The sequence below is a fragment of the Cytobacillus sp. FSL W8-0315 genome (assembly GCF_038002905.1).
GTDB classification, from domain to species: Bacteria; Bacillota; Bacilli; order Bacillales; family Cytobacillaceae; genus Cytobacillus; species Cytobacillus pseudoceanisediminis.
The window spans coordinates 4493276-4550946 of the sequence record NZ_JBBOOC010000001.1; the positions used below are offsets into that span (position 1 = coordinate 4493276).

General features: G+C 40.2%; 55 protein-coding genes, 1 pseudogene and 1 other annotated feature (2 of these 57 running past the window's edge). Of the genes and pseudogenes, 12 read left to right on the top strand and 44 right to left on the bottom strand.

What is annotated here, in order from left to right; all coding sequences use genetic code 11:
* The 5 genes from pepF to MKY20_RS23060 all read right to left on the bottom strand — a co-directional run.
* Window positions 1–626, bottom strand: partial view of an oligoendopeptidase F gene (gene pepF / locus MKY20_RS23040; RefSeq protein WP_009331201.1) — the 5' portion only. The gene continues 1192 nt to the left of window position 1, outside the view; the window shows 626 of its 1818 coding nt (coding positions 1–626); its start codon is at window positions 624–626; its stop codon lies beyond the left edge, outside the window.
* A gap of 121 nt (window positions 627–747) precedes the next feature.
* Window positions 748–1938, bottom strand: coding sequence for a competence protein CoiA (locus tag MKY20_RS23045; RefSeq protein WP_251174400.1), 1191 nt, complete (start codon window positions 1936–1938; stop codon window positions 748–750).
* A gap of 187 nt (window positions 1939–2125) precedes the next feature.
* Window positions 2126–2788 carry an adaptor protein MecA gene (gene mecA, locus MKY20_RS23050; protein ID WP_009331203.1) on the bottom strand — a complete coding sequence of 221 codons (663 nt, stop codon included), beginning with the start codon at window positions 2786–2788 and terminating at the stop codon, window positions 2126–2128.
* 415 nt (window positions 2789–3203) lie between these two features.
* Window positions 3204–3599: a transcriptional regulator SpxA gene (spxA, locus tag MKY20_RS23055; RefSeq protein WP_009331204.1), complete on the bottom strand. Its 396-nt coding sequence runs from the start codon at window positions 3597–3599 to the stop codon at window positions 3204–3206.
* 474 nt (window positions 3600–4073) lie between these two features.
* Complete coding sequence (locus MKY20_RS23060) at window positions 4074–4649, bottom strand: GNAT family N-acetyltransferase (protein WP_009331205.1); 576 nt, start codon at window positions 4647–4649, stop codon at window positions 4074–4076.
* 248 nt (window positions 4650–4897) lie between these two features.
* On the opposite strand from MKY20_RS23060, the gene MKY20_RS23065 reads away from it, so the two are divergent.
* Window positions 4898–5086 carry a hypothetical protein gene (locus MKY20_RS23065; RefSeq protein ID WP_009331206.1) on the top strand — a complete coding sequence of 63 codons (189 nt, stop codon included), beginning with the start codon at window positions 4898–4900 and terminating at the stop codon, window positions 5084–5086.
* A gap of 115 nt (window positions 5087–5201) precedes the next feature.
* On the opposite strand, the gene MKY20_RS23070 is transcribed toward MKY20_RS23065, so the two are convergent.
* The 6 genes and pseudogenes from MKY20_RS23070 to MKY20_RS23095 all read right to left on the bottom strand — a co-directional run bounded on the left by MKY20_RS23070 (window position 5202) and on the right by MKY20_RS23095 (window position 12420).
* Window positions 5202–6407, bottom strand: a complete 1206-nt coding sequence (locus tag MKY20_RS23070) for a putative glycoside hydrolase (RefSeq protein WP_251174401.1) — start codon at window positions 6405–6407, stop codon at window positions 5202–5204.
* Between the two features lie 400 nt (window positions 6408–6807).
* Window positions 6808–7743 carry an ABC transporter ATP-binding protein gene (locus MKY20_RS23075; RefSeq protein WP_009331208.1) on the bottom strand — a complete coding sequence of 312 codons (936 nt, stop codon included), beginning with the start codon at window positions 7741–7743 and terminating at the stop codon, window positions 6808–6810.
* Window positions 7744–7745: 2 nt separating this feature from the next.
* Complete coding sequence (locus tag MKY20_RS23080) at window positions 7746–8813, bottom strand: ABC transporter ATP-binding protein (protein ID WP_009331209.1); 1068 nt, start codon at window positions 8811–8813, stop codon at window positions 7746–7748.
* A 12-nt stretch (window positions 8814–8825) separates the two neighbouring features.
* Window positions 8826–9743: an ABC transporter permease gene (locus MKY20_RS23085; protein ID WP_026041682.1), complete on the bottom strand. Its 918-nt coding sequence runs from the start codon at window positions 9741–9743 to the stop codon at window positions 8826–8828.
* On the bottom strand, window positions 9743–10678 hold the full coding sequence (locus MKY20_RS23090; protein ID WP_009331211.1) for an ABC transporter permease: 936 nt from the start codon (window positions 10676–10678) through the stop codon (window positions 9743–9745). The genes MKY20_RS23085 and MKY20_RS23090 overlap by 1 nt, the downstream gene beginning before the upstream one ends.
* Before the next feature lie 95 nt (window positions 10679–10773).
* Window positions 10774–12420 (bottom strand): annotated as a pseudogene (locus MKY20_RS23095) (peptide ABC transporter substrate-binding protein).
* 614 nt (window positions 12421–13034) lie between these two features.
* Window positions 13035–13254: a binding site (T-box leader), on the top strand.
* Window positions 13255–13365: 111 nt separating this feature from the next.
* On the opposite strand from MKY20_RS23095, the gene trpS reads away from it, so the two are divergent.
* A complete protein-coding gene (trpS, locus tag MKY20_RS23100) occupies window positions 13366–14355 on the top strand; it encodes a tryptophan--tRNA ligase (protein ID WP_009331213.1) in 990 nt (329 codons plus the stop codon).
* Between the two features lie 32 nt (window positions 14356–14387).
* On the opposite strand, the gene MKY20_RS23105 is transcribed toward trpS, so the two are convergent.
* From MKY20_RS23105 to MKY20_RS23145, 9 genes are all read right to left on the bottom strand, one after another.
* Window positions 14388–15134 carry a YjbA family protein gene (locus tag MKY20_RS23105; RefSeq protein ID WP_217027886.1) on the bottom strand — a complete coding sequence of 249 codons (747 nt, stop codon included), beginning with the start codon at window positions 15132–15134 and terminating at the stop codon, window positions 14388–14390.
* 505 nt (window positions 15135–15639) lie between these two features.
* Window positions 15640–16560: an oligopeptide ABC transporter permease gene (gene opp4C, locus MKY20_RS23110; protein ID WP_009331218.1), complete on the bottom strand. Its 921-nt coding sequence runs from the start codon at window positions 16558–16560 to the stop codon at window positions 15640–15642.
* Window positions 16561–16572: 12 nt separating this feature from the next.
* Window positions 16573–17538 (bottom strand): oligopeptide ABC transporter permease, encoded by a 966-nt coding sequence (gene opp4B / locus MKY20_RS23115; RefSeq protein WP_019381485.1) that lies wholly within the window; start codon window positions 17536–17538, stop codon window positions 16573–16575.
* Window positions 17539–17637: 99 nt separating this feature from the next.
* Window positions 17638–19368 carry an oligopeptide ABC transporter substrate-binding protein gene (gene opp4A / locus MKY20_RS23120; RefSeq protein WP_192908361.1) on the bottom strand — a complete coding sequence of 577 codons (1731 nt, stop codon included), beginning with the start codon at window positions 19366–19368 and terminating at the stop codon, window positions 17638–17640.
* A 35-nt stretch (window positions 19369–19403) separates the two neighbouring features.
* Window positions 19404–20423 carry an ABC transporter ATP-binding protein gene (locus MKY20_RS23125; RefSeq protein WP_009331221.1) on the bottom strand — a complete coding sequence of 340 codons (1020 nt, stop codon included), beginning with the start codon at window positions 20421–20423 and terminating at the stop codon, window positions 19404–19406.
* Window positions 20420–21445, bottom strand: a complete 1026-nt coding sequence (locus MKY20_RS23130) for an ABC transporter ATP-binding protein (RefSeq protein ID WP_009331222.1) — start codon at window positions 21443–21445, stop codon at window positions 20420–20422. The genes MKY20_RS23125 and MKY20_RS23130 overlap by 4 nt, the downstream gene beginning before the upstream one ends.
* A 157-nt stretch (window positions 21446–21602) precedes the next feature.
* Window positions 21603–22259 (bottom strand): DUF2268 domain-containing putative Zn-dependent protease, encoded by a 657-nt coding sequence (locus MKY20_RS23135; RefSeq protein ID WP_251174402.1) that lies wholly within the window; start codon window positions 22257–22259, stop codon window positions 21603–21605.
* 254 nt (window positions 22260–22513) lie between these two features.
* Entirely contained in the window at window positions 22514–23752 is a 1239-nt protein-coding gene (gene fabF / locus MKY20_RS23140) for a beta-ketoacyl-ACP synthase II (protein ID WP_009331224.1), read from the bottom strand.
* 48 nt (window positions 23753–23800) lie between these two features.
* Entirely contained in the window at window positions 23801–24733 is a 933-nt protein-coding gene (locus MKY20_RS23145; RefSeq protein WP_009331225.1) for a beta-ketoacyl-ACP synthase III, read from the bottom strand.
* 215 nt (window positions 24734–24948) lie between these two features.
* Here MKY20_RS23145 and MKY20_RS23150 point away from each other — a divergent pair, with 215 nt between their 5' ends.
* Window positions 24949–25332 carry a hypothetical protein gene (locus MKY20_RS23150; protein ID WP_251174403.1) on the top strand — a complete coding sequence of 128 codons (384 nt, stop codon included), beginning with the start codon at window positions 24949–24951 and terminating at the stop codon, window positions 25330–25332.
* Between the two features lie 14 nt (window positions 25333–25346).
* On the opposite strand, the gene MKY20_RS23155 is transcribed toward MKY20_RS23150, so the two are convergent.
* The 5 genes from MKY20_RS23155 to MKY20_RS23175 form a co-directional block, all read right to left on the bottom strand.
* Complete coding sequence (locus MKY20_RS23155) at window positions 25347–26309, bottom strand: nuclease-related domain-containing protein (protein ID WP_251174404.1); 963 nt, start codon at window positions 26307–26309, stop codon at window positions 25347–25349.
* Window positions 26310–26894: 585 nt separating this feature from the next.
* On the bottom strand, window positions 26895–27089 hold the full coding sequence (locus MKY20_RS23160; protein ID WP_009331228.1) for a ComZ family protein: 195 nt from the start codon (window positions 27087–27089) through the stop codon (window positions 26895–26897).
* Between the two features lie 26 nt (window positions 27090–27115).
* Window positions 27116–28075 carry a BMP family ABC transporter substrate-binding protein gene (locus MKY20_RS23165; RefSeq protein WP_251174406.1) on the bottom strand — a complete coding sequence of 320 codons (960 nt, stop codon included), beginning with the start codon at window positions 28073–28075 and terminating at the stop codon, window positions 27116–27118.
* 118 nt (window positions 28076–28193) lie between these two features.
* On the bottom strand, window positions 28194–29027 hold the full coding sequence (locus MKY20_RS23170) for a hypothetical protein (protein WP_251174407.1): 834 nt from the start codon (window positions 29025–29027) through the stop codon (window positions 28194–28196).
* 81 nt (window positions 29028–29108) lie between these two features.
* Complete coding sequence (locus MKY20_RS23175; protein WP_009331231.1) at window positions 29109–29846, bottom strand: serine aminopeptidase domain-containing protein; 738 nt, start codon at window positions 29844–29846, stop codon at window positions 29109–29111.
* Window positions 29847–30060: 214 nt separating this feature from the next.
* On the opposite strand from MKY20_RS23175, the gene MKY20_RS23180 reads away from it, so the two are divergent.
* Complete coding sequence (locus tag MKY20_RS23180; RefSeq protein ID WP_009331232.1) at window positions 30061–30252, top strand: DUF2929 family protein; 192 nt, start codon at window positions 30061–30063, stop codon at window positions 30250–30252.
* 69 nt (window positions 30253–30321) lie between these two features.
* Here the strand turns inward: MKY20_RS23180 and clpB are convergent, their stop codons facing one another.
* Both clpB and MKY20_RS23190 read right to left on the bottom strand, forming a co-directional pair.
* The gene (gene clpB, locus MKY20_RS23185) at window positions 30322–32919 is read right to left on the bottom strand and encodes an ATP-dependent chaperone ClpB (RefSeq protein WP_251174408.1); all 2598 of its coding nucleotides are present in this window, start codon (window positions 32917–32919) and stop codon (window positions 30322–30324) included.
* 165 nt (window positions 32920–33084) lie between these two features.
* A complete protein-coding gene (locus tag MKY20_RS23190; RefSeq protein WP_009331234.1) occupies window positions 33085–33264 on the bottom strand; it encodes a YjzC family protein in 180 nt (59 codons plus the stop codon).
* Between the two features lie 171 nt (window positions 33265–33435).
* Between MKY20_RS23190 and MKY20_RS23195 the strand changes: the two genes are divergently transcribed.
* Entirely contained in the window at window positions 33436–34248 is an 813-nt protein-coding gene (locus tag MKY20_RS23195; protein ID WP_374940690.1) for an undecaprenyl-diphosphate phosphatase, read from the top strand.
* 36 nt (window positions 34249–34284) lie between these two features.
* Here MKY20_RS23195 and argF read toward each other — a convergent pair whose 3' ends face one another.
* From argF to MKY20_RS23245, 10 genes are all read right to left on the bottom strand, one after another.
* Window positions 34285–35241 carry an ornithine carbamoyltransferase gene (argF, locus tag MKY20_RS23200; protein ID WP_019381474.1) on the bottom strand — a complete coding sequence of 319 codons (957 nt, stop codon included), beginning with the start codon at window positions 35239–35241 and terminating at the stop codon, window positions 34285–34287.
* Window positions 35238–38363, bottom strand: coding sequence for a carbamoyl phosphate synthase large subunit (locus tag MKY20_RS23205; protein ID WP_251174410.1), 3126 nt, complete (start codon window positions 38361–38363; stop codon window positions 35238–35240). The genes argF and MKY20_RS23205 overlap by 4 nt, the downstream gene beginning before the upstream one ends.
* The gene (locus MKY20_RS23210; protein WP_192908357.1) at window positions 38356–39435 is read right to left on the bottom strand and encodes a carbamoyl phosphate synthase small subunit; all 1080 of its coding nucleotides are present in this window, start codon (window positions 39433–39435) and stop codon (window positions 38356–38358) included. The genes MKY20_RS23205 and MKY20_RS23210 overlap by 8 nt, the downstream gene beginning before the upstream one ends.
* Window positions 39436–39512: 77 nt before the next feature.
* Window positions 39513–40670, bottom strand: coding sequence for an acetylornithine transaminase (locus tag MKY20_RS23215; RefSeq protein WP_285838718.1), 1158 nt, complete (start codon window positions 40668–40670; stop codon window positions 39513–39515).
* Complete coding sequence (gene argB, locus MKY20_RS23220) at window positions 40667–41440, bottom strand: acetylglutamate kinase (protein ID WP_009331242.1); 774 nt, start codon at window positions 41438–41440, stop codon at window positions 40667–40669. Before argB ends, MKY20_RS23215 begins: the two co-directional genes overlap by 4 nt.
* 12 nt (window positions 41441–41452) lie before the next feature.
* Window positions 41453–42682 carry a bifunctional ornithine acetyltransferase/N-acetylglutamate synthase gene (gene argJ / locus MKY20_RS23225; protein ID WP_071157539.1) on the bottom strand — a complete coding sequence of 410 codons (1230 nt, stop codon included), beginning with the start codon at window positions 42680–42682 and terminating at the stop codon, window positions 41453–41455.
* Window positions 42683–42695: 13 nt separating this feature from the next.
* Window positions 42696–43727 carry an N-acetyl-gamma-glutamyl-phosphate reductase gene (gene argC, locus MKY20_RS23230; RefSeq protein WP_251174412.1) on the bottom strand — a complete coding sequence of 344 codons (1032 nt, stop codon included), beginning with the start codon at window positions 43725–43727 and terminating at the stop codon, window positions 42696–42698.
* A 196-nt stretch (window positions 43728–43923) separates the two neighbouring features.
* On the bottom strand, window positions 43924–44643 hold the full coding sequence (locus tag MKY20_RS23235; RefSeq protein WP_251174413.1) for a YwiC-like family protein: 720 nt from the start codon (window positions 44641–44643) through the stop codon (window positions 43924–43926).
* A 158-nt stretch (window positions 44644–44801) separates the two neighbouring features.
* On the bottom strand, window positions 44802–45344 hold the full coding sequence (gene mobB, locus MKY20_RS23240) for a molybdopterin-guanine dinucleotide biosynthesis protein B (RefSeq protein WP_009331246.1): 543 nt from the start codon (window positions 45342–45344) through the stop codon (window positions 44802–44804).
* Window positions 45332–46597, bottom strand: coding sequence for a molybdopterin molybdotransferase MoeA (locus MKY20_RS23245; protein ID WP_009331247.1), 1266 nt, complete (start codon window positions 46595–46597; stop codon window positions 45332–45334). Before MKY20_RS23245 ends, mobB begins: the two co-directional genes overlap by 13 nt.
* 512 nt (window positions 46598–47109) lie before the next feature.
* On the opposite strand from MKY20_RS23245, the gene ric reads away from it, so the two are divergent.
* Window positions 47110–47802, top strand: a complete 693-nt coding sequence (gene ric, locus MKY20_RS23250; RefSeq protein ID WP_009331248.1) for an iron-sulfur cluster repair di-iron protein — start codon at window positions 47110–47112, stop codon at window positions 47800–47802.
* A 112-nt stretch (window positions 47803–47914) separates the two neighbouring features.
* On the opposite strand, the gene moaA is transcribed toward ric, so the two are convergent.
* Window positions 47915–48931: a GTP 3',8-cyclase MoaA gene (moaA, locus tag MKY20_RS23255; RefSeq protein ID WP_251174414.1), complete on the bottom strand. Its 1017-nt coding sequence runs from the start codon at window positions 48929–48931 to the stop codon at window positions 47915–47917.
* Between the two features lie 286 nt (window positions 48932–49217).
* Here moaA and MKY20_RS23260 point away from each other — a divergent pair, with 286 nt between their 5' ends.
* The gene (locus MKY20_RS23260) at window positions 49218–49919 is read left to right on the top strand and encodes a Crp/Fnr family transcriptional regulator (RefSeq protein ID WP_009331250.1); all 702 of its coding nucleotides are present in this window, start codon (window positions 49218–49220) and stop codon (window positions 49917–49919) included.
* Window positions 49920–49948: 29 nt separating this feature from the next.
* Here the strand turns inward: MKY20_RS23260 and MKY20_RS23265 are convergent, their stop codons facing one another.
* From MKY20_RS23265 to MKY20_RS23275, 3 genes are all read right to left on the bottom strand, one after another.
* Complete coding sequence (locus MKY20_RS23265) at window positions 49949–51076, bottom strand: TIGR04053 family radical SAM/SPASM domain-containing protein (protein ID WP_009331251.1); 1128 nt, start codon at window positions 51074–51076, stop codon at window positions 49949–49951.
* 217 nt (window positions 51077–51293) lie between these two features.
* Complete coding sequence (locus MKY20_RS23270; protein ID WP_251174415.1) at window positions 51294–51602, bottom strand: metal-sulfur cluster assembly factor; 309 nt, start codon at window positions 51600–51602, stop codon at window positions 51294–51296.
* Window positions 51603–51675: 73 nt separating this feature from the next.
* Window positions 51676–52443: an alpha/beta fold hydrolase gene (locus MKY20_RS23275; protein ID WP_009331253.1), complete on the bottom strand. Its 768-nt coding sequence runs from the start codon at window positions 52441–52443 to the stop codon at window positions 51676–51678.
* Window positions 52444–52723: 280 nt separating this feature from the next.
* Between MKY20_RS23275 and MKY20_RS23280 the strand changes: the two genes are divergently transcribed.
* The 3 genes from MKY20_RS23280 (at window position 52724) to MKY20_RS23290 (ending at window position 54011) form a co-directional block, all read left to right on the top strand.
* Window positions 52724–53542, top strand: a complete 819-nt coding sequence (locus tag MKY20_RS23280) for a Cof-type HAD-IIB family hydrolase (protein WP_009331254.1) — start codon at window positions 52724–52726, stop codon at window positions 53540–53542.
* Between the two features lie 128 nt (window positions 53543–53670).
* Window positions 53671–53823: a hypothetical protein gene (locus MKY20_RS23285; RefSeq protein ID WP_009331255.1), complete on the top strand. Its 153-nt coding sequence runs from the start codon at window positions 53671–53673 to the stop codon at window positions 53821–53823.
* A gap of 2 nt (window positions 53824–53825) precedes the next feature.
* Complete coding sequence (locus MKY20_RS23290; RefSeq protein ID WP_009331256.1) at window positions 53826–54011, top strand: DUF3813 domain-containing protein; 186 nt, start codon at window positions 53826–53828, stop codon at window positions 54009–54011.
* Between the two features lie 38 nt (window positions 54012–54049).
* Here the strand turns inward: MKY20_RS23290 and MKY20_RS23295 are convergent, their stop codons facing one another.
* A complete protein-coding gene (locus MKY20_RS23295) occupies window positions 54050–54805 on the bottom strand; it encodes a BsuPI-related putative proteinase inhibitor (protein ID WP_009331257.1) in 756 nt (251 codons plus the stop codon).
* Between the two features lie 19 nt (window positions 54806–54824).
* Window positions 54825–55655, bottom strand: coding sequence for a YitT family protein (locus tag MKY20_RS23300; protein ID WP_009331258.1), 831 nt, complete (start codon window positions 55653–55655; stop codon window positions 54825–54827).
* A 357-nt stretch (window positions 55656–56012) separates the two neighbouring features.
* Between MKY20_RS23300 and MKY20_RS23305 the strand changes: the two genes are divergently transcribed.
* Window positions 56013–56867: a DegV family protein gene (locus MKY20_RS23305; protein WP_009331259.1), complete on the top strand. Its 855-nt coding sequence runs from the start codon at window positions 56013–56015 to the stop codon at window positions 56865–56867.
* 106 nt (window positions 56868–56973) lie between these two features.
* A complete protein-coding gene (locus MKY20_RS23310) occupies window positions 56974–57105 on the top strand; it encodes a DUF3941 domain-containing protein (RefSeq protein ID WP_009331260.1) in 132 nt (43 codons plus the stop codon).
* A gap of 45 nt (window positions 57106–57150) precedes the next feature.
* Here the strand turns inward: MKY20_RS23310 and MKY20_RS23315 are convergent, their stop codons facing one another.
* Window positions 57151–57671, bottom strand: partial view of a CvfB family protein gene (locus MKY20_RS23315; RefSeq protein WP_009331261.1) — the 3' portion only. The gene runs 343 nt beyond the window's last position; 521 of the gene's 864 nt are visible here — the last part of the coding sequence; the start codon falls outside the window, past its right edge; its stop codon occupies window positions 57151–57153.

A 57671-nucleotide genomic window follows, 5' to 3' on the forward strand; every position in this document is an offset into this window, starting at 1 on the left:
CGGATGAATCTTCCATGAGTAATTTCAACATCTTCGCCATTTTCATCCTTAATGGACGGAAACTCCAAATCAGCATTATTCAGCATGCCAAATGTATTGCTTGAAGCCCCAAGCACCTCGGAAGCCTGGGCAAGGAGGGATTCCTGCTCAGCAGATAATACATGAGGCCTTTGGAGATTAATTTCCTCAAGGGAGTGCTTATATAATTGCAGCTCCGTTTTTTCCTCTAAAAAACCTGCAATCTTCGCTTCATCCTCAGCAAGCAATTCAGGTACAATATACGCGAGAACACTTGCAGCTTCTGAATATAAATTTTTAATTTTGTCATCCATGCTCTGATAAAATGAGTTTGTTGTATCCTGGTCATAACGCATATGGGCATATGTATAAAGCTTCCCAAGGCGCGAGAGTATATGATCCTGAAACTGCAGCGCTTCATATAATGTTTCAGCACTTTCCCCAAGCCTGCCTTGATACTTGCCTGCATTAGGGATTAGCTTTTGCACTTCATTATATTCCTTGTCCCAATCTTCATCAGAAGGAAAAATATCCTCCAAACGCCAGGTATCTTCTGGTGAAATCTCATTCCTTGCCGGCAGTTTCTTCACAGTAGTCTCATTAGCCATTCATTCATCCTCCATTCAAAAGTCCCATTACACTATCTTCTCTTTCAAGAAACAAATTCCTTCTTTTCAAATAGCGAATGTGCAAATCTTAGATTATTTTATGTTAAATAGATCATTTTCATTAATTGACCTGCAAAGTGCTTTGCGTGATACTCCTATAAAAATCCTCCTCTCTTTGGAGAAGACAGAAGCAATTATCAGGCTCTCCACATGACGCAGTTCTTTTATATAGACCGTTTCCTGTCTGTTTAACAATGTTGAGGTTAATAAGGATATCCAGATATTCTTTAACTGCCAAGACTTCGGATCCGGTTTGAATGAGTGGAATAGACCTGACCCTAATATCATTATTCTTTACCCTATTGCGAAAGGCTGCAACCATCCGATCATGAGAAAAAGGTCTTTCTTTGCCGATGACATCCATGTACAAGTAGGTTTGCCACTGTATGGGCGGCGTCTCTATAAAAGGAGAATGACGGACAGGAAGGCCGATTTCAGGTGGGAGTGAAGCAGGAGCAATTGAGCGGGAGTATAAATCCTGAAGAAAGATATTTTTATAAGCACTGCTACTTTGAGCCAGGAAATTCTTTACTTTTCGAATTTCCTTTTTCCATTCACTTATGTTAAATTCATTTTTAAAATACGGATCAAATAAAAAATCTGGATCAGCATGGAAGATTGTTTTCACATCGTAATGCGCATAGGCATTTCTGACAGTTAGGGGATGGATTTGGCTGACATTGATAAAGGAATTTGTATTGGGGCAAAATGAAGGGATTACCCATTTGCCAGAAGGGGTTTGCCGAAGAAAAAAGTACTGGAAGCCAGATAAAGAAATTTTTGTTTTCCCAATGCGCTTAATATTTTTTCCTGCAAGTATCCATATTGGAACTATACCTGTCTGAAAATATGCTTCTGACCGTTTTTTAAATAACTCCTCTGAGATGATTGAACATTGATATTCAAGAGCATAATTTACACCTTCATAATGGACACCTATATCTGGCCGCTGGCAAATGTCCGGATAGTATGGCTCCAGAATTGGATCTAACCCTTTTTTCTTTAGCCATTGAAACAAAAGCAGCTTTCCAGAAATATGGTATTCAGACTCCCTTTCATAGCTTTCTGGACATTCAGAACCCTTTTTGTGGCTAAAATGCGGGATTCTCTTATTACCGATCTTCATAATTACTTCCTCTTTGCATTCTGGGCAAAAAAAAGTGTGCTTTTCCCTATACTGTTGTAAATCCGGGATACTCTGTGAACCTAAAAGACTTATTTGAATCCCTTTCTCTGTTGCAGCAACTAACAAATGATCATCTCCTTTCTATGCTAAATGTTCTTTATTAAATTGCTAAATTCCTTTATAACCCTGAAATTCTTTTTGAGATTTTTTGTGCAGCCAAATGCCTATGTTCATCGCTGCAATAAAACAGTGTCAGACACGAACGCTTAAACAAATTAAAGCCGATTTCAAAAATGAAATCGGCTTTGCTTTACTATTTAAAGTGTTTTCTAAGATTTTCAAAAACATCATTTTCTATAATCAATTTACCGTACTCCATTACACGGTGAATAGTTGTGCTCGTTTCGTGCCCGTACTCCAGAAGAATGCTTAGCATATTATCTATGTCATCCTCTTCAAAAAGCTCTTCAGGGAACTCTGCGAATAAATAATACTTCCCCTCAAAGGAATATAACTTTGTAGTAATGGAATCAAGAATTGACCGCTTTGATAATGAAATAACGTCTTCAAAATCTTTAAATGATAATAAGAACTCAAGATCGCCTTCATATCCAGGCTCATCTTCATCGGATTTACGGAAATGATGATCGAGCATTTCCTCAATATGTTCATCCACAGGCAAATCTTTCACTTTTTCATCCGGGACAGGAAGTTCAAACTTCTGACCATCCTTTGAAAGCTGGGCCTTTGTTACAAGAACCTCCAGACCCTTATCCAATGCCTGAACCTGAATCCATAAAGGTCCTTCAACAAGAAATTCTTCCTCCTGATGGACTTCATCCATCATTTCCCAAAAGAGTTCCTCACTCCGCTCACGATTGTACCAAATCTCTTCACGGTCAAAGCCTCTTTCTTCTATATCAAGATAAGAAATATAAAATTTAACTGTATGATCATTAATACGTTCGATTTCCATGCAGCAACTCTCCCTTCTGGCTATGATTGAAGGGACTAAATACCCCCAGCAGTCATGTGTTATCCATTTACCCGTAAACCAATTGGTTAATCCCCGATTTAATTGAAGGTAAACTGTATTTTGTACCTTGTACTTTTATTTTATGACAAATTGAGCATAAAGGGAATTAAAAAGTCGTATGTTTAGAAAAACCGTTAAATGCCTATATTGTCGCAAGGTTTCATTCTTATCTAATCTGACTGTAACTATATATTCTCTTATTATATCCATTTTCCTTGTTCTTTTTCACATAACAGACAAAAAGACCTTCTTCTGTTAACAGAAAGAAGGCCTCTTAATTATAAGTATAATTGAGTGAGTTTGTTCATTAACAATCTGGTCTTGAGCTGATGTTCAGTTTTAAATCAAACCAGTTTTAGTTAACCATGCGCTGTGCTTCTCGCAACTGGTAGGTCCGAACTTTTCTTGGAAGGAAACGTCTTATTTCGTCTTCATTATATCCAACCTGCAAACGTTTTTCATCAAGAATGATCGGACGGCGAAGCAGCCCAGGGTTTTCCTTGATCAACTCAAATAAGTCTTGGAGAGGCATTGATTCAAGGTTTACATCAAGCTTTTGAAATGTCTTTGAGCGAGTAGAAATAATTTCATCGGTTCCATCTTCAGTCATGCGCAGAATTTCTTTAATTTCATCAATTGATAGCGGTTCTGAAAAGATATTTCTTTCTTTATAGGCAATCTCATGTTCTTCTAACCATGACTTAGCTTTCCTGCAAGATGTACAACTTGGTGAAGTGTATAATGTGACCATTTTACAAATTCACACTCCTTAAATTAGACATATATGAAACAATCTGAGATTTATATTTGTTTAATCAAATATTTCTAGAGTCTTCTAGATTAAAATTACTTTAATCAAGGAATTTATATTATTTATTATACACCAAACAATATCTATTTGGTATAACTTTTTATAAATATGATAAAAGTATTAAACATTTATTAAACAAATGGATTAAGAATTAGAATCTACTTAATAAGACGAATGAACAAGCAAAAAGTTTCATTTTTTTATATTATTTTTGCTATAATTTCTTCCATAAAGCTTCTTAAGCATTTAGCTCAAGGGAATTTTATGTATTAAATTCTTTTATTTATACTAAATTATTCTATATTTACCCATATGAATTTTGATTAAACCTAAAATAGATAATATTATTTTCTCAATTAATAAATGAAAATGAAAACACAGCCATTTACAAAAATGGCTGTGTTTTCCCAATTCTTAAAGATCCTCCAATACATCCGTCCCATTTTTATTTTCCTCAAAGGTCAGGACCTCTTCTACAGGCTGATAGGACTTCCCATAGAAATGTGCATCTCTGTATGTGTGTATCATTTCATATGTTTTCTTCATGGCTTCATAAATCATTTCTTCACTTTCATTCTCAGGAGACCAATATAGAATTTCCATTGAATTGATTTCATTGGTTGCAAGAGACCGGCGGCTGTATCCAATTGATTGCGCATGCTCAAACCCTTCTCTTTTATAGAACCGAAGGCGCTTTTCTGTATCCGTGTCTTCATAATCAACCGGCTCAACTTCCAAAATGATCGGCTTGCCTTTATCCTTCAGCTTTTGAAGTAATTTATGGCCAAGTCCCTGTCCTCTGGATTCCTTCGAAACAAACAAATAATCAATAAACACAAAGTTATCCAGTTCCACATACATAAGAACATGGTATGGACCTTCGTCTTTATGATAAATGTCTGACCGTTCCTTTAATAAGGTTTCCATGTGTTCTCTGGATTTCATTTCTTCAATAGGGAAATATTGATTCAGTTTTTCATACCAATGCATGGATCTTCTCCTTTTTTTGCTCACAAACGATAAACCGTTAATAGAGCATGAATATTTATTCCAGCATGATAAGCTCCCAGCTTTCCTTTCCACTCACTTCTAAGTTTAAGCCTTATATACTATTTCCAATCAGATAAAGTATTTGTGGAATTACCCCTTTTAATACTGGAAAATTTCGAATAAAATAAGATTAGGGATGTTTATACACTAATCACAGGAAACTGTGAAAAGAAAGATGGAGGTTTATCATGGTTGGTTACATAACTGATTTAACAATTGTTGCGCTGCTCATAATTGGATTTACTGCCTTATTAGGTGTACTAACTAATGGTATTGGAGAAAAGGTATTTGGCGGTAAAAATAAATCCGAATTCGTGGATCAATCTGCAAGGGTGCAGACTGGATGGAAAAGCGTAGGCGGAAAGAAAAAGCGGTAACCTATGCCTCTATACTATGATACCGTATTCAAGATTGGTGTCAAATGATATGTAACTTAATTAATTGATAAACAAAGCCAGAAGGAGGCCAAAAAAATCGGCCTCTTTCTGGCTTTTATGGTGTATAATCCACTTTTGGTGTATACGAATTACCCGCATTCCATAAAAGGAATTCATTAATTCCCTGTTCGTTCAGTGCCTTTATTTGAGCTTCAACCTCGGCCCTTCCATACTTCTTATAATTTCCGGCTCCTAAATATGAAGCAGTAAAATCCTGCAGCCACGGTCTTGAAACAGGTGGACTATCCAACTCTTCCAACTTCCTATTCTCAAGTTTTGCATATTCAGAAACCAGCTTATAAGGTTCCAGATCTGGTTTGGCAATTCCGAAATAGGAAGTCCAGTGGCTTGGATAAATCATAGAAGAAATTACGTCTACATGTTCTGAGATTTTAGAAAAATTCTGACCAATTCCCGGAGCTTCAGGAAGGGTAGCCGTGTAGCCAAAAATATCAACTGATACCTTTACTCCATATGGCTCAAGCTGCTTCCTTGCATACTCAACAAAGTCTGTAACCGCGCTTACACGCTTTTGAACATTTTCAATCTTAAGATCTTCATATTCACCCATACTGTATTTCAAAGAGCTGTCGCGGTGTTCAAAGCCTTCAGGAAACCGGACATAATCAAATTGAATTTCCTGAAATCCCATTTTTGCAGCTTCAATTGCAATTCCCACATTGTAATCCCAAACTTCTTTTAAAAATGGATTTACAAATGATTCACCTCTGCCATTCTTCCATACTGTATTTCCTTCTTTATAAGACCATTCCGGCTTTTTATTTGCAAGGACAGAATCTTTGAAAACAACTACCCGGGCAATCGGATAAATTTGCTTCTCTTCCATGACTTTCATGATTTTTTTTGTATCCTTTATGTAAGGTTTTCCAATCTCTTTATATGGTGAACTGTCTTCAGGAATATAAGTAAGATTTCCCCAATCATCCTTAATATCGATTACCATCGCATTCAAATCGGTATCTTCCATCAATTTTACCAAGGTATTAAACTTTGTGCCGCCTGCAGAATGTCCGGTGACATATACCCCTCTAACAGCATCAGGATATTGAAAATGATAGCCGGAATCAAATTGGAATCGGCTTATTTTTTCTGGCAATGCCTTTACAAGCGAAACATGTTCCCTTTGCGGGTTTCGGCCTGGTTCCTGGTGTTCCTGTTCTTTTGCCTCCCCCGGCTGGACAGAAATGAATAGACCTGATACTAACATTAAGGCAGCAGCTAAATGTACTGGCTTTTTCAAATGTGTGATGCCCCCTTTATTTAAGTTCTGCTTGTTGTTACCCATTATAAAATTATTTCAATGAATTAAGAACTATCTATATACTAAATTATCTTAATAACTGTTCTTTAAACCAATAATATTTAAAAAATATTAAAATACAGTATAGTTAAATGAATTGACGGAAAAATATAAATAATCGAAAATTCTAATAGTAATATTCTAGAAAATGTTGTATTATATACTAAAGCTTACGTTAGCGAATAAACGTGTTAAAGAGATATTTCCAATATCTACATATATGACTGAGCCATTTACATCTTGGTAACTCCTTTTTATTATATAAAAGGATTAACATAAGTTTAGCAAACACTGACTTTTCCAGGATGTAAAAAACGATCTCAGTTGAGATCGTTTTTTGTTATTTGGCATATTGAGCTTTTAATTCGTTATACTCTTTTTCAGAACAGTAAACAAAATGTCCCGGAGTAATTTCACGCATTTCCAGCTTTTCATTGTCAGCATAATTGTGAACTGCTGTATCATATGATTTTCTTCTGCGGGAACGTTCCGTTTCCGGATCCGGAAGCGGAATAGCTGACAGCAGTGATTGAGTGTAAGGGTGCATCGGGTTTTTATATAAATCTTCTGCTGGCGCAAGCTCTACCAGTTTACCGAAATACATTACACCAATACGATCACTGATGTACTTAACCATCGATAAGTCATGAGCGATAAACAAGTATGTCAATCCTTTTTCACGCTGCAGTTTTTTCATAAGGTTTACTACCTGAGCCTGGATAGAAACGTCCAATGCAGAAATTGGCTCATCGGCAATAATGAAATCAGGGTCAACCGCAAGCGCGCGGGCAATCCCGATACGCTGTCTCTGTCCGCCAGAGAATTCATGAGGGTAACGGTTAGCATGCTCTTTGTTCAGACCAACTGTTTCCAAAAGCTCATAAACCCGCTCCATACGTTCCTTTTTGCTCTTTGCCAAACCGTGAATATCGATGCCTTCAGCAATAATATCGGCAACAGTCATACGCGGATTTAAGGAAGCATAAGGATCCTGGAAAATCATTTGCATTTTCCGGTTAAACTTTTTTAGTTCTTTTGCAGACTTTTTACCATGAACATCTTCACCTTCAAAAAGAACTTGACCGTCTGTTGCATCGTATAATCTGATAATGGTTCGACCAGTAGTTGATTTACCGCAGCCAGATTCACCTACAAGTCCAAGGGTCTCTCCCTTATAAATATCAAAAGTAATTCCATCAACTGCTTTCACCATATTGGGACGGCCTACATTAAAATGCTGTTTTAAATTTTTAATTTCGAGCAATTTTTCTGCCATTATTATTTTCCCTCCTTCACTAATACAGGCTTTTCAAATGTGGAGGATAATTGGCGCATACGTCTTTTTACAGCTTCCGGCGGCTCAACCTGTGGAGCATCCGGGTGAAGAAGCCAGGTTTTTGCAAAATGTGTTTCTGAAATCTGGAACATCGGCGGCTCTTCTTCAAAGTCAATTGCAAGTGCATATTGATTTCTGGCGGCAAATGCGTCTCCCTTTGGTGGATTTGTCAGATCCGGAGGAGTTCCAGGTATCGCAGCTAATTCAGCTTTATCATCATTTTCTAAGCTTGGCATTGATGCCAGCAATCCCCATGTATAAGGATGACGAGGGTCATAGAAAATTTCATCCACAGTGCCCATTTCAACAATCTGGCCAGCATACATTACAGCTACACGGTCCGCAACATTTGCAACAACACCCAGGTCGTGCGTGATAAAGATAATGGATGTATCCATTTTATTTTGAAGATCTTTCATAAGCTCCAGGATTTGCGCCTGAATAGTAACGTCAAGAGCTGTTGTCGGCTCATCAGCGATAAGCAGCTTTGGATTGGCTGCAAGAGCAATCGCAATCATTGCACGCTGTCTCATACCGCCGGAGAATTCATGAGGATATTGATTAACTCTTTTCTCAGGCATCGGAATACCAACAAGTCTCAGTAATTCAATTGCTCTGTTTTTGCCATCAGTCTTCGTCATATTTTGATGTTTAATCAGCACTTCCATTATCTGATTTCCAACTCTCATCGTTGGATTCAATGACGTCATCGGATCCTGGAAAATCATACTGATTTCCTTGCCGCGGATTTTTTCCATTTGTTTTTCTGTTTTTGGTACGATGTCTTCACCATTTAACAGGATTTGCCCGCCTGAAATTCGGCCTGGCGGCATAGGTATTAACTTCATAATAGACTGGGAAGTAACACTTTTGCCTGAACCTGATTCACCAACAATCGCAAGCGTCTCTCCCTTATGAAGGTCAAAGCTGACTCCCCGGACTGCTTTTACTGTACCTCCATATGTTTGGAATGAGACTTCTAAATTTTTTACTTCAAGTAATTTTTCCATGTTCTCACTCCTTTATTTACGCATTCTTGGATCTAGTGCATCACGCAGGCCATCGCCAACTACGTTAAAAGCAAAAATCGTTAAACAGATAAACGTAGCAGGGAAGAATAAGCGCCATGGGTAGTAACGCATAGCCGGCAATCCATCATTGGCCATTGTTCCCCAGCTCGCTATAGGCGGTGTTAAACCAAGTCCAATAAAGCTTAAGAATGCTTCAGTAAAAATAGCAGAAGGGATCGTTAGCGTCATTGTGACTAGTATAGGTCCCATTGAATTTGGAATTAAGTGTTTGCCCATAATTCTGCTTGTATTTGCACCAAGTGTTTTGGCTGCCAGTACATATTCCTGATTTTTAAGAGATAACACCTGACCGCGTACAATACGGGACATATTGATCCATCCTGTAATAGACATTGCAATGATCATAGTAGACAATCCCTGTCCAAGCACAACCATTAACAAGATTACTAATAATAAGTACGGTACACCATATAAAATATCGGCAAAGCGCATCATACCCTCGTCTGTGCGTCCGCCCTTATAACCGGCAATACCGCCCCAAAGCACACCAATAATTAAATCAATTACAGCTGCAGCAACTCCAATGAAGATGGAAATTCGTGCACCTTCCCATGTACGGGCAAATACATCACGGCCAAGATCATCTGTACCAAACCAATGTTCAGAAGAAGGCGGCTGGTTCTTGTTGCTCAGATCATTTGATGCATAATCATATGGAGTCATATATGGTCCAAAGATTGCCATGAAGATTAGCAGTCCTAATAATACTAATCCAAACAGGGCAAGCTTGTTTTTTCGAAATCGAATAAATACATCTTTCCAGAAAGAAAGACTGGGTTTTGAAATTTTTTCAGCTTCACCAAGCTGTGTTCCGACTAATTTGAACTTATCTTTCGAAATCTGCATAATTACTCTCCTTTCTTCCCGCCAGCAAGTTTGATGCGTGGGTCGATGATTCCGTATGCAATGTCAACAAGGAGAATAGATACAAGCAACAGAATACTGTAGAAAACTGTTACACCCATAATTACCGTATAGTCACGATTATTGATACTTGTTACAAAGTGTGCACCAAGTCCAGGAATACCGAAGATTCTTTCAATAACGAAACTTCCAGTTAAAATACCTGCCGTTAATGGTCCCATATAAGTTACAACAGGCAATAGTGCATTACGGATCGTATGTTTTACTGTAATTACTCCCCTGCTTAAACCTTTTGATTTAGCAGTCTTAATATAATCATTCGCCAGAACTTCAAGCATACTGGAACGAGTTAACCGGGCTATAAATGCCATCGGTGTGGAAGCTAGTGCAACGGCTGGAAGAACGCTGTGCATAAATGATTCCCATCGTGCTACAGGGAAAATACCCATTTTTATTGCCAGGAAATATTGCAGGAATGATGCCATGATAAAGGAAGGAACAGAGATACCTAATACAGCAACAATCATCGCTGTGTAATCCGGCCATCTATTGTGTTTTAATGCCGCAATGATTCCTAATAGAACTCCTACTGCAACGGCGATAAAAATGGCTTCCATTCCGAGAAGAAATGAAACAGGGAAACCTTCATTAATCAGGTCGTTTACAGTTTGGCTTTTATATTTAAATGATGGTCCAAAATCCCAGTTGACAATTCGAACGAGATACTCCCAATACTGTGCATACCATGGCTTGTCCAGCCCAAAGTGGGCATTCAGGTTTGCTTCAATTTCGGGAGGAAGTTTTTTCTCAGATGCAAAAGGGTTTCCGGGTGCAATGCGCATGAAGAAAAACGTTGCTGTAACAATCATCCAAAGAGACAGAAGCATGTACACCAAGCGTTTTCCAATATATTTCGCCATTGTCAAACACCTCCAATTTATTACAATGCCTTAATCAGAAACGAAGGTATATGGGATTGAGCATCCCATATACCTTTCGTAAAGTTTAGCTATGTTTATTCGAAGTATGCCCACTTATATTGGACATCACCTAGACCGGATACTGCAACATCTTTAAGGTTCTCAGCCTGTACCCAGTTGTTAGTATAGAAATAGATTGGAGCTACTGGCATATCTTCCATGAAGATTGCTTCAGCATCCTTCAATAACTGCTGGCGAGCTTCAGGGTCAGTTTCTGTTGCAGATTTAGCAAGCAGATCCTGGAACTCTTTGCTTTCCCATCCAGTATTGTTGTTACCGCCATCAGCGTCACGGTACATTTCTAAGAAGTTGATTGCATCGTTAAAGTCACCCAACCAGCCCATACGCGCTACCTGGTAATCCATTTGGTTTACATTATCAAGGAATACATTCCACTCAGCGTTATCAAGTGTTACTTCTACGCCAAGGTTCTGCTTCCACATATCCTGGATTGCCTGAGCAATCTTTTGGTGTGCCTCTGAAGTATTGTAAGAAAGAGTTACTGCTGGTAGTTCAGAAGCATCTTTCAATCCAAGCTCTTAAAGACCTTTTTGTAAATATTCTTTAGCTTTTTCTACATCGTTATCAGGGAAATAACCCTTTTCGTTTTCTTCAAACATTGAAGGTGGAACAATTGCCATTGCAGGAAGCTGTTCACCCTGAAGGATGTTATCAATAAGCTCCTGACGGTTGAGAGCATGTGCAAAAGCCTTACGGATATTGACATTATTAAATGGTTCTACAGTTGTATTAAACTTGTAATTGTAAATACCTGCGATTGGCTGAGTAACTAAGCGGCCTTCGTCTTTAAGAGCCTGCATAGCGTCAGTTGGAAGGGCACCTGTTGGAGCTCCAGCCCAATCTAGTTCACCGTTGTCAAACATTGATAATTCAGTATTAGGATCATTGATCATGATCATTTCAATGCTGTCCAGCTTAACTGTTTCAGCATCCCAGTATGTTTCGCTCTTTTCAAGAACGATCTTGTCACTGTGAGCCCATTCAACTAAATGGAAAGGACCGTTAGTAGTGAAATTTTCACCAGCGTCAGTTGCCCAATCTGGGTTGGCTTCAGCAATCTTGCTGTTGACTGGCAGATAAGTATAGAAAGCTGTTAATTCTTCAAAATATGGCGTTGGATTTACTAATTTAACTTCTAGTGTTTTCTCATCGATAGCTTTAACACCAACTGCATCCTTTTCACCTTTGCCTGTGTTGAATGCTTCAGCGCCTTCAAGGTAGTAAAGCTGGTATGCATAAGTTGAGTTGTTGGCAGGATCTAATGCCCATTTCCAAGCATATTCAAAGTCTTGAGCGATTACAGGATCGCCATTTGACCATTTCGCATCGCGAATTGTGAATGTATAAGTTTTTCCGTCTTCAGAAACTTTAATGTCTTCTGCCATTGCTTTTTCAGGCTTACCATCTTGATTGATGCGAGTAAGACCTTCTAATACGTTACGAAGTACAGTTCCAGAAGTCGAATCTTCTGCAAGTCCTGGATTTAATGATGGTGGTTCAGTGTTGATGTTTACTCTTAACTCCTGCGGTACATCAGACTTTCCGCCGTCGTCTCCGCCTTTTTCGCCGCCGTTAGCATTGTCTCCGCCGCCGTTACATGCAGCAAGGAACATGCTTAGCACAAGCAGCATGCTAAAAAAGATCGATAATCTTTTGTTCACGGTATAACCCCCTATTAAATTTCCTCAAACAATATCCTTACGCTTGCCTTTCACAAAAAACACAACTGTGCGCCCCAGATATATTGCTCAAATAGTCTGTTAATTCAATTTAAAAAATTTGCAGACTATTTAGAAGGCAACAAAAAAAGCAAGTTTATATTCTCTTAAAGATAGATTATCCTTATATTCTGATAATTCAGATTAAAAGGAGTAATCTATAAGATGTAAGCTATAAACTTACTCATTATGCACCATACTCTCGCTATCTGGAGTGATATAGTTTTGTTGTAAATGTAACAAAAACGTAAAGATTATGTTTGTTACGTTTATTATAAATAGTTTAAAAACTTATTGCAAGTGGCTTTTTGTACATGCAATCCAATCGAGTATGACATTTTTCGTCAAAAAGTCTTATAAATTAAGAATTTTTGAGATTTAAAAAAATTTTTCTTTTTAAGATTTTTTGCTATTTTAATAGGAATCATCACCCATATATTGTCAAATGCAGCCTTGAAATAGAGGCTATCGCTGACTTTTATTTTTCCCTTTATTAACTTGATTTTTGTATCCGGATAGTTTAACTTATTATATAATACAAATATAAATTAATTATCTAGTCGGCAATGAAAAAAGAGTAGTACATTTACTGAGGGTTTAACAGAGAGTCTGTGGCAGGTGCAAACAGGCAGCCCGGTAAATCGAATGGACTTTTGAGCTTCTGAATTTTTCAGGCGCTTCCCTGCGTTATCGGGGACCTATGCATTATTCTGCATAGGGCAGAGTGACTCAGTATTTGAGTAATTAGGGTGGCAACGCGGACCATTCGTCCCTATTTTAAAGGGATGAATGGTTCTTTTTTATGCTTTTTTTATGCTTATAGCACAAAAATTCCCCTTCACCGCCTGTCAATTCATGATCTTTTAAGCCGATTAAAGGAGGAAAAACATGAAAACTATATTTTCCGGCATCCAGCCCAGCGGTACAATTACCCTTGGGAATTACATCGGTGCCATGAAACAATTTGTTGAACTGCAGAATGACTACAATTGCTATTTTTGCATTGTTGACCAGCATGCAATAACAGTACCCCAGGACAGACTGGAATTAAGAAAAAACATCCGAAGCCTTGCTGCACTATATTTGGCTGTTGGGATTGATCCTGAGAAATCCACCCTATTCATTCAGTCGGAAGTTCCGGCCCATGCTCAGGCAGGATGGATGATGCAATGTGTTTCTTACATCGGTGAGCTCGAACGCATGACCCAATTCAAAGACAAATCAGAAGGTAAAGATGCCGTATCTGCAGGACTGCTGACCTATCCCCCTTTGATGGCTGCCGATATCCTTCTATACAATACTGACTTGGTTCCGGTTGGAGAGGATCAAAAGCAGCACCTGGAATTAACTCGCGATCTTGCAGAAAGATTCAATAAGAAATACAACGATATCTTCACCATTCCTGATGTAAGAATCGCCAAAGCAGGCGCTAGGGTTATGTCTCTTCAGGATCCATTAAAGAAAATGAGCAAGTCTGATCCCAATAAAAAGTCATTTATATCATTATTAGATGATCCTAAACAAATTGAAAAGAAAATAAAAAGTGCTGTAACAGATTCTGAAGGCATTGTTAAGTATGATAAGGAAAACAAACCTGGAGTATCCAATCTCCTTTCCATTTACTCAATTCTTACAGGGAAAACTGTTGCGGAAATCGAAAAAGAATACGAAGGCAAAGGATATGGAGATTTTAAAGCCGGCCTGTCAGATGTTGTTGTTGGAGCAATTAAGCCAATTCAGGATAAATATTATGCGCTAATGGAATCGGAAGAACTTGATCTTGTACTTGATCAGGGAGCTGAAAAAGCGAATAAGGCTGCATACAAAATGATTAAAAAAATGGAAAGTGCCATGGGACTCGGCCGTAAGAGAAAATAAAAAACAGCCTTTTGGCTGTTTTTTTATTTTTTCTAATTCACTTTTGGACCATGCTCCATTTCCCACATCTTCTCAAAAAACGGCTGTCCTTTAATTAAATTTTCACAAAACTTCTCGTGTTTAACTGACCAGCCGTATTTACTTTCATCGTAAAGTTCATACCATGCCTCTTCAAAGTTCATTGACTGTATTTTCGAATAGCGTTCCGGGCTCCACTCCGTATACCAATAACGGATCTCAGCATCATTTTTGGAAGAGTGAAGCTGATCCAGCGCCATAAACAGCAGCTGTTTAAGCTGTCTTTCTTTTCTCGTCAGGCCTGCCATCAAATCCGGAGATGGAGAAAGGATATGAAATTCCTTTAATGCTGTTTGATCATTAAACGAATAGGCTGCCGTTTCCTGATTTTCAAGCATTTCATATGCCAGCTGCTCCTGCCGCGGGATAAGTCTGCTTTTTCTGATAGGGATATTGTAGCCGATCGTATCGACTGCCAATATGCCTGTCCCGTCTGAAACAACAAAACAATACTCCAATTGAATGCGTTCATGATTTTTCCTTAAGTAAGCTTTTTGATAAATATCATCTAGCAGTTGTTGTGGCAGCTCAGAAAGATCATTTTCAATATAATTAAAAAGAACCGGGTCAATCTTTAACAGCGGAACCTGATCAAGCAGTTCTACGCCATCATCTTTTCTCCATTCATGAAAATGGCATACATTGTATCCATTCTCCTCTCCTTCAAACCAATTCACCCAAACATCATGAAGATACAACATTTTTCAACCCCCACTTCAACAAACTATTTGTCACTCAGTATGGGCAGTAGGCCGTAAATTTATTCCTATATTGCACTCGCAATCCATTTTTTGTAATAAATTTTGTAATGGCATTGCTGAATAAATACCTTCCCTTTATTCATTCACACTTGAATAAGGAAAATATATGCTTAAAGTTATAATAATAATACCGATCGGAAGCAAATAACATTCTGGACGCGAGATAATAAAATAGAGATATTCTTTGAAGGTATGTCCAGTTGTAAGCAAATTTAAATACCCTATTACACTGACTCCTCCTGAAACAGAAATCCCAAAACCAGTTAAAAGCCAAAATGCCCTAAATAACATTTTCTTTACTATATGCGTGAGTCCCAAAAGGTCTTAATGCTGCCATAAACTCACCCCAGTCTTTTTTTACATGTATATGAAGGAAGCTGTTCGGATATGTACAAGCTATTAGCCTGAAAAAAACAAAAAAACGCCTGAAATAGGCGTTTCTTAACTATCTGTTGGATTTAGGATTGAAGGCATCTTTTAAGCCTTCTCCAATGAAGTTGATCGATAGGATTGTAAATGTTAAAACCGCAGCTGGCGGAATCCATATCCACCACTTACTGGTTAAAACATCCGGACTTCTTGCTTCCTGAAGCATATTCCCCCACGTAGGAATGTTGATCGGAACACCGAATCCCAAGAAGCTTAGGCCTGTTTCAGCTACAATCATCGCTGCCAGTGTAATGGTCGCCTGAACGATAATGGTTGACATTACATTCGGCAGCAAGTGTTTAAAAATGGTCTTTGGTGCAGAGCATCCGATGGAAACCGCACTCATAATATATTCATTTTCCTTCTCAGCCATGACCTTGCTTCGCACAAGACGGGCAGTTCCTGTCCAGCTGAGTACACTTATTACGAATATAAGGGTTCCTGTACTTGATTCGATAAAAATTGATTTTAATACGATAACAAATAGCAGGAATGGGAAGTTCATCATAAAGTCTGTAAATCTCATTAGGGCATTATCGACCCAGCCGCCAAAATACCCCGCAGTAGCACCAACAAGAGTACCAATAGTAATAACAGCTAGCGTGATAGAGAATGCAAGCAAGAGTGAAGTCTTGCCGCCGTGCAGAGTTCTGGCAAAGACGTCTCTGCCTGACTTGTCAGTGCCAAAGTAGTGTTCAGCAGATGGTTCTTTACTCATTTGTGTTAAATTGATCTTAGCTGTCTCCTCAACTGGCATAGTTAGCGGCTCAGCCAATATGGACATTGCACAGACTAGCAGCAGGAAGACCAGACTGACCATTGCTACTTTATTGCGCAAAAACTTGCGGCGGGCGAGAGCCCATGGTGATTGACTCTTCGGAGGTTTAACAGGTTCTGCTAAACCTGGCGAAGTTTGCTGTGATATTGATGGTTCCATACTCCCACCTACCTAACTTAAACGAATACGCGGATCTACTAGACCATATAGTAAATCTGCAACTAAATTTCCAATCAGGGTCAAAATAGTCAGCATCATGGCAATGGCCATCATGACAGAATAATCACGTGCATTAACTGATTCTACGAATAAATAACCGATGCCAGGGTATGTGAAAATGGTTTCTGTGATAATTGCCCCTCCAAAAAGATTGGCAATATCGAATCCAAGTAATGTAACAATAGGTATGATTGAGTTTCTTAGAATGTGCTTATTATAAATCGCAGATTCTTTCGTACCTTTAGCTCTTGCTGTACGAACATAATCCTTGCGAGAGCTTTCGATCATATCATTTCTCAAGAACTGTGTGTAAGCGGCTGTAGCCATGGCTCCCAGGACAATAGCCGGCAATACTGTATGTTTTGCTTTACTTAAATAATATTCCAGTGTTCCCGCTTCTACCCCGCTGCCGATACTTCCACTGGCTGGAACCCATCCAAGATTGATGGCAAAAATATAAATGGCAACCAAAGCTGCAACAAAGCTGGGAATTGCAAGTGCTAGATAGTTAAAGGCTGATATTAAATAATCTCCCATGCTATAGGCAAATCGCCCAGAGTATCTTCCCATTAAAAAGGCTAATAAATAAGTAATTAAAAGAGCTGATATTCCTAAAATGATCGTGTTCGGCAAACGGTCACCAATTAATTCCATAACCGGGCGCTTATGAACAAATGAATCTCCAAAATCTCCTTGGACCACACCACTCATCCAGCGGACATACTGCACAGGAATAGGATCATTCAATCCCATCTGCTCACGCATTTCTTCAATATACTCCGGATCTGAGTTTAATGGGTCAATTTTTCCAGATAGGGCATCACCAGGCATAAGCTTTGCGAGGGTGAAAACCACTACTGAGATAAGGAAAATTATTGGAATCATACCTATGAGTCGTCGAATTGTGTACTGTAGCATTTCCATTCCCCTTACCAAACAAAAATTTATTCGCTGGTTAAACTTGTATTCCTTGGGAGAACAAAATCCCCCCAAGGAATACAGGTTCCTTTTATCCTATTACTCTACAATGTGCCACTTGTGGAACTCATCAGTTCCAAATGGAGTTACTTTCACTCCGCCAACACGCTTGTTGATCGCCCATGGATCTACACGCTGCTCGAAGAAAATGATCGGCAATTCTTCGTTAACAAGCTTTTGCCATTCGTTGTAGACTTCCTGACGGTGTTCAGTTACATCTTTACTAGCATCTTCAGGGAAAGTTACCCCTTTCTTGATTAGCTCATCAGACTTTTCACTGTACCATCTCCACATGTTCCACTTGTCAGTGGATAACCAGATTCCAGCTGGATCTGGATCATTAGCAAGTCCCCAAGCACCCATGAATGTTTCAACAGATGGGTCATCTGCTTCAATAGTGTCATAGAATAGGTTGAAATCTTTTAATGAACCGCCGTTTAGCTTAGCATTTAAGCCAACTTCCTGCCAGGATTGAAGGATGAATTGAGCACGTGCTTCTGAAGTTTCAGCGCCTGCCATTGCATCAAAATTAATTGTAAATGGCTTGCCTTCTGGATCTTCACGGAAGCCGTCGCCGTCTTTATCTACATAGCCTGCTTCGTCAAGTAATTTCTTTGCTTTCTCTGGATCATACTCATACTGATTGAGTTCTGAATCATCAATTTTTGCCCAAGATACTGATGGGAAAGGAGTGTTTAATGGTTTTCCTAATCCGTTTGCAAAGCCATCGATAAATGCCTGACGGTCAATTGCGTGTGCCATGGCATGGCGAAGGGATTTGTTCTGGAATTTCTTGTTATCAGAAACTACTACACCTTTTTTAGTGTCATAATGACCCCAGTCAAAAGCGATATAGCTGTAAGACATGGCATCTGCTTCTACTGGATTTACATTGTCAAGAGCTTTAATAGCTTCCCACTGATCTTTTGGAGCTTCAATAACATCGATTTCTCCGTTTTGCACTAAACCTTGCGCAAGAGAACCATCAATAATTTTGTAAACTACACCATCCAATTTAGCTGGTCCTTGCCAGTAATCATCAAAACGCTCAAATTCAATCATTTCACCAGGTACGATGTTTTTCACTTTAAAAGGCCCTACACCGATTGGAGTTTTACGGATTTGATCTGAGTCCGGAAGCTCTTTAGAAGAAATATCCCCGTAATGGTGCTTTGGCTCAGGATAAACCCAAATATTTTCCAATAAGTTAACAGAAGGCTCAGTTACTGTCACTTCAATTGTATAATCATCAACTACCTTGATCCCTTCAATTGACTCAGCTTTTCCGTCTTTATATTCTTGAGCACCTTTGATCATTGCTACGTTAGCAAAACGTGCACCTTCATAAGTTGGATCAGCAATTAAATACCATGCAAATTCCATATCTTCTGCTGTTAATTCTTCACCATCATGCCATTTAACTCCTTGCTTAAGCTTGAAAGTTAATTTAGTATTGTCTTCAGATAACTCATAATCTGCCAGATTCGGTTCAGATATAAGCTCATCATTTACTTTGAGCAAGCCTTCATGCATAAACTGAAGGGCATTGACATCATCTTCACCCTCGTAATAAGCATAAGATAAAACACCTTTAAATGGCTGAGTGTAACCGAATGTTACTGTTCCACCCTCTTGAGCTTCTCCTGATGCTTTCCCATCATCTTTTGGTTCCTTTTCAGTGCTGGCTTTCTCTCCGCCGCCAGAACATGCTGCCAGGAATACAGACATGACCAGCAGAAGTGATAGCAGCCAAAATGCTGATTTCTTCATTAGTTTCCCCCCGAAAAATATTTTTTGACAAAGCCTTATTTATATAAGTGACAAGCGACTCTATGCCCAGGCTTCACCTCCTTTAAGTGCGGTTTTACACTTTGGCACTCCGGCATTGCATGCGCGCAGCGCGGATGGAAGGTACATCCTTTTGGAGGATCAATCGGGCTTGGCACATCCCCCTCTAAAATAATTCTTTCCTTTTTCTTGCGCGGATCCGGTTCTGGGATCGCAGAGATTAGAGCTTGAGTATAAGGATGCAAAGGCTCTGCATAGAGGCTGTCCTTTTCAGCGACTTCTACAAGGCCACCAAGATACATAACCCCAATCCGGTCACTCATATGTTTAACTACACTCAAATCGTGGGCTATAAATAAGAAAGTAAGATCAAATTCATCCTGAAGCTCTTTCAGCAGATTCAATACCTGAGATTGGACCGATACATCCAGGGCGGAAACAGGCTCATCCGCAATAATGAGCTTTGGTCTTAAAGCCAGTGCCCTTGCGATTCCGATACGCTGTCTTTGCCCGCCGGAAAACTCATGCGGGTATTTATAGTAAGCATCTTCAGGCAGCCCAACTTTCGCAAGAAGATCCATTACTTCCGGCTTAAGTTCTTTTTCGGATTTGCTGTTATAGTTCCTGATGGGCTCTGACACAAGATGCCCAACCATCATCGTGGGATTTAATGATGCATAAGGATCCTGGAAAACCATCTGGAAGTCCTGGCGGATTTTCCTTAGACTGGTTCCTCTTACATTTGTGATATCCTGTCCGTCAAATATGATTTGTCCGTCTGTTGGTTCTAGAAGTCTGAGGATCGTTCTGCCTGCGGTTGATTTTCCGCAGCCTGATTCCCCCACCAGCCCCAGCGTCTCCCCTTTCTTAATTTCAAAGGAAATATCGTCGACAGCCTTAACGACCGCCACAGTCTTTCTAAGGATTCCGCCTTTTATTGGATAGTAAGTCTTTAAGTTCTTAACCTCTAAAAGCACTTCATTGCTGCTTTTATCCTTTTTTAAAACAGCTGTGTTATTATGCTCTGTACTCATCATGCGTTCACCTCTTGTTTCGGCTGGCTTGTCTCGTAAAGCAGACAGGCAACCTCATGTCCTGCTTCATTTTCTGCCAATCGAGGTGTAACAGTCAGGCATTCAGGCATTGCCTTAGGGCAGCGCGCCGCAAATTTGCACCCTGTTTTAGGCATATTTTTTAATGAAGGCACAATTCCTTTTATTGTGCTAAGCTTTTCCACTTCTTCATCCATTTTCGGAATAGCTCCCATCAGGAGCTGAGTATAAGGATGTTTTGGATTGTGAAATAAGGAATCTACATCAGTCCGTTCTGCTATCTTTCCTGCATACATAACAATGACCTCATCACACATCTCGGCCACAACACCCAGGTCATGAGTAATCAGAATGACGGACATATCGTTGACTTCCTGGATTTCTTTTAAAAGCTCAAGAATTTGGGCTTGTACAGTAACATCCAGAGCAGTTGTCGGCTCATCGGCTATCAATAGCTTCGGCTGGCAGGCAATGGCGATGGCGATCATGACCCTTTGCCTCATACCTCCTGAAAGCTGATGCGGATATTCATCTACAATTTTTTCAGGCCTTGAAATTCCCACACTTTTTAGAAGTGCGATACTCTTAAGCCGCGCTTCTTTTTTGGAGATTTTCATATGATTGAATAATACTTCCTGCAGCTGGAACCCAATAGAAAAAACAGGATTTAAAGAAGTCATAGGCTCCTGGAAAATCATTGCGATGTCTTTTCCCCTGATTTTATTAATCTCTGAATCTGTCATCTTCTCCAAATGAATACCGTCAAAGATGATTTCTCCATTTCGGATTTGGCCAATTCCTTTAGGCAGGAGCTTCATGACAGAGAGGCTCATTACAGATTTACCGCAGCCCGACTCTCCTACGATTCCAACTATTTGTCTAGGCTTAACTCTAAAAGAAACATTATCAACTGCATTATAGTATGTACCATCTATGGAAAAAGCCGTTTCTAAATTCTTCACCTCTAGTAATGGTGCGTCTTTATGTTGACGGGGATTTGCGCTCATAGGACACCTCTTACCTTTTCGAATTATTCTGTTAATTCATTCTATTTGTCTAAAATATTATTACAAAGTTATTACAATTGCAAGATTTTTTTAAAATTTGTTAAGATTCATTTTTCTCAACTAAAAAAAAAGCCCACATTTTAGGGCTTTAAAGCGATTACGACTCCAGTTTATATAAAGTTTGATCCACAAAATATTCGGATGGCGCACTAAAAGATAGTTTTGTAGAAAAACTTTTTTTCTCTCTAAATCCCCTTACAATTTCGTAGCCAGCAGCATAACCAATTAATGGAGGGTAGGGTCTTTCACCATACAGTATCTTCTGATGAAGCCTCTCATTCTTTTTTAATTTCAGATGAGTTTTAATCAATTTATCCCAGAAATTCCTGATTTCATCTTTTGAGTATCTGCTGCACCAGGATCCTCTGAATTTCTTGCCACAGTGAATTTCTACCGCATGTTCGGCAAGCCCTTCCAATATGATGGAATCTAGCAGCGTAAATTCTTCAAGCGTTTTTTTCTGTGAGTTAATTCTGCAAGCATGGTGATATTCATGCACAAATAAAGCCTCTATTTCGTCCTCTTCTATATCAGAAGGAAGAAACAGAAAGAGCATATTCGCAAATGAAACTCCCGATTTTCCGGAATGCTGCGAAAAAGGGCCTCCTCCTGCCGACGGGAATATATAAACATCAATATTAGGACCGCCCCACTTCTTCCTATACTTTAAGTATATTTTTTCTGCTAGATTCCATGTTTCTTTTTCTTTTAATTCCTTAAAATCATTCCTGCTGAACCGGTCAGGTTTATACATGCCGAAATCCATTAAGTATTCGTATATTTTTTGGGGGTTATGATCATTAAAGGGTCCTGTAAGTTTTTCACATATTTTAAGCGGTTCATTAAAACTTTCTTCGAGCCATAAATCTGTTTTGACTATCCCATTTTCCCACCTCCATTTATTCGATAGTTAATAAATTTTATGTATGCGGCAGCATTTTGTTCTTCAAAATAAAAAGCCGATTCAAAGGAGGTTCATCTTCCATTGAATCGGCTCTGGTTTAGTTTTTATTCATATCTTTTAAAGACGATGGTTGCATTGTGGCCGCCAAAGCCAAGGGAATTGCTCATTGCAGCTGTTATTTCTTTTTCCCTTGCCTTATTTGGAACATAATCCAGATCACATTCAGGATCCGGGTTTTCAAGATTAATGGTCGGCGGCAGGATCCCTTCCTTCATAGCCAGAACTGTGAAAATGGCTTCAATTCCGCCTGCAGCTCCCAGAAGATGTCCCGTCATGGATTTAGTCGAGCTTACTGCCAATTTATAAGCATGCTCCCCGAACACCTCTTTTATTGCCAATGTTTCAAATTTATCATTATAATCTGTACTTGTACCATGGGCATTAATATAATCAATATCTTCCGGCTTTAAGCCGCCGTCTTCAATCGCCATTTTCATGGCTCTTGCTCCGCCTTCTCCGCCTGGAGCAGGTGCAGTGATATGATAAGCATCCCCGGTAGCGCCATAGCCGACGATTTCAGCATAAATTTTTGCGCCGCGGGCAAGTGCATGCTCCAATTCTTCAAGTACGACAATCCCTGCACCTTCTCCAATAACAAATCCATCACGATTTTGATCAAATGGACGGCTTGCTGTTTTTGGATCTGGATTGGTTGAAAGCGCAGTGTTGGCACAAAATCCAGCCACAGACATTTTTGTGATTGGCGCTTCTGCTCCCCCGGAGATCATCGCATCGGCATCGCCGCGCTGAATAACCTTAAAGGCATCGCCAATTGAGTTTGTACCAGTGGCACATGCAGTTACAGTGCAAGAGTTAAACCCTTTCGCCCCTAAGTAAATGGAGACCTGACCCGTTGCCATATCCGGAATCATCATTGGAACGAAGAAGGGGCTCACCCTTCTGTACCCGCGTTTCATAAATGTCTCATATTGATTTTCAAAAGTTTCCATACCGCCAATGCCTGAACCAATCCAAACACCGATCCGATGCGCATTTTCATCTGTGATCTGAAGGTTCGCATCCTTTACAGCCATAAAGGCTGAAGCAACAGCATAGTGTGTGAAGCGGTCCATTTTTCTGGCATCTTTTTTGTCAATATATTCTTCGGGATTGAAATCCTTTACCTCAGCAGCTACCTTAGCCGGATATTCATCTGCATTTAATCTAGTCAGAGGACCAACACCCGAAACCCCTGATTTAATATTGTTCCATGTCGTCTCTGTATTATTTCCAAGCGGTGTTACAGCTCCGATGCCTGTAACGACAACTCTTCTTTTATTCATTTTGATGCAGCTCCTTTTAAATTATCATCATATTTAAAATGAGGTATCTTATCTTCCCCATCTCATCGCAATGGCTCCCCAAGTTAGCCCTCCGCCGAAGCCGACCATCACGAGCAAATCATCATCTTTAATTTTACCCGCTTCCAGTTCTTCCACCAATGCAATTGGAATAGATGAGGCAGAAGTATTTCCGTATTTATCCACTGTTTTCGACATCTTCTCAACCGGGAGTTCCAATCTTTGGCGGGAAGCTTCCATAATGCGGATATTCGCCTGATGAGGAATTAGGAAATCTACATCTTCTTTGGATAATCCAGCCTTATCAAGTACGTTGATGCAGCTTTCACCCATTTGGCGAACCGCAAATTTGAACACTTCGCGTCCATTCATAATGATATATTCATCCTGATATAGGTGTTTTGCTCCTGTACCATCTGCACCTAATTCAAAGGATAATATTCCTCTGCCATCTGAGACTGGCCCGATTACAGCTGCACCTGCTCCGTCTCCAAATAATACGGCTGTATTACGATCATTCCAGTCTGTAACTTTTGAAAGCTTTTCAACACCTACTACTAATACATGTTTGTATGTCCCTGTTTCAATAAACTGTTTTGCCGTTATGATACCATACATAAAACCTGCACATGCAGCGCTAATATCCATTGCCGCCGCCTTGCTTGCTTTTAATCGTTCCTGAAGCATGCATGCAACAGATGGAAATGGATGATCCGGTGTAACCGTTGCAACTAAAATAAGATCTAAATCCTCTGCTTCAATGCCTGCATTTTCCAAGGCTTTAAGTGCTGACTCATAGGCCATATCAGATGTATCTATGCTATCGTCCGCTATTCTTCTTTCCTCAATTCCAGTCCTGGTCCGAATCCATTCATCAGAAGTATCAACTATTTTCTCCAAATCTGCATTTGTTACCACTTTTTCAGGAAGATATCTTCCGATTCCTATAATACCAGCATTCATGGAGTCCCACTCCCTTTCATATTTACAAACCCATAAGCATTCTCTATTTTAATATTATTATCAATTATTATGACTTGGTACTAATTTTATCAAAAGTATATATAATAACGCAACACTTTTTACCGTCCTTTACTTATTACTGCACAAATGTCTATACCCAGTTAACTTTTCTTCATATGCTGTTGTATAGGCATCTGAAAGGAGGAGAATGACATATGTTTGATAAGGATGATAAAGTCAAAAAAAATACAGAAGACCCTTTAAGCCATTTTCTTTTTGGTGATAGAGTAAGAAGATATGAGTCAGATGAAGTTGAAAAAGAATTCGAAAAAAGTGAAGAAGCTCAGGGAAAAGGTGACTGGCTTTTTGGGGACAGGAGCAGTAATGCACATGAAGCCGATGAATGGCTGCTTGGCGGAAGAAGCAGAAAAAGCGATGAAAAGGAAGATCCCCCTAATGAAAACGGAAAAAATATCCTGAATAACATCAACTTTGAGGAACTAATGGGCAACATTGATACACTCATGACTTCTGCTCATCATTTAAAGCCATTGCTGAAAAAAGCAGGGCCTTTGCTGGAGATGTTTTTGAAGAAGTAGGTGCAGGGCAAACCTTATCCGTTTACTTTAGAATATATCCTTTTTTTAGCTGGTCCATCACCGGATAGATTTAAAGATTTTAATATCCTATATGCTGTATGCCTGGATTCGAGATTTAAATAATCCCGGCATTCTTTATTTGTTATCTTTGAATTAAAAAGCAAAAGATAATCTGTTAGTGCTTCCATATGACTCGTTCTTGAAATCATTTTACATTTAAGACAACACCATTTTCCGTCTTTCCTCACAACAGCAAAAGATTTGCAGGAATCACATTGAACACCTCTTAGTAAATCCTTTCGATTAATTCCGTAAGTATTTAAAATATCATTATCAAGAGGACTATTTTTGCAAATAATCTTTTCATTCAGTCTATTTATGTCGTTTGGCCATAGTATTTGTTTGTTATATTTTGATTTGGCATCCGTAAATCTATCAATTATTTTTTCAGTATGAACAACTCTTTTCAAAATAGAGCTATTTTCTTTCTCTGTTTTCAGATAGGTAGCAGGATTAGCAATAACGACAAAATACTCTATTGGCACTTCTGGAAACTTCTCTTTCAACAGCCATTCTTTAAATTGGGACACTTGACACAATACCTGCGAAACTGGATTAGGAATCACTTTTTCCTTCTGGCCGTGTGTTTGAATTACTTGATCAGATATTGGTTCAAAATATAGGGTTCCAGAATAATTTTTGACTTCAATTATTCCTGCGAAGAATGGAGTAATAAGCAGGGAATCAATTTGAAAAGGAGTATGAAGGATAAGTCGAAGATCATTATAAATTCTAAAATCTTTACCTGGGAGAAAACTCAAATAATAATCCAGCTGCTTCTCTCCATTAAAACCTAATAGCCCATTTCTATAATCTACTTCTATTTCTGACCTTTTCCTGTGGTAATCAGGCAATCTGCGCAGCAGCGCCTCCAGCTGTAATATTCTTAACGGCTTGGATCTAGGCTTCATTAACATAGCAAACCTCCTTTGGAACATTATCTCCAAAGTTATGAATTCGGTATGGATATTGAATAATCCTTTGTTTTATATGTAGATTTTAGTACCTATTCTCTTTTCTATCATGAATTACTTAAATTTTGAGGATGGCCCTTACCGTTTTGGCGCGGGCTCTTTGGATTTGCGCGCGGTTTCTTCCCATTTTGGCGCGGACTCCTGCCTCTTGCGCGCGGATTTTCTTGGCTTACGCGCTCTCGGCTCCTTTTCGCGCGGGCTCTTTGGGTTTGCGCGCGGTTTCTTCCTATTTTGGCGCGGACTACTGCCTTTTGCGCGCGGGTCTTCTTGGTTTACGGGATCACGGCTCCTTTTCGCGCGGGCTCTTTGGGTTTGCGCGCGGTTTCTTTCTATTTTGGCGCGGATTCCTGCCTTTTGCGCGCGGATCTTCTTGGTTTACGCGCACACGCCTCCTTTTCTCGCGGGCCCTTTGGATTTGCGCGCGGTTTCTTCCTATTTCGGCGCGGACTTTTTTGTCTAACACGCCAACCTTTTTTCTCAGCTGTCCTTTCTCACGATCCCAAACAAAAAACCAGCCTAAAGGCTGGTTCACTCACTCTCTTTCAAAGCATCCGCTTTACCCATTTCGTAGGCTTCGTTCATGACTTTGGTGAATAGGTTCATGAATGGCTGGATCATTTCCATGGATAGTTCAATGCCTGCTTCGTCAAGCTGCTGTTTGGCTTCTGGCAGGTATTTCATGGCGATTTGCATGAATTCCATATTTTTTTCGTTTAGCTGCATCATGTAGTACCTCCTATGTATAAAAATTACTCGTTGGGCAGTTTGCCTGTTTTTTTGTAATTCTCAATGGCAGCGTTTAGTTCTTTTTTGAATTCTTCGTCGACGTCAGGGCTGAATTTCCCAAGTGAAATAACTTCATCCTCGAAATCAAAGGTTAGATTTCCTGATTCCAATTCGCCTTCGTTGAATTTTTTTGCCACTAGTTCATACAAAACATCGACATGCTGAACCGTACTGGTCAGGACGACTGATTCACCCAGATCAGACTGGTCGGAAATATAGCCGATGGCGTAGAGCCCTTCCTCTTTTAGTTTCTCGATGACAGGAACATTATACCCATCTCCAGCTGGATAGACAACATCTGTCTTATTGGCAATCATTTTGTCCAAGAGAGCTATGGCTTTATTATCATTGTCCCAGTTGCCGACATATTGGATTTGCACGTTTATACCTTCATCAATTTCGCTTACACCTTGATAAAAACCTTCTACCTCCGGCTGCCATTCAAAAGCTGCGAGTATTCCTATGTTATTGGTTTTCGTCATATGGCCAGCAACCATGCCGCCAAAGAATCCCATTGCATAGGCTTCAAAATTCAAGCTGGTGGTGTTGTCATTTTTGGCATCGCCATTAAAGCTGACAAAATGAATGTCAGGGTATTTTTTTGAAATGTTATTAAAGTATCCCGCGTATTCATTGCCATGTCCAAAAATCAGGTTTACACCTTTTTGATCAAACTCTTTAACAGCTCTTTCAACCACCATCTCAGAATTCATGCCCTCTTTATAATAAACCTCCACATTATAATGGGATTGAATCTTTAACATGCCTTTATAGCCTTTCGTCCCCCATACCTGATCATTGACGGTATCGGGCACTAATAATCCAGCTTTTTCAAGTTTTCCTGTAGACATCGATTGTCTGCAGGAGGCCAATAAAAGAAGGCACAAAAGAAGGATCCCGAATTTCACTAATGTCTTATGCATCTCCTCTTTCTCCGCCTCTCTGTCTTTCACTTCATACTAATGGTATGACCGGTTTATTTTACCAGACTAATTCAATTCTACCTTGTCTGTATGTTAATTGAAAAGTCTTTTTTCTAGTTTACAAACCATCCGGGATCTCTATAGAAAGAATATGGCTTCTTTGCTTCTCAAGACCTTCGGAGTATTTCACGGAACACACAATCGCTTTTTCAATAACTTTTCCTTTTGCCAGATTGGGACTGTCCCAATTATTATTATAGTCAAGTGAAAGGTAATCTGCACATTTTTGCCAATGCCCAGTGACGCTGCTCATTAAAAGGCAGGATTCTCCTAAAAGCTTATCTGAACAATTCGATAAGAAACAGATAAGATCCTCAATGAAAATAGCGTCATGTATCCATTCCCTTTCATTTATCTTTACTCGTTTTATATTAGCAAGAGCCTGGTGAAAACTAAATTCCTTTGGCTGCCAGGGACCGTATATAACAGGCAGGTAAAAGCATGAAACTGAAATATTGTTTTCTCTAAGGATGTCAATAGCATCTTCCAAGCGGCTGTGTGTTCTGCTGATGTCTTTAAGCCACTGAATAGGGAGAAGGAATGCAATTTTCACTTGCAGGTCCTTGAATTCATCCAAATTTTTTATAAGAAATCCCTCAATAAGCTCCTTCTCCCTTAAAGAGGCAAGCTCATTCTTTATATATAAATCGTATATATCTATAAAAATTACATCATTTTTTATTATTTCTCTTTTAGAATTAATCCATGATGAATAGTTTTTTTCATAGAAGTTGGCATTCCGTCCGATTGCCAGGCGTTTTTCGTTGATTAAAGCATCTTCTTTTTCCTTATTATAATGAATTCCATCTATCTCACAGCCCTGTTCAAGCAGGTGCTTGCACAGACTGAATCCTATAAATTCAAACGTCCCTACTATTACTGCCCTGTCCATTTTCAGTCCTCCTTAGAAGCATATTAATGTATACTATGCTTCAGGGATTGTCTTTATTTCTTTGCGGAATGGCAGCTGTTTTTATAGAACTTTTTCATATTTTCTAAAGAAGTTAGTCATTTGAGAAGACATTCGCTGTTTTTTATCTGGAAGGGTATAAAACACAGAGATAGGGCTATTTTCATTTTCCCATTGTATTGATCGTTTCTTTAAATAATCTGATTGCTTGTAAGCTCTTCCGCCCGCCAGTACCTGAATGATTCTGACTGGCACTTTAAGGCCCGTTGTAAGGTTTTTTTCATGCCTGCTGAGCAGATCCGCTATTTTATCCGATTCTATTTCATATGAAACTGCCAGTTCTTTTAATAGTTTCTTGTAAAAAAACTTATGCTCTTTTTCCTGCTCGAGATGGTGCTTTAGTGAAAGGATGGGATTGATTAATACAGCTGAACGGATTAAATCGCTCATTTCATGCAATAATCTAAGGGCTACCAATGCTCCCATGCCCTCAGCAATAATATGGATCTTTTCGTTAATAATTTCCGTTCGCAGAATATGTTCATACAAGCATTTAGCCTTATCAACAGCCTGGTCGTTCCCCCAGTGCCTCCCGTAAAGATTTGAATAAAAAATCGTATAGCCATCTTCCCTGAGCTTCTTAATTAATGAATATTTCCCTTCATTTTGAGTCCAAAAACTGCAGTTTCTGTCAACAAAGTGCCGATCATCCCCAATAATCAGGATACCGAAACCACTAGGTTTATCTGGGTAATGAATCATGCACCATTCTGTATCCAGCTGGAAGTTCCGGCTTTCCATAGTAAAACTCCTTTGCAAGTTTGTTCATAATAATGTATGTGAGTAAAATTAAAATGAATGGGGGATTTGCCTAGTTTTAGACAAGTTCAATATGAAGCAGGCTGTATCCAATCAGAGAGTTGAAAAGTACATGTATAGGATGTAAAAATAAATTTATTTCTTTAATAGCTTATGCTAATATGAAAAGGGATTAATTATGTTAGAGGTGAAATAGATGAGATTCTTTTGGACATTCTTCTGGACTTTCCTTCTTGTTCAAATGTTAACGTACGTAGTTTCTTCAATGCTAGGAGCGCCATACGATTTTGTAACCGGCTCCATTCTGGCGGTTGGGACAAGTGTTTTAATTTTTGTTGTCGCTTCCATCATTCCTGAAGGTCCTGTTGAGAAAGAAGGACTTCATTAATCTGCTGCTTATGCAGGAAATGAAAAGAGTCATCCTGATTGATTCAGGATGATTCTTTTCATTTGTTCCCTATTTTACCAGCAGTTCCATTTTGCCGTTATCTGCGGATATGACAACTTCACTGTAATCCTTAATTTCACCTGCGATTATTTTGCGGGCGAGTGCTGTTTCAACGTTCCTTTGGATAAAGCGCTTGAGCGGCCTGGCTCCATAGACGGGATCAAATCCGTTTTCTGCAATATATTCTTTGGCATTATCATTTATACTCAACTTAATATGCTGATCGGATAATCTTGCTTGAAGCTGAGTAATTAATTTTAAAACGATACTCTTTATTTCATTAAGAGCCAAAGGCTTAAACAGAATAATTTCGTCCACTCTGTTCAGAAACTCTGGACGGAAATGGCTCCGCAGCTGTCCAAGGACAGTTTCTCTTGTTTCTTCAGATATATCTTCTTCACCAGAAGAACGTTCCAAAAGAAAATGGGAGCCGATATTGGAAGTCATAATGATAACCGTATTTTTAAAATCAACCGTACGGCCCTGTGAGTCAGTGATTCTTCCATCATCAAGCATCTGCAGAAGGATATTGAATACTTCAGGATGGGCTTTTTCAATTTCATCAAGCAGGATTACTGAGTATGGCTTCCTTCTGACAGCTTCTGTCAGCTGACCGCCTTCCTCATATCCTACATACCCCGGAGGAGCACCAATCAATCTTGATACAGCATGTTTTTCCATATATTCGGACATATCAATTCGGATTATTTGTTCTTCACTATCGAATAGTGACTGTGCAAGTGCCTTTGCCAATTCTGTTTTTCCTACCCCAGTAGGGCCCAGGAAGATGAAGGAGCCAATAGGGCGGTTAGGATCTTTAATTCCTGCCCTTGCCCTAAGGACAGCATCTGACACAAGCTGGACAGCTTCATCCTGGCCAATCACTCTTTCGTGAAGAATGCTTTCAAGACGAAGCAGCTTTTCGCGTTCTCCTTCAACAAGTTTAACTACTGGAATACCTGTCCACCTTGCCACAATGCCGGCAATTTCTTCTTCTGTTACTTCCTCTCTCAGCAGCCTTTCCCCTTGATTCTCGTTAACAGCACTTTCAAGATCTTTCAACTCCCTTTCCAAAGAAGGGATTCTTCCATGGCGCAGTTCTGCAGCTTTATTCAAGTCATAATTATTTTCTGCTTCTTCCAGTTCACGGCGTATTTTCTCAAGCTGCTCCCGTTTTTCCTGAACTTTCTGGATTCCTTCTTTTTCAAGCTGCCATTTTGCTTTCATGCTGTTAGCCTGGTCTTTTAATTCAGCCAGTTCCTTTTGCAGGTCTGCAAGCCTCTGCTTGCTTCCTTCATCACTCTCTTTTCGTAAAGCTGCTTCTTCTATCTCAAGCTGCATGACTCTTCTTGTAACTTCATCCAACTCCGATGGCATTGAATCGATTTCCGTCCTGATCATGGCACAAGCTTCGTCAACCAGGTCAATCGCTTTATCAGGAAGGAACCGGTCAGTAATATATCTGTCTGACAAGGTTGCGGCAGCCACTATAGCCCGATCGTGGATATTGACTCCATGATGGATTTCAAAGCGCTCCTTCAGCCCTCTGAGAATTGAGATTGTATCCTCTACATCCGGCTCCTGCACTAATACCTGCTGAAAACGCCGTTCCAGGGCTGGATCCTTTTCGATATATTTGCGGTGTTCCTCAAGAGTGGTAGCTCCTATACAGTGCAATTCACCTCTTGCAAGCATAGGCTTCAGCATATTCCCTGCATCCATTGCTCCTTCTGTCTTGCCCGCTCCAACAATGGTATGAAGTTCATCAATAAAAAGAAGAATTCTGCCTTCGCTTTTCTTAACCTCATTTAATACAGCTTTCAGTCTTTCCTCGAATTCCCCCCGGAATTTGGCTCCAGCAATTAAAGCGCTCATATCAAGGGCAAAAATGGTTTTATCCTTAAGGCCCTCAGGCACATCTTTACGTACTATTCTTTGTGCCAATCCTTCGACAATAGCTGTCTTTCCTACCCCAGGTTCGCCTATTAAAACTGGATTATTTTTGGTTTTCCTTGAAAGGATGCGAATGACATGCCTGATTTCACTATCCCGGCCAATTACAGGATCAACTTTCCCCTGTTTCACCTCTGCAACAAGATCTCTTCCATATTTTTTTAAAGCCTCATATGTTGATTCCGGATTTTGCGATGTCACCCTCTGATTCCCCCTAATCTCCTTAATCGCCTGCTCCACTTTTTCTTTATTGATTCCGTAAGCCTTTAAAACTGCTGCCGTTTCGGTTTCCGCTGCTGCAGCAGCCATGAAAACATGCTCAACTGACATGAATTCATCCTGATAGATCTTCATATAATTTTCTGCTTCCGCCAGCAGCCGCTGCAGCTTACCGGATATATACAATTTTCCTTGATCCATTCCTGAACCGGACACCTGCGGTTTTTTCCTCAGTGCTTCCTTCATTTTATTATTAAAAGAATTAGCCGGAATCTGCATTTTTGACAGTAATAATGATATCAGGCTGTTTTCCTGTCCCGTTAAAGCCAGGAATAAATGTGCTTCATCCACTTCCTGATGCTGCTCGCGTATTGCTATGGACTGTGCATTTAATAACCCTTCCTGAAGCCGCTCTGTCATCCGATTTAAATCCACTGTGCAACCTCCTATTTGACCTTTTTTGACCTTTAATTTTATTATAATCCAATCTTTTCATATGTAAAGTTTCCAGCAGTTTATTCTCAGTCTAAAAAGCCATCCGCAATTGGGATGGCTACTTTGTTTATGCTATTTCCCCATCTTCTTTATCATTAATCAAAATCAAGGCTTTCTTTTATACGTCCAAAGCCGGTTATGATTGGATGTTTCCGGAAATTGATCCCCGGCTCTCATTTTAAGCATTTGAGGATTATTGACGTTACTTCCCGTTTCGCCAATTTCTATATAAATTCCATTATTAGGCGCTTTCTGGCCAGGCTTGAATTGTCTGTTTTGCCCCATGCTGAATACCTCCTTTAATCGTAAATCACTTATTATTATTTCCACTCTTGCATCTCTCATGAGGGAAACTATTGGCATCGCACAAAAGCAATGAAAAGGATATCACTTTACTCTGATGCCTTTTTTATAGTTAAATGGGTGGTATGAGATTTGATTATGGAGGATTTACTTGTGACTGATTTTCTAACATTGCTTAAATACTTGTTTTTGGGATTATTTCAGGGATTTACAGAGCCTATTCCCATTTCATCGAGCGGGCATCTGGAGATTGCCCAGCATTTTTTCGGGCTTGACATCAAAGGCCTTAGCTTTGCCCTCCTTGTAAATACAGCCTCATTATTAGCTGTGCTGCTTATATACAGGGAAGATATTATGAGACTCATCCGAAACGGCCTTGCATACATTACAACCAAAGATAAACAGGCGGAATCAGACTTTCGATTTATCATTTACTTGATTATTGGAACCATTCCTGCAGGTGTCATCGGCATTTTGCTCGAGGATTTTATCGATATGCACCTTGCAAATATAAAAACAGTTGGGATTACTCTTATCGTGACAGGACTTGCACTGTGGCTGATCCGCAATTTACGCGGACGGAAAAATGATGCTGAATTATCTTATAAGGATGCAATTATTGTAGGACTTGCACAGGCAGTTGCCCTGATACCGGGAATCAGCCGTTCCGGTGCCACTATTGTAGCGGCAATGGGGCTGGGGATGAAACAGGAAACAGCTCTAAGGTTCTCTTTCCTTTTATATATCCCCGTAAGCGCCGGCGGAATGATTCTTGGTTTTAATGACATTTTAACGGATCCCAATTTATCTGAATATGCGATTCCCTATACAATTGCCTTTGTTGCTTCACTAGTTGCATCTTACTTCTCTTTAGTATGGTTTATGAATATTATGGCTAAAGGAAACCTGAAGTATTTTGCGATTTATTGTTTTATTGTTGGACCGCTGGTTTATTTCCTATCTTAATGAAAAAGCCTTCTCTGTGCTGAGAAGGCTTTTTCATTATAATATCTCTGAAAGAATGGCTTTTTGAACATGAAGCCTGTTCCCAGCCTGCTGAAAGACAGCGGAATTATTTCCATCAATGACCTCCGCTGTAACTTCCTCACCGCGATGGGCAGGCAGGCAATGCAAAAAGACGTAATCTTTTTTGGCTTTTTGGACAAGATATTCATTAACCTGATAATCAGCAAAGTCTTTCAGCCTCTGTTCATTCTCATCTTCCTGTCCCATGCTCGTCCAGACATCTGTATAGATGGCATCGGCATTAGCAACCGCTTCTTCAGGGTTAGATGTTATCTTTACCTTTGAACCGCTTTGTTCGGCAAACTCTTGTGATTGCTGGAGAACAAAATTATCTGGCTCATACCCTATAGGACAGGCAATCGTGATATTTACCCCCATCTTGGCAGAAGCAATCATTAAAGAATGGGCCACATTATTGCCATCGCCTACATATACCAGGTTTTGGCCTTTTAACTCCCCATTTTTCTCTTCAATTGTAAGGAGATCGGCAAGAGCCTGGCACGGATGATAAAGATCGGTCAAGCCGTTAATGACCGGAATGTCCGCATGATGAGCCAGTTCCTGGATCTTTGCATGGGAGAATGTGCGGATCATAATCGCATCAACATACTGTGAAAGCACTTTAGCTGTATCCGCAATGCTTTCTCCTCTTCCAAGCTGCAGGTCCTGGCTGTTTAAATATAAGGCATGGCCCCCAAGCTGCAGCATACCTGCTTCAAAGGAAACTCTTGTGCGTGTAGATGACTTTTCAAAAATCATGCCAAGAATTTTGCCTTTTAGGATGGGAGTTTCTGCACCCTGCAGATGAGCTTCTTTTAATTGCTTTGCTTTTTCCAGCAGCCCCTTAATTTCCTCTGATGAAAAGTCTGCAAGTGTTAGAAAATCTTTTCCTTTTATATTTATACCCTTATCCGCAGCCTGAATTGAAATCATAAGACGCCCACTTCCTTTTCTCCAGTATTATTTTTAATGCCCTGCCAATCTTCAATGGATTTAACATCCCAATCGCCTGCAGACATTGATTTTAATAATGCAATAAGCGTTTCTTTTTCACTGAAAGTCAAAATTCTGTTTTTGGTTCCCATTTCTCTCATTCTCTTATCTTCTTCACTTATGCCAGGATTATATAAGGCGAAGGTTTCCTGGACATTCCAATCCATATTGCCTTGAGTCAGAAAAACAGGTACTACTTTAGCCTTATTAATATAATGAGTTAGTTCTTCTGTTTCTGGAGAGTTTGCAATTACGACACATTTGCCTTTAGCATCATTTAAACCAGCATGGAAAGACTTTCTGATTGCCGCCTCAAAATTTGGTGCGAGTGAAATGGCCTCTCCTGTTGATTTCATTTCAGGACCTACTTTGCTGTCCAATCCCTTTAAAGCATAATTAGAGAAAACCGGGAATTTCACACATACAAATGGGAGTTTTGCAGCATCCGGAATTTCATCTTTCGACAAACTATATTTCCCAAGCAATATTTTTGTCGCAATCCCCACTAGCTGTACGCCTGTTACCTTGCTGATAATTGGTACAGTTCTGCTTGCACGAGGGTTTATTTCAAGAATAAATACTTCTTCGCCGTTAACGATATACTGAATATTCATGAGTCCTTTATACCGGAGCTTTTGCACAATGGCTTTTGCATAGGCTAGCATTTTATTCTGGACATTTTCTGAAAGATTTTGCGGCGGGAGAACGGACATGCTGTCGCCAGAGTGAACACCCGTTTTTTCAATATGCTCCATAATTGCAGGTGCACAGATATGATTTCCGTCTGCTGCCAGATCAAGCTCAGCTTCTGAAGCATGCACGAATTGATCAATTAAAATCGGATAAGGGACATCACCTTTCGCTAAATAACCCTCCAGCTCAGATGATGAAGAAATACGTTCCATCCCTCTCCCTCCTATAACATAGGATGGGCGGACAAGGATCGGGAATCCAATGTTTTCGGCTGCTTCTTTTAGCTCTTCTTCTGAGTGGACAACATCACCTTTTATCCGCGGAATATTCAAATCATCCAGCAGCTGATAAAATAGCTTCCGGTCCTCTAATGCATCTATGGTATTTGAGTCAGTTCCAAGCAGGGTAACACCATAATTTTCAAGTGCGGATGCCAGATTCAGAGCTGTCTGCCCGCCAAGCTGCACAATGACTTCTGAAATCCCTTCTGCTTCAATAACATTTAAGATATCCTCAAGAATTAGCGGTTCAAAATAAAGCCTGTCAGCGGTTGTATAATCCGTACTTACCGTTTCAGGGTTATTATTGATCATGATTGTTTCAACGCCTTCATCCCTCAGAGCAAATACTCCCTGAACGGAGCAATAATCAAATTCAATGCCCTGGCCAATTCTGATGGGGCCGCTTCCAATAATCAGGACTTTCCTCTTATCACTCTTTACTTGTTCATTTTCGCCAAAATAACTGGAGTAATAATAATTAGATTGTGCTTCAAACTCAGCTGCGCATGTGTCAACCATTTTATAGGCAGGCAGAATGCCAGCCTTTTTGCGTTTGTCCCTGACTGCTTTTTCCGAAACTTTCCATTCCAATGCAAGAAACTTATCACTAAAGCCCTTTTCCTTAAATAGCTGCAGCTCTTCTTTTGTTGCTTCATCAAGTGTTAAAGCAGAGATTTGCCTTTCCAGCTTTACCATTTCATTGAGTATATTGAGATAGAAATAATCAATTTTTGTGATAGAGTGTAAAGCTTGCAATGAGTAATTTCTCCGGAGTAATTCAATTACGGTAAAGAATCTTTCATCAGTCTGCTTTAACAGCAGTTCCTCAAGTGAGGTAACCGATTTAGCTGATAAGCCAGGTGATTTCAAATCATTCACCTTCACTTCAAGTGAATGGATTGCCTTTAAGAGAGCCCGTTCGAGATTCCGGTCAATCCCCATTACTTCTCCGGTTGCTTTCATCTGCGTTCCGAGTTTGCGGTCCGCAGAAGGAAATTTATCAAATGGCCATTTTGGAAACTTAACGATGACATAATCCAGGGCTGGTTCAAAGCTTGCAAAAGTATCTCCTGTTACAGGGTTGATAATTTCCGATAAGGTATACCCGACGGCAAGCTTTGCAGCCATTCTGGCAATTGGATAGCCTGTTGCTTTGGAAGCAAGGGCAGATGACCTGCTGACTCGAGGATTGACTTCAATTAGGTAATAATTCTTACTATGAGGATCAAGGGCAAACTGAATGTTGCACCCTCCAATAATGCCAAGCTCGGATATGATCTTGATAGAAGCTGTTCTCAGCATCTGATACTCATCATCTGTTAAGGTTTGTGAAGGTGCGACAACAATTGAGTCACCGGTATGAACTCCTACAGGATCAATGTTTTCCATATTGCATATAGTGATGCACGTATTCTGTGAATCCCGCATGACCTCGTATTCTACTTCCTTAAATCCTGCTATGCTTTTTTCAACCAGGCATTGGCTGATCGCACTCTCTTTTAAACCGCCCTGCACCAAAGATGTCAGTTCATCAAAATCTCCTGCTATACCTCCTCCTGTTCCGCCAAGAGTATAAGCTGGACGGACGATAATAGGAAATCCAATTTCGCGGGCAAATTGGATGGCTTCATTTACTTCATGGACAATGATGCTTTCGGGAACAGGTTCGTTAAGCTCGTTCATCAGCTTACGAAAAGCTTCCCGGTCTTCGCCTTTCTTAATGGATTCAATGCTGCTGCCCAAAAGCTTCACTCCATAATGTTCAAGCACACCTGATTCACTCAGTTTAAAAGCAAGATTTAAACCTGTCTGGCCTCCCAGTGTGGCAAGCAGGCCATCGGGACGTTCTATCTTTATAATCTTCTCAAGGCTGTCAGCTGTCATCGGCTCAAAGTAGACTTTGTCTGCAAAAGCTTTGTCAGACATAATGGTAGCCGGATTGTTATTAACAAGGATAACCTTATAGCCTTCTTCCTTTAATGCTGCGCAGGCCTGTGTTCCTGCGTAGTCAAATTCTGCTGCCTGCCCGATGACAATCGGGCCGGAGCCGATTACTAATATGGATTGGATGCTGGTGTCTTTAGGCATAAGCGAAAACTCTCCTATTCTCCTCTTGAATCATGTTCATAAACTCATCAAAAATATAATCACCATCCGCAGGTCCCGGATGGGCTTCCGGATGGAATTGGACCGTATGGATTGGCAGGACCTTATGCATTAGTCCCTCAATTGACTGGTCATGCAGGTTTACATAGCGGGTTTTAAACCCGGTATCTTTTATGCTTTCTTCATCAACCACATAGCTATGATTTTGTGATGACATAAATACTGTGCCCTTCTTCATGTCCGCAATCGGGTGGTTGGCACCCCTATGGCCGAAGGACAGTTTTTTTGTGTTGCCGCCAAATGCTAAAGCAGCCAGTTGGTGGCCAAGACAAATTCCCAATGCCGGATACTGCTCCAGCACCTTTTTTAATTCCGGAAGGATGCTTTTTAATTCTTTAGGATCTCCAGGCCCGTTTGAAAGCACTACACCGTCTGGATTTAGTTTTTTAATCTGTTCAAAGCTTGTATTGTAAGGAACAGATGTAACCTTGCACGCTCTTTTCAGCAATGAATCCACAATTGATTTTTTAGCGCCAAAATCGATGACAACTATATGAATGCTTCCCTCTCCACAGCACTCCATTGTTTGCGAAGATACTTTGCAAACTTTTTTATCCTTTCGAAGCAGCAATCCGCCGGGGGCAGTTTCCGAAGAAGACATTTTTGCCGGCATGCTTCCTTCTGAACGGATTTTCTTTACAATTGATCGGGTATCCATATGCCCTAATAATGGAATATTCCATTTCTGAAGGTATTCCTGAAGCGAATAAGCCGATTTGTAATGCGAAGGATTTCTGCTTCCTTCATAAACAATAACCCCTGCCACATGAGGTTTCTTACTCTCAAAATCAGACTCATTTATTCCGTAATTTCCGATTAAAGGATAGGTAAACACAATAATTTGGTCCTTATAAGAGGGATCTGTCAATACTTCCTGGTAGCCTGTCATTCCTGTAAAAAAAACGATTTCCCCTTCTACATCCTTTTCAGGCTGATCCGTCAGCCATTGGCCTTTATAGGAATGGCCGCTATTTAAATGAAGGTATCCTTCCATTATCAACACCCCAAAGCTATCTGTATATTTATATAACCTAGTTAATTTTTATTCATACACTTGAAAAATAATACAGCTTAAACAGCTGATTTTGAAAATTCCTTTAGTGTGGATTGCAGAATTTGCACCGCCTCATTTATTTCAGATTTTGATGCTGTCAGCGGAGGCAGCAGCCGCAAAACATTTTCCCCAGCAGGCAATGCAAGCAAGCAATTGGCTCTTAATTCCTTTAACAAAGATGGAAGGGGGATATCTAATTCAATACCGACCATTAAACCAAGATAGCGAATCTCCTTAACAGCTTCAATCTGTTCAAGCGATTCAGCCAATTTGTCAGCAAGATATGCACTCTTTTCCTGAACGCCTTGTAAAAAATCATCATCAAATATTGTCTTCATTGTAGCAATAGCTGCTGCAATGCTGATCGGGTTCCCGCCGAATGTTGATCCATGGCTTCCTGGTCCAAATACTTCTTCCAATGCTTTTTTTCCAATCACTGCGCCTATTGGCAATCCGCTTCCCAGGCCTTTAGCTGCGGTTACGATATCGGGCGTAAGGTCAAAATGCTGAAATCCAAAGGCTTTACCCGTTCTGCCAATGCCGGTCTGAATTTCATCTACAATCAGGAGCGCCCCATATTCTTTGCAAAGCTGCTCAGTTTTTGTAAGAAACTCCTGATTCCCAATGTGAATCCCGCCTTCACCCTGTACAATTTCCAGCATTACAGCCGCTGTTTCCGCGTCAATCTCTTCCTCCAATGCATTAATATCATTAAAAGGAACATACTTAAAAGTCTCAAGCATGGAACCATAGCCTTTTTTAATTTTTTCCTGGCCCGTTGCAGCCATTGTGGCAAAGGTTCTCCCGTGGAATGATTGCTGAAAAGTAATGATTTTTTTCCTTCCTGAAGCTTTTCTTGCAAGCTTAATCGCTGCTTCATTTGCTTCTGCTCCGCTGTTGGCAAAGAATACAAGGTCCATGCCCGCAGCTTCAGAGAGAGTCTTTGCTGCAGCCTCCTGCTGATCCTGTATATATAAATTGGAAACATGCCAGAATTTATTCAGCTGTTCATTGATTGATTTTTGTACAGCTGCTGGACGGTGACCAAGATTGCAGACTCCAATCCCTGAGGTGAAGTCCAAATAGCGCTTCTTATTTTTATCAAAAAGATAACTTCCTTCTGCTTTTTCCGGCTCCACTTCCCACCGGGCATACGTTGGAAATAGATTACTCAAGTTAAGACCTCCTTCTTGGCAGATATATTCGTACCGTTCCATATGCCTTCCTCATAAAACTTTTCTTTTCCTGATACAATCATTACGCTATTTAGCCCTTTGCTGATTAGGTTCAAGGCAGAGGTAACCTTTGGAATCATTCCGCCTGTAATTTTTTTATCGTTAATATGCTGTTCAATTTCATCCGCGTCAAGCTGAGGAGAGAGGTTGCCGTCAATGAATATTCCCTTTACATCCGTTACAAAGATGCAATGTTCAGCTTTAATGGCATTGGCAACGGCTGCCGCCGCATAGTCGGCATTGATATTCAATTTCATCCCGCCTTCTGCAGCTGCAATAGGAGTAATGACAGGGACCAGGTCTTCATTAAATAACATTTCCAGTACCGACTGATTAACTGCCGTTATTTCACCAACCAGTCCAAGCTCATCCTGATTGATAAATTCTGCCTTTAGCAACCCCGCATCACTGCCATTTACGCCAAACCCTCTCAATCCATGCAGTTCGATCATTGAGGTAAGCTTGCGGTTGGATTGTCCTGACAAGACCATCTCTGCTACCTCCAGAACTTCCGGAGTCGTTTTTCTTAGCCCATTGACAAATTCATGAGGGATATTAAAAAGTTCCAGCATGCTGTTAATTGCCGGCCCTCCACCGTGAACAAAAACAATCTGGTATTCTTCCTTCTTCAACTCTAAAAGACTATCAAAGAAAGCGTCTCCCAGCTCTTCCATTACACTGCCTCCGCACTTAATGACAATACTTTTCAAATGGCATCCCCCTCAGGTACGATAGCTTGCATTGATTTTGACATAATCATAGGATAAGTCACATCCCCAGGCCTTCCCTTTTCCTGCTCCCTGGTGAAGATTCACAGTAATCTGAATGGCGGCATTTGATAAGTACTCTTTTGCTTCTTCTTCAGAAAATGCCAGTGGAACACTATTTTTCAGCATGACTATAGGTCCGATTGCGATATCTACCGAAGACGGATCAATAGCTGGCTGGCTCTGTCCGATTGCCCCGATAATTCTGCCCCAATTGGCATCCGCTCCATATATAGCAGTCTTAACAAGGTTCGAGCCGACAATCTGTTTAGCAATCATTCTGGCATCGTCATCCGACTTTGTCCCTGATACCTCCACTTCTATCAGCTTTGTTGCTCCCTCACCATCTTTTGCAATCTGTTTGGCAAGACTTTCACTCGTTTGAGAAAGCATCTGTATAAATACATCCCAATCTGGATGGTTCGGCGAAAGTTTATTTATACCGCTGGTTCCATTGGCCATGACCAATACCATATCATTTGTTGAGGTATCTCCATCAACGGTTATCTGATTGAATGTTCGATCGGTAACCTGTTTCAATGCAAATTGCAAATCTCCGCAGTCTATATTTGCATCTGTTGTGATAAACGCAAGCATGGTTGCCATATTGGGATGAATCATTCCAGACCCCTTTGCCGAGCCGCCCATTGTAACGGTTTTCCCATCGATTACTGCCGAATAGCAGCACTTCTTCATCACTAAATCCGTTGTTAATATAGCTGTTTGAAAATCCTCTGAGTGTAATGCCTCATTGCCTGGCTTCAGCATCTTAATGCCCTCTTCTATCTTATCCATCTGCATATATTCTCCAATGACACCAGTAGAGGCAACCGCCACATGCTGTTCCTTTAAATTGAATTTATCTGCAGCTGATTTTCTCATTTGATAAGCATCCTTTAGCCCCTGGTCCCCTGTACAGGCATTGGCACATGCACTATTTACTATAACAGCCTGAATGAGGCCTTCTGCTGCAATGCTTTCCTGAGTAACTTTTAAAGGGGCAGCCTGAAAATGGCTTGTTGTATAGACAGCTGCACATTGTGCAGGAGTATCGCTTAATATAATTCCCAGGTCCTTTTTTGAATAGCGCAGCCCTGCATGGACGCCAGCTGCGGTAAAGCCTTTCGGTGTTATGATGCTTCCTGTCGGCAGTTCGGTTACTTCAGTTTGAGATACTAATTGCATTTATCTTTCCTCCTTATGGATAGAGCGGTACAAATCCGAGACCTGCTTTTTCATCCAATCTGCTCATAATATTGGCATTTTGTACAGCCTGCCCGGCTGCTCCCTTCATTAAATTATCAATCACTGAAACTATTGTCAGTCTGCCCGTTCTGGAATCCACATGAACACCTATATCGCAAAAATTAGAGCCTGCCACCTCTTTTACGGAAGGAAAAGAATTTTCAGGACGAATTCGAATAAACGGCTGTTTTTCATAAACTGATTGATAAAGTTCAAGAATTTGAGAAGAAGTGTATTCTTTTGTCAGCTGAACATAGCTGGTTGTCATAATGCCTCTTGTGATAGGAAGAAGATGGGTCGTGAATGTAATCGGCTTTAGAGCGGAATTCCATTTCATCAGCTGCTGTTCGATCTCAGGTGTATGCTGGTGCTGGTTTACCTTATAAACACGCAGGTTTTCATTAGCTTCTGCATAGCTTGTTGATCTTGAAAGTGCCCGTCCTGCCCCTGACACACCGGACTTTGCATCGACCACAATGCTATCGGGCTTTATTAAATTTTCTTTTACAACTGGTGCAAGACTTAACAGAGCAGCTGTTGGATAGCACCCAGGATTAGATATGATTTCTGCGGAAGCTATTTCGTCATGATGCCACTCAGAAAGCCCATATACTGCTTTTTCTACCAGAGATTCGTTAGCAGGAGTGTGTTTATACCACTCCAGATAGGCTTGAGCTGGGATTCGAAGATCACCGGAAAGGTCAATTACCTTTATATTCTTGCCTGAAAAATTTTCAGCAAGTTTCCCTGATACTCCAGATGGTGTTGCCAGAAAAACAATATCAGACTGGTCTGCTATTTGAGCTGGATCAATCCCCTGTAAGTTCTTGTCAATGATTTCATATAGATGGGGATATTCATTCCAAATGGGCAGATCTTCTTTCGTTGAATGAATCGATTTAATATTAAATTCTGGATGCTGTTTAAGGATACGGAGCAATTCCGCACCCCCATATCCGGTTGTTCCGATGATTGAAACGTTCATAATTGCTCCTTCCACACTTAATTGTATATTTAATCATTTATATACATATTTATGAATTTATGTTTCTCTTATTATAGAAACTGAAAGAAAAAATTGCAACCTATTTTACTGAAGTTTTAAAGATTTCTAATATTTATTTATACTCAGCACAGCTATTTCTGGATAAATTAAAAAACCGGCCTGGTCAGGCCGGTCTTTAATTATGAATGGCAAGTAATAACATGAAAAAGAATATGGCTGCATTTGCAATTTCATATATCCCAATTTTTTTAGGTGTAAATGATTTCCCATAAAATGCAATGGACCGAAAAAGGCTGGGAAGAAACGCTGCAGATACAATCCATCCACCTGCCAGCAGCCAGAGGATCGGTACCGCAGCATGAAAGATCCACGAAATCCATTTGAAGGAAATGTTTTTCTTTTCCCTGATCATTGATTTTACATAGAAGGTGCTTCCGGCAAAAAATGAAATGGAAGCTGCAAATACTGTCCAGGCCAGCGGTGTAATTTCCCCATGCGGCAAATAGCTGCTCGCAAGGCCTGCTATGGAAAAGGCACTAATGGCACTAAAGTCGTTACCCAATGCCCTATCTCTGTTATTAGACGAATAGCGTGCATTAATGATAAAAAAAGGAATCATAAGAAGTCCAAATATGAAAATCGACGGCCTTACCAGTAAAGGGAATAATAGCAGTAAAATAGCCGGAACCAAATAAATAATAGCCCACTTTGCATAAAAAGCCATCCTTTTTCTTTTAAATAGGAGAAGGCCAGGATAAGTAGCCAGATATAATAATATCCATCCTAAAAAAAACGGGATATGAGACCAAATAATATCAGATGCCGCCGCCCCGAGCCAAAATGGCAGGATCAGCATTGCCCAGGCTCCATGCTGTTTTGGCATAAATAACTTCATCCTTAATACCTCCCCGCTGCTTTCTGCCAATAATATATAATTTTCCGCGTAAATAATAAGTGAAGATTATCACTGGTAAACAAATCGCCACAAAACGTTCAACTTTTAGAGAATTATTAAAAACAGCCCCAAAAAAAAATGGACTGTTTTGTTTAATCTTATTTCTTTTTCTTACTTTCGCTCACTAAATACTCAATAATCCACTCAGTGCCTTTGGGATCACGGATGCTGAAAAACGGAGTTTCCAAATCTGCAGCCTTGTGCTTAATCACTTTATCTTCCCAGCAGAAGAGTGCACAGATATTTGTCAGTTCCTCTATAAGGTACCTATCTTCATCACTTCTGAGCATGAGTGCTTTAGGGTATGAAGCCTTTTTATGACCTTCAATAAGCACTACATCAGGCTGCAGCTGCACGGCAATATTAATTTGCTCCTCCAGGCTCCAGCTTTTCTTCTCAGCTTGTAAAAGCAGTCTGCCTCCACCCTCAACAATTGAAGCGGCTGCTCCTGATTCAATATGATTGCTGGAATCCTTTCCTTCTGGGGTTTCGGGTTTGCCGCCATGACCATGATGCTTAATGGTAACGACAGAAAGTCCCTTCCCTTTTAATCCGGAAATTATTTTGTTAACCAATGTTGTTTTTCCACTGTTTTGATAGCCGGATACCTGAAAAATAACAGGTTCCTTTACCATGGCCATTCGCTTCCTTCATGGTCCTCAAGCAATAGCACCTCAACAATGTCGCCCATGCCATAGCCTCTAGTTCCGCCGGGCAGAATCATTAGTGAATTCGCGCCGGCGAGACTCATCACAATGTTTGATTTATCCACTCCGCTTGGCGCCGCAACCAGTCTGCCTCCTGAATAATTCACAGCTGTCCGGACAAATCGTGTAAATGGATTTGCTTTTGGAAACTCAGCCACGAGCTCTGCTGTTTCTTTTCTTAAATGCGGCTTCTCAGAGAACAGCATTTTCCGGATAATCGGTCTTGCAAAAAGCTCAAATCCGACATAGCAGGCAGAAGGATTTCCGGAAAGTCCAAACAAAAGCTTCCCTTCATGCTGGGCAACTGTAGTCACACTTCCGGGCCGCATTGCAACTTTATTGAAAAGGACCTCTGCCCCAAGCTTTTCGTAAATGCCCGGCAGATAATCAAAATCGCCTACAGATACACCGCCAGTAGTAATCAGTATATCCACGCTGTTCAATGCTTCTTTCACAGCATCGAAACATGTATCAAATTCATCAGGGAGCTTTCCATAATAAATAACTTCCGCCCCAGCCCTTTCAATTTGGGCTGTTATCATATGGGCATTGCTGTTTCTGATTTTCCCTGGCTGCAGCGGTTCGTGTACTTCCAATAGCTCTGTGCCTGTTGCAAATAATCCGATAACAGGCTTCTTTGCAACCGGTACTTCGGCATAGCCAAAGGTAGCAAGAATAGCCTGAATTCCCGGGTTGATTTTTGTCCCCTTCTTGACCAGTGAATCTCCTTTTTTCGCATCTTCGCCCTTGAAGGAAACATTGTCTCCACTATTATAGGAGCGTTTAATGGACATAAAATTCTTACCGTCTTCTTCATATGCTTTTGCCAGCTCGAGCATTACTACGGCATCACATTCTTCAGGCATTTGCGCACCAGTCATAATTCTCACAGCCTGGAATGGACCAATGTTTTTGGAAGTTACATGCCCTGCGCCAATATGATCTACTACCTCAAATACTGTGGGATTTTCCATTGAAGCTTCCTTTGTATCTGCTGAACGAACAGCAAATCCATCATATGGTGATCGGTCAAAATGAGGGACATCATGGGTCGCTTTTAAGTCTTCTGCAAGAAAACGACCGTTGCTTTCATTAATGGATATGTATTCTGCACTTCCTTTTAATTGATAGGCCATGATTTTTTTTACTGCTTCCCCAACAGGAATGGGAGTTCTTTTTTCCAGCATTATATCAGCTCCTATGTACTTTTCTTAACGCTTTTTCTATTTCAATTATTATAAACGTACATGAAAACTTATAACATGACAATCATCACACTTTCAGTTTCATATGTGCATGGTTTTACCCAAAGGCCGTTTTCCAAGGTTTGTTGCTTTTTCTATATTATTTACTGAGTTGATTGTAGCGGAAGGTGCGAGATCCTCGAAAATGCACTCGCATTTTCTTCGTGCGGTGTTTACTCAAGGGAGCTTACTCAATGTCCTGCGGGAGTAGCGGGACAGGTGAGACCCCGCAGACGCGGAGCGTTGAGGAGGCTCACCGCCCGCCCCGCGGAAAGCGAGCAGCCTGGAGCGGAAATCAACGGACAACATTGATAGGCAAAGAACAACAATTTATGCGAAAATAGCCTACCCAAAAAACTTTATAAAAAGCCTGCAAGTGTGATGCCCGTCACCAAATTAAAAAGGAAATTCGTTTATTCTTTAGATAGTTCACAAGATAAAAGGAGGAAAATTCAATGACCATACATCTTACAGAAGACCGTCTGGTAAAAGATATTGTAAATGAATTTCCAAAGACAAGTGATGTTTTTAAACGTCATCGCATTGATTTTTGCTGCGGTGGAAATATTCCGCTGGTGCGTGCAGTTTCTGATCAGTCTGCAGATATGGAGGTTCTGATAAAAGAATTGAACGAGGTTATTCAGAAGGAAAACCAAACCGATGATTTAGAGGTTTGGACAGACAGTGCATCAGAAGACATTATTGAACATGTGATCAATCGATATCATCGTCCTCTTGAGGAGGAACTATCGCTATTAAGCCCTTATGTAACAAAGGTTTCAAGAGTCCATGGAGAAAGCCATGAGGAGCTTTTAAAAGTCCACCAATTATTCTTTGAGCTGAAGCATGAGCTTCTTGAACATACTTCTAAAGAGGAAGAGTCAGTTTTTCCAATGCTCCTGAAGCTTGAAGATCCTCAGGTTGAAAATCGCAAAGAAATCATCAGCTATATCCGGGAGCTTGAGAAAGAGCATGATCATGCAGGTTCAATTTTAAAGGAATTAAGAGAAATTACATCTGATTATACTCCACCTTCAGATGCATGCGGATCGTACCGTCTAGTGTATAAGCGGCTGGAAGATCTGGAAAGCCAAACCTTCATGCATGTTCACCTTGAGAATAACATTCTTTTTCCAAGATATTTATAAACATTACGATCTGCAGCCAATAACGGCTGCAGTTTTTTTGCAGTCTGAACGACAAAATAAAAAGCCTGCCCGCCTATGTCCATTTCTCGTGACAAAGCAAAGCATGCTTTTTTTATCCTCCAATATAGGACATTTCAATTTTTTTCCTGCTGGCAATGGTCTCTTCAGTCCGTTCGTCTGAATATCTGTCTTTTCTGCCGTTCCAAATATTAACAATCCGATCAGTAATTTCTTCATCCGTGGCGCCTTTTCTCATAAATCCCTTCAGATCATGTCCTTCTCCATTAAATAGGCATGTAAAAATTTGGCCGTTTGCTGACAATCTTGAACGTGTGCAGCTTGAACAGAAAGATTCAGAAACAGATGTAATAAACCCAACATCTACATCAGTATCCTTATAACGGTATCGCTTGGCAACCTCTCCGAAATAATCCGGATCTACCGGTTCCAATAAATAATGTTCCTTTAAAGTGTCATAAATTTCTTTTTTGGTAACAACCTCGTCCATCTTCCAGCCGTTTGTACTGCCGACATCCATGTATTCAATAAAGCGGAGCTGTAAGCCGTTATCTTTGCAGAACTTAGCCATCGGGACAATTTCAGAATCATTCAGGCCTTTTTTAACAACCATATTAAGCTTGACGCCAAGCCCTGCTTCTTTTGCTGCCTCGATTCCTTTAAGAACTGGTTTGACACCCACATTGCGTCCGTTTATTTTTCCAAACAGCTCATCATCCAAACTGTCCAGACTGATGTTAACCCTCACCAGCCCTGCTTCCTTTAAATCTTTCGCATGTTTGGGCAGCAATACACCATTTGTGGTAAGACCTATATCTTTTAAGCCCTCAATGTCTGAAAGCATTTTTACAAGTTTAGGCATATCCTTTCTCATAAGAGGTTCTCCGCCTGTTAACCTGATCTTCTCCACGCCAAGGCTTACAAAAATTTTAGCCAGCCGTTCAATTTCTTCATAGCTCAGAAGTTCATTTTTTGGAAGGAAAGCGAAATCCGGGCCGAAGACTTCTGCCGGCATGCAGTATTGACAGCGGAAATTACAGCGGTCAATGACAGAAATACGAAGATCTCTTAAAGGTCTATTCAATTTATCTTTAACGATTGTTTTAGCCATTTCGTTCAACTCCATATAAAGAGTGACTTAAATAAGCTTTCTATACAGATGTATATTTTAGCCTTTCCCTTAAAATAACAGAAATAACCCGGTATCTCAAATTAAGGGCTTCTACTATTAGAACATACAATCGTTTCAATGTTAATAGGGAATTGTTTATATAATAACAAAGACACACCATTTCAATAGAAAATGCCACAATAAAGACACAAAAGCCGGCAATGTTTTCACTATACAAATGATATTATTGTGAAAAAAGACAGTTGTTTTATGAAGGAGGATTAATATGGCTCGCACAGCCATTAAACCGACACATTCCATTGAGATTAAAGAGCTTCTTCATTTTGCAGACCGGCGTATGAAAACCTCCAAAGGGGCTTACATTTTTCAGGAAGGTATGGATGCTGCTGAACTTTATATTATACTTTCAGGCAAGATACAAATCAGCAAGATAACAGCTGATGGCAGAGAACTTACCTTCAGGTTATGCGGAGAAAATGAAATTATTGGCGAGCTTACCCTATTTACCAGTAACCCTAAATATTTATTGAATGCTTTAGTTCTTGAAGCTGGCGAAGTAGCTGTGATAAAAAAAGATGTCCTGGAAAAGGAGATATTTAAAAATAGCACATTGGCTTATGAATTTATGAAATGGATGAGCGACCACTTTCGTAATACTCAGACCAAATTTAGAGATCTCGTCCTTAACGGAAAAAAAGGTGCCCTGTATTCAACCCTTATCAGAATGACTAACAGCTATGGCATAAAAGTTAAGGATGGCATACTCATTGATCTGCCCCTTACGAATCAAGAGCTTGGGAATTTCTGCGGCACATCCAGGGAAAGCACCAACCGGATACTGGGTGAACTGAAAAAAGACAGCATCATTACCATTCTAAATGGAAAAATCACAGTCAAAGATCTTGAATATTTAAAAAATGAAATAGGCTGTGAAAACTGCCCTGCCGTATATTGCAGCATCGAGTAGGAGTGCATCCGAACGGCACTCCCTTTCTTTTATGATTTTGCCGCTTTCTTTCTAAGTGCCTTTGGAATATAAACACAAAACGGCTCGCTTTCCATATAATCCCCTGTCATGGCAAATGCCCGTGACCTGGATCCCCCGCATACATAACGGAACTCGCATTGTCCGCATTTCCCTTTATATTTATCAGGATTTCTGAGGTCTTTAAAAATTGGCGATTCCCTGTATATTTCAGCAAGTGGCTGTTCCCTTACATTCCCTGCTTTAACAGGCAGAAGCCCGCTAGGATAAACATCCCCAATATGTGAAATGAAAACAAATCCATTTCCGTCATTCACACCTTTAGGAGCCCTGCCTAAACCATCTATAGAACCCGTTAGCCCTTGCTGTGTAAGTGCATCGAGATATTGAATGTCCTCATTCTGAGCCTTCGCTTCCTTCATTTTTTGCTGAATGACCACTCGGCGGTAATGCTGGGCAGCTGTTGTCTTGATATCGAAAGTAACTTTTTTGCTTAAGTTATACAGCCATGTAAATACCATCTCATGTTCAACCGGAGAAATCATATCTGTTTCCTGCCCTCTCCCTGTTGGGACGAGGAAGAACACACTCCAAAGAACACATTTGAGTTCTTCTACAACTTTAGCCATTTCCTCAAGATAATCGATATTATAACGCGAAATAACTGTATTAATCTGGACTGGAATTTCAAGCTCGTGCAAATATTTAATCCTTTCGATCGTTAAATCAAAGGAACCGGCAGTACCTCTAAAATGGTCATGGATTTCCGCTTTTGGCCCATCAAGGCTGAAAGCCCATCGAGCTAAGCCGACCTCTTTGGCTTTTTCAATAGCTTCTTTTGTTACATTCGGTGTCGCACTGGGCGTCATTGACACACGCACGCCTTTTTTTACAGCATATTCGGCAATGTCGAATACATCCTGCCTCATTAATGGATCACCACCCGTAAAAACAAGCATAGGGTTGTTCATTTCCTTGATTTGGTCAATCAAATACTTCCCTTCATCAAAGGAAAGCTCTCGCGGATCTCTCCTGTATTGCGCTTCCGCACGGCAATGCAGACATTTTAGCTGGCATGCCCTTGTTAATTCCCATATCACAATAAAAGGGTCTTTATTAAAATCTCTATCAAATCCCATTTGAGATGCCTCCTTAACAGCCACAGGTCCTGGATGTTTCATCAACGCAATTTTGTCTTTCCATCGTTAGTATAGGATAATCGGCATGTTAAATAAGTGAACTACCTCACATACAATGCTCATTTTCAAAGAATTTACAGAGATGTGTTCAAAGGAATTAAAGCAAGGGCATAAAAAAACAGCAGGAAAATAATCCTGCTGTTTTTAAGATTCAATCTTATTGTACGCCAAGTGCAATTTTTGCATAGCGGGACATTCTGTCTTTAGACCAAGGCGGGTTCCAGACAATGTTCACTTCAGTGTCCTTTACTTCGGGAATATCAGCCAATGCTGACTTTACTTGCTCAACAATTGTTCCTGCCAAAGGACACCCCATGGAAGTAAGAGTCATATCTACCACGGCTTTACCTTCCTCTTCCATTTTCACCTCATATACTAAGCCTAAGTTCACAATATCTATCCCCAGCTCCGGGTCAACAACAAGTTCAAGTGCACCCATGATGCTGTCTTTTAAATCCTGGTCCATTTCTGCAGCACTCCTTCATTATTTACTTTATCTTTATCTTAACAAATATTTAAATGAATTGAAAAAATGTTGGTTATAGATGTTCCCCAAACCATTTAACCGTTTCCAGCAGCCCTTCCCTGCTTACTTTGTGCCCCGCCTGTTCATCTGATATAAACATGAGGTTTTCAGGTGAGTCACTATATAAGGGCTGGATGGTCTCATAAAATTGGTATGTATAGGAATAAGGAACAACCGGGTCTTTTTTGCCATGCCAGAACATAAGTGGCCTTCCTCCAAGTTTTTCAGGCTGAAGACTTAGATCCCGCTCCCTTAAAGTCCCCAGCAGATCTGCTAGTTCTTCGCTGGAAAGCGGAATTTTAATATTATTCTTCTTCAATTCATCCAGCTGAAGCTGAGCAAATTTTTCATAATACGGCATACCCATAAGGCTTACTGCAGCTTTGACCCACTCATACTGGGTCAAGGCGCCCAAAGTGACTATTCCTCCCATGGAGGTGCCCACAAGCCCTATTCTTCCCTTGTCGATCAGATCTGCATCCTCATAGACATCCCTGATTATGTTCAATTCCGCAATTGTATTTAGAACAATATCCCATAGCCTGAAATTTAAATCGCTGCCTGATAAACCTTCAGATCTTTCCCCATGAAGCAAGGTGTCTGGAAGCACCACCCTGAACCCTTTTTCAGCTAGCAGATAGGCATAATGCAGATTATGTTCTTTGGCACTCGTAAAGCCATGAACGAAAATAATAAAAGGCAAGCGTTCCCCTTTTACTTCCTGTCTGGCCAGTTCAAGAACAGGAATTTCTTTGATATGCTTATGTTCAATAACAACCACAGTTCTTCCTCCTAAATCTGTTAGGGCACAAGTGAATTTTTTTACAAAATTATAATAATATTGATAACATATATGTATAAAATGATTTTGTAAAAGCTTACGCTCTTGTTTTGATGTAAATTCTTTCTATATTTTCAGTTTAACATGTAGACTTTTTTTTTCCAAAACCTTTACACTTAAAAGAAAAGCGGGGCATACTTCAAGATAAGCAATTGGCTGCAGTGCGTAAACTGCAGTTAAATTCTTATAAAAAAGTGCTGAGCGCTTAGAAGGAGATCTTATGGCAGAAAAACATTTAATTGCACTGGACCTTGATGGAACATTATTAAAAGATGACAAAACCATCTCAGCTAAAACTAAAATGATTATTCAAAAGGCACGCGAACAAGGACATGAAGTGATGATTGCCACCGGAAGGCCATTTCGCTCCAGCGAAATTTATTATCGTGAAATGGGATTGACTACGCCAATTGTCAATTTCAATGGTGCTTACATACATCATCCTAAAGATCATAATTGGGGAGTTTATCATACACCTCTGCAAATGAACGTTGCAAAGGAAATTGTAGAAGCCGTTAATAGCTATACAGTTCATAATATTGTAGCAGAAGTTATAGATGATGTTTACCTGCATTACCATGATGAAAAGCTTCTGGATATCTTCGGTTTTGGCGATCCCAAAATTACGACTGGAGATTTACGCAATTATCTTAATGATAATCCGACAAGCATGCTGATCCACACAGATGAAGAACATGTAAAAACAATTAGAGCCCATCTTTCCGAAGTCCATGCCGAAGTGATTGATCACCGTCGCTGGGCGGCTCCATGGCATGTCATTGAAATCGTAAAAACAGGGCTGAATAAAGCTGTTGGCCTCCAAAAAGCAGCTGATTACTTCCAAATACCGCCTGAGCGGATCATAGCTTTCGGTGATGAAGACAATGATCTTGAAATGCTTGAATATGCAGGCTACGGGATTGCCATGGGCAATGCTATTGACCAGGTGAAAAATATTGCCAATGAAGTCACCTTAACCAACGAGGAGGATGGAATCGGAATCTATTTAAATGAATTATTAAACCTTAAAGCACTATAAGCAAATGACCAAAAGAAATTTAATGGCAACCAGTCCTTTAAATTCCCTTTTTAAATCATTCCTTTAGAGCATACTAAGGGATGGAGCAGCACAATGCTGCTTTAAACTCTTTCATGGAGGAGATTCGAATGGGTAAACGTAATAAATCAAAACGCTTCGTACAACAGGGTGTTGATACTGTTAGTAAGCATGATGAACGTATCCCGTACCACATGACCTATGCAGAGGCGGAAGCCCAAAAATTAGCTAATGTGAAAGAATCATCCCTCGGAGGAATATAACGATGGGAAACAGATTATTTCAGGAAGCCAGAAAATATGTGGAAATAGCTAAAAGTTCTGCAGGCGAAGAAACTGTTTCCCGTGCGAAAAATGCTTTAAGTTCCGCGTTTGCCAATTCCACGGCGGCTGAACAGGCACAGCTGCGGGAGATGCAGCAGGAGCTTGAGCAATATTCGCAGAATCGCTAAAAAGAAGCTGGCAGCCTCGATGGCTGCCAGCTTCTTTTTTACCTCCTTTCCAGGATAACAGGAAAGGGATTTATAATATGTCCGTCATTATGGCTTTTTTCATATAAATGCAAAATCACTGATCCGTTTTCAGGCAATTTATCAGCAGGAATGCTTACTTTTATATTATAGTTCTCCCAGTTATTTGAAAGAGCTGATACTCCCTTTTCAGGCAGCAGTTCATTATGGCCATCTTCAACTGTATACCATAGCTTTCCGTTTTTTGGACGCCCTTCAATTGATACTGAATATAAGCCATTCTCTCCAGTAACCTTAACATGGCGAAAGGCAGGATTTTGTCCTGGGATATAGACAGAGGCTTCTGATTCCGCTTTGGTCTCCAGTTCTTTGCCATTTAAGTTTGATGCCAAAAGCCTGGCTTTTACAATGTACTCCCCTTCCTTTACTCTTTTGCCATTGTGCCGATAATCCCACTGCTCTTTCCACACCTTGAATTCATCCGGTTTGACGGCAATGGTCTGTATAGCTTGTAAAAATGCTTTACCTTCTGAAGAGGAATATACCATTTCGCCATTTTGATTTAATATATTTACTTCGTAAAATTGGGAAGTCCTAAACTCAAAGCTTAGCGGGTAATTGGCAGTATTCCTCAGAAGCAATTCTATCTCCATTGTTTCCGTTCCTGCTTGAGGCATTACTTTAAAATCAAATGGCATTTCCTTTTTAGAAGCTTCAAAACTTTGCAAAGGCATAGTGAAGATAATCAGAGCAGCAGCAGTCAAAAGCCGAAGCATCCTTCATCCCTCCATTTATTTAATCCCTGCGGAAGAAACCATAAACACCAGCGGTTTGGACAATATTTGTAAAGGCATTCGGATCTACTTCTTTAATAATTCTTTCAAGGTCGAATAACTCATAACGGGTGATGACAATCATCATCATTTCCTTGTTTTCATTTGTAAAAGCCCCCTTTGCCGGAATGGTTGTAATTCCCCTGACCAGATGGTCATGGATGGCTTTTTTCATTTCTTCCGATTTTTTCGTTATAATTAATGCTGTCAGTTTCTCATGTCTTGTATGAATGGCATCAATGACCCTGGTTGAGGCATAAAGGGTAACAAGAGTGTATAAAGCTTTTTCCCATCCATACAAAAAGCCAGCTGTTATTATAATAATGGCGTTAAGTGTGAAAAAATATGTACCGACAGGCTTGTCTTTCATTCGGGACAATACCATTGCGATGATATCCATTCCTCCTGTAGAAGCCCCCCATTTCAGTGTTATCCCTACGCCAACAGCCGCAATCACACCTCCAAAAACGGCATTAAGCAAAATATCTTTTGAAACATGAATTACCGGTATGATTTCCAAGAAAAATGACATTAAGAATACGCTTAGAAAACTGTAAATAGTAAAAGACCTTCCAACCTTCTTCCAGGCTAAAATGGTTACAGGAATATTTAGAATGAACAGCAGAATTCCTGTTGATCCAAAATCCCCAAGAATGCTTGATAATAGCTGTGCCACACCTGTAAAACCGCTCGCATATACATTGGCAGGTATCAGAAAAAAATTCATCGCAATTGCGTTCAATATCGCGCCAATCAAAACAATAAATACTTTCTTAGTTTCTAACCAAACCATTTTTTACCCCCTGAATTTTTTTATTATTTTCTTTACCCAGTAAAGTGAATCTTCAATCAGCGGGGGATTTTTCCCCGCTGATTGTTAGTTGAGGCACACAGCACAAGGAAGGCTTCGTCAGCATAATCATCGACCAAAAGCTGCAGCTTATGGGAGGAAGCGGGTCACAAATACGTTTTCACAGCATACGGGCAGTTTGCCCCCCGCTTATATCCCTTCTATTCCTTTGATTTCTGAAAGTAAGAGTCTTACTGCCCGTTAGACTTGCGAAAAGTGTCATTTTCAACACAATTCATTGTTTTTTCTCCTTGATTTCTATAAACTTAATTCATATAGTTTGAAAGCAGGTGAAAGAAAATGTCAGTAAAAATTTTAGCTGACAGTGCGTGTGATCTGCCGCTAAGCTTCTATGAAGAAAATGGCGTCACACTTTTCCCATTAAAGGTTCAACTGAATGATACAGAATATGAAGATTTAGTCACCATAGAACCTAAGGATGTTTATGATGCTATCCGTGAGGGCCAGGTGCCTAAAACATCTCAGGTATCCCCTCTCCATTTTGAGGAAACGTTCATGAAGATGGCAGAACAAAATGAAGACGGCATTTATGTTTCTTTTTCCTCCGGACTCTCAGGTACATACCAGACCGCTGTAATGATTTTGGAGCAAGTAAAAGAGAAATACCCGGATTTCAAATTATCCATTATCGATTCTAAGGCGGCTTCATTGGGATATGGATTAATCGTTAAGGCAGCGGCTGCTAACGCACAATCAGGCGCATCCAAGGAAGACATACAGCAAGATATCGAACTTCGATGCCGGCACCTCGAGAGTTTATTCACTGTAAATGATCTCGAATACCTGGCAAAAGGCGGCCGTGTTTCTAAAGCTTCCGCATTTCTAGGCGGACTTTTGAACATTAAACCTCTGCTAACTGTAGAAGATGGCAAACTTGTACCGATTGAGAAACTGCGCGGCAAGAAAAAGCTTCTTCGCCGCATCATTGAGCTGATGAAAGAAAATGGGACTTCGTTTGAGAATCAGACGGTCGGCATCAGCCATGCTGATGATGAAGACACAGCTCTTGAAATGCAAAAATTAATCCTGGAAGAGCTAAAAGCCAAAGAAGTCTATATTACATCCATAGGCTCTGCAATCGGGTCCCATACGGGTCCAGGAACAATTGCGATTTTCTACCAAAAGCAAATATAAACCTAGTGAAGAATACATACTCCATTTCATTCTGACAGACAATATGATTGTACTTCAGTAATATTCTGAAGGATAAACCTCTCAGTGTGAAAGGAGTATTATTATTATGCCGCATACTTCCGATAATGATAAAAAAGCAAAAGACAATAATGCGCTTCTTCACGAAAAAAATATGATGCGCGAGAAAAACCGCAAAGCCGGGAAAAACCAATATTCCAAAAAGACAGATCATCTATAATAATAAAACGGGCAAGCATTGGCTTGTCCGTTTTTAGATTGTGAATTAGTCTTTCTTTATATATGTCCATCCATCTTCCTGATAAACCTTGCCTTCCTTCATAAGCCTTCCCAAGGCCCTTTTAAAAGAAGCTTTGCTTAGCTGAAAACGCTCCTGTATATCTTCTGGCGCGCTTTTATCGCCAAATGGCATCGCACCATTGCGGCTTTCAAGATAAGATAGGATTTTTTCGGAATCATCGTCCAATACCTCATGTTTTCTGGGTATAAGGGAAACATTCACTGTTCCGTCCTCTTTCACATCAACAATCCGTCCCTCAACTTTTTCGCCAAGACGGGGCTCCCTTTTGCGCTGGGATTCATGGATAAAGCCTTTAAAGCCCTCAGCTGTATAAATCCAGCTCCCAACCTTTGCAGTTCTATATATATGTCCGTGAATATTCTTATTAAAATCACTTTTGGCTGCCTTTATTGAAATATCTGTAATGACAGGATCAGTAGCCATTTTTACATAAATTCTGTTATTCTTATTCACCCGGAGTGTAATGTATAACCTATCCCCTTCAA

Bases quoted from the DNA above. Each gene is read 5' to 3' on its own strand.
- mecA (WP_009331203.1), bottom strand. From the start codon at position 2,788: ATGGAAATCGAACGTATTAATGATCATACAGTTAAATTTTATATTTCT.
- spxA (WP_009331204.1), bottom strand. From the start codon at position 3,599: ATGGTCACATTATACACTTCACCAAGTTGTACATCTTGCAGGAAAGCT.
- MKY20_RS23060 (WP_009331205.1), bottom strand. From the start codon at position 4,649: ATGCATTGGTATGAAAAACTGAATCAATATTTCCCTATTGAAGAAATG.
- MKY20_RS23065 (WP_009331206.1), top strand. From the start codon at position 4,898: ATGGTTGGTTACATAACTGATTTAACAATTGTTGCGCTGCTCATAATT.
- MKY20_RS23075 (WP_009331208.1), bottom strand. From the start codon at position 7,743: ATGGCAGAAAAATTGCTCGAAATTAAAAATTTAAAACAGCATTTTAAT.
- MKY20_RS23080 (WP_009331209.1), bottom strand. From the start codon at position 8,813: ATGGAAAAATTACTTGAAGTAAAAAATTTAGAAGTCTCATTCCAAACA.
- MKY20_RS23090 (WP_009331211.1), bottom strand. From the start codon at position 10,678: ATGGCGAAATATATTGGAAAACGCTTGGTGTACATGCTTCTGTCTCTT.
- trpS (WP_009331213.1), top strand. From the start codon at position 13,366: ATGAAAACTATATTTTCCGGCATCCAGCCCAGCGGTACAATTACCCTT.
- MKY20_RS23105 (WP_217027886.1), bottom strand. From the start codon at position 15,134: ATGTTGTATCTTCATGATGTTTGGGTGAATTGGTTTGAAGGAGAGGAG.
- opp4C (WP_009331218.1), bottom strand. From the start codon at position 16,560: ATGGAACCATCAATATCACAGCAAACTTCGCCAGGTTTAGCAGAACCT.
- opp4B (WP_019381485.1), bottom strand. From the start codon at position 17,538: ATGCTACAGTACACAATTCGACGACTCATAGGTATGATTCCAATAATT.
- opp4A (WP_192908361.1), bottom strand. From the start codon at position 19,368: ATGAAGAAATCAGCATTTTGGCTGCTATCACTTCTGCTGGTCATGTCT.
- MKY20_RS23125 (WP_009331221.1), bottom strand. From the start codon at position 20,423: ATGATGAGTACAGAGCATAATAACACAGCTGTTTTAAAAAAGGATAAA.
- MKY20_RS23130 (WP_009331222.1), bottom strand. From the start codon at position 21,445: ATGAGCGCAAATCCCCGTCAACATAAAGACGCACCATTACTAGAGGTG.
- MKY20_RS23135 (WP_251174402.1), bottom strand. From the start codon at position 22,259: ATGTATAAACCTGACCGGTTCAGCAGGAATGATTTTAAGGAATTAAAA.
- fabF (WP_009331224.1), bottom strand. From the start codon at position 23,752: ATGAATAAAAGAAGAGTTGTCGTTACAGGCATCGGAGCTGTAACACCG.
- MKY20_RS23145 (WP_009331225.1), bottom strand. From the start codon at position 24,733: ATGAATGCTGGTATTATAGGAATCGGAAGATATCTTCCTGAAAAAGTG.
- MKY20_RS23150 (WP_251174403.1), top strand. From the start codon at position 24,949: ATGTTTGATAAGGATGATAAAGTCAAAAAAAATACAGAAGACCCTTTA.
- MKY20_RS23155 (WP_251174404.1), bottom strand. From the start codon at position 26,309: ATGTTAATGAAGCCTAGATCCAAGCCGTTAAGAATATTACAGCTGGAG.
- MKY20_RS23160 (WP_009331228.1), bottom strand. From the start codon at position 27,089: ATGCAGCTAAACGAAAAAAATATGGAATTCATGCAAATCGCCATGAAA.
- MKY20_RS23165 (WP_251174406.1), bottom strand. From the start codon at position 28,075: ATGCATAAGACATTAGTGAAATTCGGGATCCTTCTTTTGTGCCTTCTT.
- MKY20_RS23170 (WP_251174407.1), bottom strand. From the start codon at position 29,027: ATGGACAGGGCAGTAATAGTAGGGACGTTTGAATTTATAGGATTCAGT.
- MKY20_RS23175 (WP_009331231.1), bottom strand. From the start codon at position 29,846: ATGGAAAGCCGGAACTTCCAGCTGGATACAGAATGGTGCATGATTCAT.
- MKY20_RS23180 (WP_009331232.1), top strand. From the start codon at position 30,061: ATGAGATTCTTTTGGACATTCTTCTGGACTTTCCTTCTTGTTCAAATG.
- MKY20_RS23190 (WP_009331234.1), bottom strand. From the start codon at position 33,264: ATGGGGCAAAACAGACAATTCAAGCCTGGCCAGAAAGCGCCTAATAAT.
- argF (WP_019381474.1), bottom strand. From the start codon at position 35,241: ATGATTTCAATTCAGGCTGCGGATAAGGGTATAAATATAAAAGGAAAA.
- MKY20_RS23205 (WP_251174410.1), bottom strand. From the start codon at position 38,363: ATGCCTAAAGACACCAGCATCCAATCCATATTAGTAATCGGCTCCGGC.
- MKY20_RS23210 (WP_192908357.1), bottom strand. From the start codon at position 39,435: ATGGAAGGATACCTTCATTTAAATAGCGGCCATTCCTATAAAGGCCAA.
- argJ (WP_071157539.1), bottom strand. From the start codon at position 42,682: ATGCAATTAGTATCTCAAACTGAAGTAACCGAACTGCCGACAGGAAGC.
- argC (WP_251174412.1), bottom strand. From the start codon at position 43,727: ATGAACGTTTCAATCATCGGAACAACCGGATATGGGGGTGCGGAATTG.
- MKY20_RS23235 (WP_251174413.1), bottom strand. From the start codon at position 44,643: ATGAAGTTATTTATGCCAAAACAGCATGGAGCCTGGGCAATGCTGATC.
- mobB (WP_009331246.1), bottom strand. From the start codon at position 45,344: ATGGCCATGGTAAAGGAACCTGTTATTTTTCAGGTATCCGGCTATCAA.
- MKY20_RS23245 (WP_009331247.1), bottom strand. From the start codon at position 46,597: ATGCTGGAAAAAAGAACTCCCATTCCTGTTGGGGAAGCAGTAAAAAAA.
- ric (WP_009331248.1), top strand. From the start codon at position 47,110: ATGACCATACATCTTACAGAAGACCGTCTGGTAAAAGATATTGTAAAT.
- moaA (WP_251174414.1), bottom strand. From the start codon at position 48,931: ATGGCTAAAACAATCGTTAAAGATAAATTGAATAGACCTTTAAGAGAT.
- MKY20_RS23260 (WP_009331250.1), top strand. From the start codon at position 49,218: ATGGCTCGCACAGCCATTAAACCGACACATTCCATTGAGATTAAAGAG.
- MKY20_RS23265 (WP_009331251.1), bottom strand. From the start codon at position 51,076: ATGGGATTTGATAGAGATTTTAATAAAGACCCTTTTATTGTGATATGG.
- MKY20_RS23270 (WP_251174415.1), bottom strand. From the start codon at position 51,602: ATGGACCAGGATTTAAAAGACAGCATCATGGGTGCACTTGAACTTGTT.
- MKY20_RS23280 (WP_009331254.1), top strand. From the start codon at position 52,724: ATGGCAGAAAAACATTTAATTGCACTGGACCTTGATGGAACATTATTA.
- MKY20_RS23285 (WP_009331255.1), top strand. From the start codon at position 53,671: ATGGGTAAACGTAATAAATCAAAACGCTTCGTACAACAGGGTGTTGAT.
- MKY20_RS23290 (WP_009331256.1), top strand. From the start codon at position 53,826: ATGGGAAACAGATTATTTCAGGAAGCCAGAAAATATGTGGAAATAGCT.
- MKY20_RS23295 (WP_009331257.1), bottom strand. From the start codon at position 54,805: ATGCTTCGGCTTTTGACTGCTGCTGCTCTGATTATCTTCACTATGCCT.
- MKY20_RS23300 (WP_009331258.1), bottom strand. From the start codon at position 55,655: ATGGTTTGGTTAGAAACTAAGAAAGTATTTATTGTTTTGATTGGCGCG.
- MKY20_RS23305 (WP_009331259.1), top strand. From the start codon at position 56,013: ATGTCAGTAAAAATTTTAGCTGACAGTGCGTGTGATCTGCCGCTAAGC.
- MKY20_RS23310 (WP_009331260.1), top strand. From the start codon at position 56,974: ATGCCGCATACTTCCGATAATGATAAAAAAGCAAAAGACAATAATGCG.